The sequence below is a fragment of the Blastococcus sp. SYSU D00820 genome (assembly GCF_054050695.1).
This window is the reverse complement of sequence record NZ_JBJGZW010000024.1, coordinates 1-54,935: the sequence shown is the minus strand read 5'-3', so window position 1 is coordinate 54,935 and position 54,935 is coordinate 1. Positions and strand designations below refer to the sequence as shown.

Below are 54,935 nucleotides of genomic sequence, written 5' to 3'. Positions count from 1 at the left end.
GGTCGGCAGCCCCAGCCAGCCGGGCAGCACCTGCAGGTAGAACCAGCCGAGCGCGGCGAACGCGACGATCTGGAAGACCGAGTTCAGCGCCACCAGCACCGCCGCGGCCTCGCGGTCGCCGCAGGACAGGTCGTTCCAGACCAGCACCATCGCGATGCACCGGGCCAGCCCGACGACCACCAGCCCGGTGCGGTACTCCGGCAGGTCGGGGAGCAGCAGCCAGGCCAGGGCGAACATCAGCGCCGGGCCGAGCACCCAGTTGAGCACCAGGCTCGCGCCCAGCAGCCGCCGGTCGGCGGTCACCCGGCCCAGCTCGGTGTACCGCACCTTGGCCAGCACCGGGTACATCATCACCAGCAGGCCGAGGGCGATCGGCAGGCTGACCGAGCCCACCTCGACGGCGGCGAGCGCGTCGTCCAGGCCGGGCACCCAGCGGCCCAGGCCCAGACCGAGCGCCATGGCGAGCAGGATCCACACCGGGAGGAACCGGTCGAGGGTCGACAGCCGCTGCAGGACGGGGGCGTCGGCCGGGACGTCGGTCCGGGCGGTCTCCCGGACGGCGTCGCTCACGCGGGCACCGCGGTGTCGAAGAGGGTGCCGACGGCGGCCAGCGCGGCCGGCCGCACGGCGTAGTACACCCACACGCCCCGCTTCTCGCGGTCGAGCAGCCCGGCCGAGTGCAGCACCTTGAGGTGGTGGCTGATCGTGGCCTGGGTGAGGGGGAAGGCGGCGTTGAGGTCGCACACGCAGGCCTCGCCGCCGGCGCTCGCGGCGATCAGGCTGACCAGGCGCAGCCGCACCGGGTCGGCCAGGGCCTTGAGCAGCGGCACGAGCCGCTCCGCCTCGGCCTGGCTCATGGCGGTGCCGGTCAGCGGTGTGCAGCAGGGCGGCTCGTCGGCCACGGGTCCTCCTCGGTCCATCGACGTCGGTCATATTGACAGACGTCGATATGGAGGGCCACCCTCCCCGGACATCGACGTCCGTCGATGTCGTTCCGAGGAGGTTCCCGTGTCCCGTGTCCAGCTCGCCCTCCGCGTCGCCGATCTCGACGCCGCCGTCGACTTCTACCGCCGCCTCTTCGGCGCGGCGCCGGCCAAGCGCCGCCCCGGGTACGCCAACTTCGCCCTCGACGAGCCGCCGCTGAAGCTGGTCCTCCTCGAGGGGGAGCCCGGGCGGCCGACGGCGCTGGACCACCTCGGCGTCGAGGTGCCGGCGCCGGCCGACGTCGCCGCGGCGGCCGGGCGGCTGGCCGGGGAGGGGCTGGCCACGCGCGTCGAGGAGGGGACGACGTGCTGCTACGCCGTCCAGGACAAGGTCTGGGTGACCGCCCCCGGCGGTGAGCCCTGGGAGGTCTACGCCGTGACCGGCGACGCCCGGCCCGACCTCGAGGGGGTGCGGGAGGCGCCGCGCGGGCCCGCTCCCGACGACGGCAGCTGCTGCGACGCGTCGTGCTGCCTGCCCGCGGGTGCTACGAACGCGGGGTGACCGGCCGCCGGCCGGCGAGGGGAGGCGCCGCGTGGAGCTCGAGGAGGTCGCCGACGAGCTGTACGAGGTGCCGCCGGAGGAGTTCGTCGCCGTCCGCACCGAGCGGCAGCAGCAGGCGCGGGCCGAGGGTGACCGCGCGCTGGCCAAGGCGATCGGTGCCCTGCCCAAGCCGTCGACGGCGGCCTGGGTGTGCAACCTGCTGGTGCGGGCGCACCGCGAGGAGATCGAGTCGCTGATCGAGCTCGGCGACCTGCTGCGGGAGGCGCAGGACAGCCTGGCCGGCGACCAGCTGCGCGCGCTGAACCGCCAGCGCTCGCAGCTGCTGTCGGCGCTGACCCGGCAGGCCTCGGTGCGGGCCCGCGAGCGCGGCCACGCGGTGAGCACCGCCGTCGCCGGGCAGGTCGAGGAGACGCTGCGGGCCGCGCTGGCCGACCCCGAGGCCGGCGCGGCCCTCCTCGAGGGCCGGCTCACCTCGCCGATGAGCTACAGCGGGCTCGGCGGCGTCACCGGCATCTCCCGCCCGCACCTGGAGCTGGTGCCCGAGCCCCCGCCGCGCGAGCGGCGCGCCCCGGCCCGCGCCCCGCGCGCCGATCCCGACCGGCGGGCCCGCGAGGAGGCCGAGCGGCGGGCCCGCGAGGAGGAGGCCCGGCGCGCGGCCGAGGAGCAGCGGCGCCGGGAGCTGGCCGAGGCCCGGGCGGCGGTCGAGGAGGCCGAGGCCCTGGCCGCCGAGGCGGAGGAGGCCGCGGAGGAGGAGCGCCGGTCGGTCGCCGAGCTGGACCGGCGGCGGACCGCCGCCCGGGAGCGGGTCGAGGAGCTCGCCGCCGAGCTCGAGCGGGCCGAGCAGGCGGCGACCGACGCCGCGACCGAGCTCAAGCGGGCCGAGCGGCGCCGTGCCACGGCCGATCGGTCGGCCCGCGACGCCGCGGCCGCCCTCGAGCGGGCCCGCGAGCGGCTGGCCGGGCTCGAGGACGGCTGAGCGCCGCTCACCCCATCGTCTTCTGCCCGTCGATGGACTCCCGCAGGATGTCGGCGTGCCCGGCGTGCTGGGCGGTCTCCGCGACGATGTGCAGGAACACCCGCCGCGCGGTGCGGGTCGCGCCCGGCTCGAACCACGGGGCCTCCGGCAGCGGGTGCGCCGCGTCGAGGTCGGGAAGGGTGGCGACCAGCTCGTCGGTGCGGCGGGCGACCTCCTCGTAGTGCTCGAGGATGCCGGCCAGCGTCTCGCCCGGCAGCATCCGGAACTCGTCGGCCCACGCCTGGAACCCGGCGTCGTCGGTGGGGGTGGCCATCGCCTCGGTGCCCTCGACGACGAACCGCGCCCAGCCGGCCTCGGTGTGCGCGACGTGCTTGACCAGGCCGCCGAGGGTCAGCTCGCTGGCCGTCGGGCGCAGCCGGGCCTGCTCGTCGGTCAGGCCCTGGACGGTGTGCCGCAGGAAGTGCCGGTGCGCGCGCAGCGTCTCCAGCAGGTCGGCGCGCTCGGTGGCCAGGGTGGCGGTGGAGGTGCTCATGGGGAGTGCCTTCCGTCGTCGGGATCCGGTGCACCCATGCTCCCGGCCATCGGCGACAGATCCTGACCGCAATGGGCGAGAATCTCGATCCGTGTCCGACACCAGCAGCCGCACGCTGCACCTGCTCGACCTCCTCCAGGGCCGCCGGCACTGGCCCGGTGCCGAGCTGGCCGGCCGGCTCGGCGTCTCGCTGCGCACGCTCCGGCGGGACGTCGACCGGCTGCGCGACCTCGGCTACCCGGTCGAGGCCGCCCCCGGGGTGGCCGGCGGCTACCGGCTGGCGGCCGGCGCGGCGCTGCCCCCGCTGGTGCTCGACGACGACGAGGCCGTCGCGCTGACCGTCGGCCTGCACACGGCGGCGCAGGCCGCGGTCGCCGGCATGGGGGAGTCGGCGGTGCGGGCGCTGGCCAAGGTGGTGCCGGTGCTCCCGCCCCGGCTGCGCCGGCGGGCCGACGCCCTGCGCGCGGTCACCGTCGCCGCGCCGTGGCCCGGCGGCGGGCCGACCGTCGATCCCGGCGTCCTGACCACCGTGGCCTCGGCCTGCCGCGACACCGAGCGGCTGGCCTTCGGCTACACCGCCGGTGACGGCACGGCCTCCGAGCGCCTGGTCGAGCCGTTCCGGCTGGTGCCGCTCGGCCGCCGCTGGTACCTGGTCGCCTACGACCTGCACCGCGGCGACTGGCGCAGCTTCCGGCTCGACCGGCTCGCCGGCCCGCGGTCCACCGGCGCCCGGTTCGCCCCCCGCCCGCTGCCGGCCGAGGACGCCGCCGCCTTCGTCCGCGCCGGCATGACGTGGCGCTCGACCACGGTGGTGGAGGCCGACGTGCGCGCACCGGCGGAGGAGGTGCGGGCACGGATCGGCCGCTGGGCCGCGGTGGAGGACGACGGCACGGGGGGCTGCCGGGTGCGGATGGAGTCCGATGCCCTCGAGTGGGCGGTGTTCGCCCTCGGCGGGCTGGGCGCGGAGTTCGCCGTCGTCGCGCCGCCGGAGTTCGCCGCGGAGCTGCGGAGCTGGGCCGGGCGGCTGGCGCGCGCCGCTGCGGCTGCGGAGGAGTCCGGCGCTCCCTAGCGTGGGCCCATGGCAGCGGAGCCGGCGCGGGTCGCCGTCGTCACGGGGTCGGAGTCGGGCATCGGGCGGGCGGTCGCGGTCGCCCTGGCCGAGCAGGGCTGCGACGTGGGGGTGACCTGGTACCGCGACGAGGCCGCGGGCGCGGCCACCGCCGAGCAGGTGCGGGCCCTGGGCCGGCGGGCCGAGCTGCGCCACCTGGATCTCACCCGGCTGCCGGAGGCGGCCGACGTCGTCGACGAGCTCGCCGACGCCCTCGGCGGCCTGGACGTGCTGGTCAACGACGCCGGCACCGGGCACATGACGCCGTTGCTGGAGCTGGACCTGGCCACGTGGCGCGAGGTGCTGGCCACCGACCTCGACGGGGCGTTCCTCTGCCTGCAGCGCGCCGCGCGGCGCATGGTGGCCGCCGGCCGGGGCGGGCGGATCGTGAACATCACCAGCGTGCACGAGCACGCGCCGCGGGTCGGCGCGGCCGCCTACTGCGCGGCGAAGGGCGGGCTGGGGCTGCTGACGCGGGTCGCCGCGCTGGAGCTGGCCGAGCACGGCATCACGGTCAACGCGGTCGCGCCCGGGGAGATCGCCACGGCGATGACCGGCCAGGAGGACGAGGACCCGACGGCGCCCGGGCACGAGCGCCCCGGCGTGCCGCTGCGGCGGCCGGGCGACGCCCGGGAGGTCGCGGCCACCGTGGCCTTCCTGGCCTCGCCGGCGGCCGGCTACGTCACCGGCGCGTCGTGGGCCGTGGACGGCGGCATGCTGCAGATGGGCCCCATGGCCGGCTCGCACCTGGACAGCGACGACTGGCGGCGCGGCTGAGGCGGTCCGCGGTCAGCGGATGCGGCTGCGCTTGTGGCGGTAGAGGTCCTCGTCGGCGCGGACCAGGACGTCGTGCAGGCTGTCCTCGGGCCGGGCGGTGGCGGTACCCGCAGACCACGCCGCCGGGTGGCTGGCGTGCAGCCGGGTGAGCAGCTCGCCGGCCGACCGTGCGTCGGTGCCGGGCAGGCACAGCACGAACTCGTCGCCGCCGTAGCGGCCGAGCAGGTCGGCGCCGCGCAGCTCGCCGCTCCACTGCCGGGCCAGCGACTGCAGCAGCAGGTCGCCGGCGCTGTGCCCGTCCTCGTCGTTGATCTCCTTGAACCCGTCGAGGTCGAGGACGGCGACGGTCAGCGGCTCGCCGGTGCGCGCCGCGTGCGCCAGGCTGCGGGCGGCCTCGGCCTCCCAGGCGCGGCGGTTGGCGAGGCCGGTGAGCGGATCGGTGGCCGCGGCGGTGTGCAGCCGGCCGGCGATCCGCGCCTGCGCCTCGGCCATGGCCGCGGTGCTGACCACCACGGCGATCCACGCGTTGGCGAAGCCGCCGGGGGCCGCCGCGGCCGCCCCGGCGGTGGTCATGGCCAGCAGCAGCCCGACGTGCACGCGGGCCGCCGGTGCGCTGAGGAAGTGGGCGGCGAAGAAGCCGATCGCCACCATGGCCGGGCTCAGCCCGACGATGCCGACGGCGGTCGCCGAGCGCCAGGCCAGCAGCGCGATCAGCGCCGAGACGAGGAAGACCGCGGCGTGCACGCCGGTGGTGGAGAGCCGGTGGCGCAGCGCCGCCAGCAGGGCGGCCCCGCCGAAGCCGACGGCGGCCAGCGCCCAGAGCAGCGCCACGGGGGTGCGCGAGGACATCGGCGACATCGCGCCGCCGGCGCAGAGCGCGCCGCTCACCGCGTACAGCAGGGCGAGCAGGCCGACGCCCGCGGGCCGGTCCCCGTCCATGTCCTGCTCCTCCCGTCGGTCGCTGGCAACATCGGCAGCACCCAGGGACTGCCCAACCCGCGGCGGGTCCATCCCGCTCCAACGGGGGAGACCGGCGCCGCGACGCGTGTGGCCCGCGGGGTCGCGACCGGCGCCCCGGCCGCCGTAGCGTCGGCGGGCGAGCGAACCGCCGGCCACCCCCTTCCCCGGGAGCGAGCGTGGAGACTGCAACCCCCTCCGGTCGTCCCCGACCCGCTCCCGAGGCGGGCGCCACCCTGGGCGTCGAGGAGGAGTACCACCTGGTCCACCCGGAGACGTTCGCGCTGAGCAGCAGTTCCGGATTGGTCGCCGACGCGCTCGCCGGCCGGGCCGGCGGGCGGCTGCACGCCGAGATCAGCACCACCCAGCTGGAGACCGTCACCGGCGTGTGCCGGACGCTGGCCGAGGTGCGCGCCGAGCTGGCGGCCGCCCGCGCCGAGGCCGCCGCGGCGGCGGGCCGGGCCGGGCTGGTGCTGCTGCCGGCCTCCACGCACCCGTTCAGCACCTGGCGCGAGCAGCAGGTCACCGACGGCCCGCGCTACACGGCGATGGTGACCCGGTGGGCGGCGCTCGCCCGCGAGCAGGACATCTGCGGCTGCCACGTGCACGTCGGCGTCCCCGACCTGGCGACCGCGGTCGCCGTCCTCGACCACGCCCGGCCGCACCTGCCGGTGCTGCTGGCCATGACCGGCAGCTCGCCGCTGCACGAGGGCGTCGACACCGGCTACGACAGCTTCCGCACCCAGATCTGGTCGCGCTGGCCGGTCGCCGGACCGCCGGAGCGGCTCGGGACGGCGCAGCGCTACCGGGAGGTCGTGGACGGGCTGGTCGCCTCCGGCGTCATCGGCGACGCCTCCCACCTGTACTGGGACCTGCGCCCGTCGGCGCACCTGCCGACCCTGGAGTTCCGGCTGGCCGACGTCTGCACCAGCCTGGACGACGCCGTCCTGCACGCCGCCCTCGTGCGCTCGCTGGTGCGGGTGCTCGCCGGGCGGGTGCAGCGGGGCGAGCCGCCGCCCGACCCCCGGCCCGAGCTGCTGCGGGCGGCGCGCTGGCGGGCCGCCCGGCACGGCCTGACCGGCGAGCTGTTCGACCCGGTGCGCGGCGTGCTGGTGCCGGCCGTCGACGCGGTGCGGGCGCTGCTGGACGAGCTGGCCGCGGACCTCGCCCGCCACGGGGAGGACGGCGAGGTGGCCGCGCTGGCCGAGCAGCTGCTGGCCCGCGGCACCTCGGCGACCCGGCAGCGGGCGGTGCTGCGGCGCACCGGCGACCCGCGGGCGGTGGCCGCGGCGGTGGTGCGGGAGGGCGCGGCCGGGTGAGCCCGAGGCGTGCTCCCGCGGACCCGCGGGTACCGGAGCCGCCATGACCTCCCCGAACCCCCTCGCCCTCGTGACCGGCGCCTCCAGCGGCATCGGCCTGGAGCTCGCCCGGCAGTTCGCCCGCAACGGCTTCGACCTCGTGATCGCCGCCGAGGACCTCGAACTGGCCTCCGCCGCCGAGCAGCTGCGCAGCGAGGGCGTGTCCGTCGCGCCGGTGCAGGTCGACCTGCGCACGCACCAGGGCGTCGACACCCTGTACGCCGCGGTCACCGCCACCGGCCGGCCGCTGGCCGCGGCGGCGCTCAACGCCGGCGTGGGGGAGGGCGGCGCCTTCGTCGACAACGACATCGCCGACGAGCAGGCCATCATCGACCTGAACGTGACCTCGACCGTCCGGCTGGCCAAGCACGTCGTCCGGGAGATGGCCGGGCGGGGCGAGGGGCGGGTGCTGATCACCTCGTCGATCGCCTCGACGATGCCCGGCCCGTACCAGGCCGTCTACAACGCCTCGAAGTCCTTCCTGCAGTCCTTCGCCGAGGCGCTGGCAACCGAGCTGCGCGACACCGGGGTCACCGTCACCTCGCTCATGCCCGGCCCGACCGACACCGAGTTCTTCGACCGCGGCGACCTCGAGGACACCAAGCTCGGCCAGGGCCCGAAGGACGACCCGGCCCAGGTGGCCGAGCAGGGCTTCGCGGCGCTCATGGCCGGCAAGGACAAGGTGGTCGCGGGCTCGCTGCTCACCAAGGCGCAGGCCGCGGCGAACTCGGTGCTGCCCGACAAGCTGAAGTCCGCGGCGCACTCGAAGATGGCCGAGCCCGGCTCGGCCGGCTGAGCGGGATCCGGTGCGCAGGGCGGCGGAGGGCCGGCTGGACAGCCGCCCGTCGGCCACCCCGGCCGGCCCACCCCTCCCGCCGGGGACCTCGGCCCTCGACCTCGGGGCGGTCGCCGATGCGCTCGTCGTGGTGCCGGAGGGCCGGCCGGCGCCGCGGCCGCTGCTGGTCTTCTGCCACGGCGCCGGCGGCACGGCCCAGCAGAGCGTCGCCGCGGTCGCCGACGTCGCGGGCCGGCGCGGGGTGACCGTGCTCGCCACCAGCTCGCGCGCCTCGACCTGGGACCTGATCGCCGGCGGTCCGGGCCGCGACGTCGCCGTCCTCGACGCCGCACTGGGCGCGGTGTTCGACCGGGAGCCGGTCGCCCGGGTGGGGCTCGGCGGGTTCTCCGACGGCGCGTCGTACGCGCTGTCGATGGGGCTGGCCAACGGCGACCTGTTCGAGGCGGTGCTGGCGTTCTCGCCCGGGTTCGCGGCGCCCCCGCGGCAGCGGGGCCGGCCCCGGATCTGGATCTCGCACGGCGTGGCCGACCGGGTGCTCCCGGTCGACCGGTGCGGGCGCCGGGTGGTGCAGACCCTGACCGGCGCCGGTTACGAGGTGACCTACGACGAGTTCGACGGCGGGCACGTGGTGACCCCGGAACTGGTCGGCGCGGCCCTGGAGAGCTGGCTGGGCCCGGCCTGAGCGGTGTGCTCGGGCCGGGCCCAGGGCTCGGACGGCCGGGGAGCGGCTAGGCCGAGCGGCGCTCGGTGACGTCCTCGGTCGGCTGCGCCGCGGCGTGCGGACCGCCGGTCTTGGAGACCGAGAAGTCCGGCCCCAGCTGCTCCAGGGCCAGCCGGCCGTAGACCTGCTGCTGGGTGGCCACCCGCTGGGACCGGCCGCGGCCCAGGAAGCTGACCAGCCAGTGCAGCACCGTGGTGACCCGGCTCTTGAAGCCGACGATGTACATGAGGTGCACGACCAGCCAGAGCACCCAGGCGATGAAGCCCTCGAACTTGAACTTCCCGATGTCGGCGACCGCGGAGAACCGCGAGATCGTCGCCATCGAGCCCTTGTCGAAGTAGGAGAACGGCTTCTGGGCGGGCTTGCCGGCCAGCCGCCGCTTGATGGCCTCGGCGGCGTACTTGCCGCCCTGGATGGCCACCTGCGCGACGCCGGGCAGCCGGTCCAGGCTCATCATGTCGCCGACCACGTGCACCTCGGGGTGCCCGGGGAGGGTGAGGTCGGGCTGGACGGAGACCCGCCCGGCGCGGTCGACCTCGGCGCCGGACTGCTCGCCCAGCATCTTGCCCAGCGGAGAGGCCTGGACGCCGGCCGCCCAGATCTTGGTGGCGGCCTCGATGCGGCGGACCGTGCCGTCGCCGTCCTTGACCGACAGGCCGTTGGCGTCGACGCCGGTGACCATCGCCCCGAGCTGCACCTCGACGCCGATCTTGTTCAGCTGCCGGCGGCCGCGGTCGCCGAGCTTCTCGCCGAAGGAGGGCAGCACCTTGGGTGCGGCGTCCAGCAGGATGATCCGCGCCTGGGCCGGGTCGATCGAGCGGAAGTCGCGGCGCAGCGTGCGGTGCGCGAGCTCGGCGATCTGGCCGGCCATCTCGACCCCGGTGGGGCCGGCGCCGACGACGACGAACGTGAGCAGCCGGTCGATCTCGGCCTGGTCGGTGGCGAGCTCGGCCAGCTCGAAGGCGCCGAAGATGCGCCCGCGCAGCTCCAGGGCGTCGTCGATGCTCTTCATGCCGGGGGCGAACTCGGCGAAGTGGTCGTTGCCGAAGTAGGACTGGCCCGCGCCCGCGGCGACGATCAGCTCGTCGTAGGCGTGCACGGTGCGCCGGCCCAGCACGGTGGAGGTGACCGTCTGCGCGGCCAGGTCGATGTCGACGACCTCGCCCAGCACCACCCGGGCGTTGCGCTGGCTGCGCAGGATCTCGCGGGTCGCCGGGGCGATCTCGCCCTCGGAGAGGATCCCGGTGGCCACCTGGTAGAGCAGGGGCTGGAACAGGTGGTGGCTGGTCTTGCCGATGATCGTGACGTCGACGTCGGCACGCTTGAGGGCCTTGGCGGCGAACAGCCCGCCGAAGCCGGTGCCCACGATGACGACACGCGGCCGCCCGGTCGGGTTGGCGCTGGTGTACGTCTCTCGTGATGTCGTCATGATGACCTCATCTTCCCACTCGCTGCTGCTCGTGCACGGCCGACCCGCAGGCGATCCGGGACACAGGAACCTCCTACCCACCGGACAGCGGCTCACGCAGGCCTCGGGTTGAGTGGGGACGTGCCCGACCTCCCCCTCCGGGTGGTGCTCGTCCCCGGCCTCGGGCTGGACGGGCGCTCCTCCGCGCGGCTGCGCGCGCTGCTGCCCGCCGACGTGGTCCTGCTGCCGGGGATGGGACGGCGCGCGCCGGTGCCCCCGCTCGACCGGCTGGCCGCGCAGCTGCGGGAGCGGCTGGGCCCGGGGCCGCTGGTGCTGGCCGGGCACTCGCAGAGCTGTCAGGTGGTGGCGGCCGCCGCGGCCGACCCGCGGGTGCGGGCCGTCGTGCTGCTCGGGCCGACCACCGATCCGCGGCTGCGCCGGCCCGGCGGGCTGGTGCGCCGCTGGCTGGGGACGGCGCTGCGCGAGCCCTGGTGGCAGGTGCCGCTGGTGCTGGCGCAGTGGCTGACCACCGGCCCGCGGGCGATGGCGGCGCTGTGGCGCGCGGCGGCGCCGGACGAGATCCGGCAACGGCTGGCCGCCGTGGCGGTGCCGGTGGTGGTCGTGCGCGGCACCCGCGACCGGCTGTGCGACGCCGGGTGGGCCGCGGCGGTGGCGGCGGCCGCGCCGCGCGGCCGGCTGGTGCAGGTGCCCGGGGCGGTGCACATGACGGTGCAGACCCACCCCGGCGCGGTCGCGGGCGTGCTGCGCGAGGTGGCCGCCGGAGCCGGCTGAGCCGGGGCGCCCACGGCTCAGCCGGCCGTCAGCCGCCGCAGGTGGGCGAGCCCGTCGACCGCGATGGCGTCCTGGGTGACGGCCAGCGGGCGCCAGATCGAGGCGGCGGTCGCGATGCTGGCGTTCTCCGCGGTGAACGACTCGATGCACAGCGGCCCGGCGTAGCCGGCGTCGTCGAGGGCCGCGAGGATCGCCGGCCAGTCGAGGTGGTCGGCCCCGGGGGCGCCGCGGTCGTTGGCGCAGACCTGCACGTGCGCGATCCGCGGCCCGGCGCGGCGGATCGCCGCGGACACGTCCTGCTCCTCGATGTTCATGTGGTACAGGTCCAGCAGCAGGCCGCAGCCCTCGACCGGCAGCGGGTCCAGCGCGTGCAAGGCCTGGTCGACGGTGTTGAGCACCGAGGTCTCGTACCGGTTGAGCGGCTCGACGCCCAGGCGCACGCCGGCGGCCAGGGCGTGGTCGACGACGGGGGACAGCGCGGTGGCCAGCTCGCCGTACGTGGCCTCGCGCTCGGCGGGGGTCATCCGCCAGGTGCGGCCGGTGGCCGCGTAGGCCGGCCCGCCCACGGCGGTCGCGCCGACGGCGTGCGCGGTGTCGACGACGCCGCGCAGGTAGTCCTGGGTGCGCCGCACGTCCGCCGGGTCGGCCGCGACGAGGTCCCGTCCCGGCGCCATCACCAGGCAGACGGTGGCGGTCAGGCCCAGGTCGTCCAGCAGGGCCCGGGCGCGCACCGGATCCCAGTCGCCGACGTCCTCGACGGGCAGCTCGATGACGTCGAAACCCCAGCCGCGCACCCGGGGGGCGAGCTCGGCCAGGGCCTCGTCGGTCAGGGGGGACGTCCACACCCACGTGTTGACGCCGATGCTCCGCTGCATCGCCGGGCCTCTCCTCGGTCCGTTGTCGGTCGTCCGACGGACGACCGCGGGGACGGGGCGCGTGCCCCGTCCCCGCGGCCGGTGTCGCCGCGTCGCTCAGTCGCGGTTGATCCAGGCGTCGGGGAAGCCCGGGAGGTCCTCGCCGCCGAACTTGGCGTAGTGCAGGCTGGGCATGTCCGCGTTGGCCTCGAGGAACTCGGCGAGGTCGTCCTCGGTGATCGGCTCCTGCGGCAGCACCCACTCGGAGGGCACCTGCTGGCCGGCGAGGATCTGCACGGCGGCGTGGATGGGCGTGCGCCACTGGAAGTTCGAGTAGACCGGCGCGATCGCGGTCATGCCGGTCTCCTCCCACTTGCGCAGGAAGCTCAGCTCGTCCTCGCCGACCATGACCGGGTAGTCCTGGCCCGCGTCCTCGAAGGCCTCGATCGCCGCCACGGCGCCGTCCCCGGCGTCCATCCAGATGCCGTCGACCTCGCCGCGCTGCAGGTACTGCGTGACGATGTCCTTGATCTGCGCGGCGTCGCCGCCGGTGAACTCGTCGCCGAGCACCTCCAGCTCGCTGTCGGCGAAGATCTCCTGCGCCGCGGCCCACCGGTTCTCCAGGACGTCGACGCCGGGGAGGATCCGCAGGGCCAGCACCGTGCTGCCGGGCTCGAGGTTCTCGACCAGGAACTCCGCGCCGTCGGCCCCGTAGGCGTAGCCGCCGATCGGGTGGATGAAGGTCACCGGGCAGTCGGTGTTGACGCCGCGGTCGAAGACGATCACCGGCGCGCCGCTGTCGCAGGCCGCCTCGACCGCGGGGGTGAGGGTGGCCGTGGTCGACGGCGAGATGATGATCGCGTCGCAGTCGCCGGAGCGGACGAACGCCTCGATGTCGGAGATCTGCTTGTTGTCGTCGTCCCCGGCGTCGGAGACGCGGAACTCACCGATCTGCCCGGACTCCTGGAAGACCTGCACCTGCTGCTGCATGGTGATGAAGCCGGTGACCCGCCAGGGGTTGGAGACCGAGGCGTTGGAGAAGCACACGGTCGCCGGCCCCCCGTCCGACGCGTACTGCGTGGTGTCGACCATCTCCGGCTCGATCGCCTGCAGCCACGGCTGGCTGGGGTCGCCCGTGGGCTCGATGTCGCGCTGGGCCAGCTGGCGCTCGTAGTCCTCCCGGACGAAGAACTCGCCCTCCGAGGCGCCCTCCCCGCCGCCGGAGGCGCTGCCCCCGGACCCGGCCGCATCGGTGGGCGCGTCGGTCGAGCACGCCGTCAGGACCAGGCTCGCCGCAGCGAGACAGGCGAGTGTCGTCTTGGTGCCGCGCAAGGTTCCTCCTCGGTGAGTCCGGCTCGGTCGAGCCGGTCGTGCGGGCGGTACGGGGTCGGGGACGGTGGGTCAGGGGGACGCGTCGCGTCCCGGGGCCGGACCGGCGGCGGAGGTCGCCGCGCGCGACGACGGGTCCGCCCCGGGGGTGTCCTCGGTGGGCACGTCCAGCGGCGGCGTCGCCGGCCGGAGGACGCCGGCCCGAGCGGCGTAGGCGACGGCGGCGATGATGATCACGCCCTGCAGCGCCGGCCGGGCCGTCGTGGGCAGGGCCAGCTGGGTGAACAGCCGCTCGATGGCCTGGTAGGTCAGGGCCCCGGCCATGGCGGCCACGACCCAGCCGCGGCCGCCGCCCAGGACGATGCCGCCGAGCACGACCGCGGTGATGGCGGTGAACTCGAGGCCCTGCCCGACCTGCGCGGTCACCCCGGCGAAGCCCCCGATGAGGATCGCGGCGATCGTCGCCAGGGTGCTGGAGAGGACGAACGCCGTCGTCCGGACCCGCCAGACGCGGACGCCGGAGAACTGCGCGGCCGTGGCGTTGTCACCGGCGGCCATCAGGGTGCGCCCGAACGGCGCCCGCATCAGCAGGACGGCGGCGACGCCGATCACGATCATCACGAGCAGCGCGTAGGGCAGCTGGCGGACCACCGGCAGGTCGATGCCGGTGCGGCCCCACTGCCGGAAGCTCTCCGACAGCGCCCCGGTCGGCGCCCCGCCGGTCCAGAACCGGACCGCGCCGGCGAGGATCAGCATCATCCCGAGGGTCGTGATGAACGACGGCACCCGGAGGACGGTGGTGATCAGCCCGTTGACCACGCCGACGAGGACGCCGAAGACCAGCATCAGCCCGATGACGCCCCACGTCCGGCTCTCCTCGCCGTCGATGAGCCGGGCCGCGATCACGACCTGGGCGCCGACGAGGCTGCCGACGGAGAGGTCGAACTCCCCGGACACGATCACGAAGTACTGGCCGATGGCGAGGATCACCAGGGGCGCCGCGGCCCGGAGGAACGCCATCAGCGACGGAGGCTCGGCGAAGGTCGGGTTGAGCACGGTGATCGCCACCAGGACGACCACCAGCAGGGCGAAGACCGTCGGCGTGCCGCCGCCGAAGAGGCGCAGCAGGGCCGAGCCCGCGGCCGACGAGCGTCGCGGCGTCCCGGTCGGTGCGGCGGTGGTGCTCATGGTCGGACCTCCGCGGACCGGTCGGTGGGCGCGGCGCCGGGTGCGGGCTCCGGGGGGTGCCCGCCCGGGCCGAAGCGGGCGAGGTTGCCGCGCCGGTCGATCTGACGCCGGGCGTAGATGGCGACGGCGATGATGATCACGAGGCCGCGGAGCACGTCGCGTACGAACGGGTCGATCTCGAGGATGCGGAAGATCGTGTCCAGCAGGGCCAGGATGAGGACGCCGGCGAGCGTGCCGGCGATGCCGCCGCGGCCGCCCATGAGCAGCGTGCCGCCGAGGACCACCGCCGCGATCGACTCCAGGTCGTAGCCGGCGCCGTAGATCTGGGCACCGACGCCGGTGCTGAACCGGGAGGCCAGCAGCAGCCCGGCCACGCCGGCGAGCGCGGCGGAGAGCACGTGCGCGACGACGAGGGTGCGGTCGGTGCGGATCCCCGACAGCCGGGCGACCTCGTCGTTGCCCCCGACGGCGAACATCGCGTAGCCGGTGCGGGTGCGCCGCAGGAAGACGGCGGCCGCGACGGCGAGGAGCAGCAGCACCGCGGTGGAGAGCGGGACGACCCCGATGCGGGTGTAGCCGAAGGCCTGGAAGGAGTCCGGGACCGCACCCGCGGGCCCCTGGTACCGGGTGTCGAGGTAGCCCTGGATGATCAGCGCCATCCCGAGGGTGGCGATGAACGGGTTCACCTTCAGCTTGGTGATGACCAGGCCGTTGACCAGGCCCACGGCGCAGGCCACGAGCAGCGCGGCGCCGATCCCGAGCACCAGGCGCCCTTCCTGCCCGGCCATCGTGGTGGCCCCGACCAGGCTGCTCAGGGCGGCCACGTAGCCGACCGACAGGTCCAGGCTCCGGCAGAGGATGACGAAGGTCTGCCCGATCGCGATGAACCCCAGCACGCTGGTGCGGGTCAGCATGTCGATCACGTTCGTGCCGGCGAGCAGGTTCTCCCCGGCGAGCCCGACCAGCACCGCGCCGACGACGGCGATGCCGGCGAAGGCCAACCAGATGATGCCGGTCGTGGTCAGCCGCGGCCGCCGGCTGCGCGGCCGGGCGGGGGCCGGGCCCTGCGCCGTCCCGGCCTGCTGGAGGGCGGTCACGCCGTCGCCCCGGCGGTCGCCGCCCCGGTGGCCAGGGCCATGACGGTCTCCTCGTCGGCCCCGCCCGGCACGGTGCCGGCGATCCGGCCGTCGTGGAGGACGACGATGCGGTCGGCCATGCCGATCAGCTCCGGCAGCTCCGAGGAGATCATCAGGATCGCCACGCCCTGCGCCGACAGCCGCCGCATCGCCTCGTAGACGGCGCGCTTGGCGCCCACGTCGATGCCCCGCGTCGGCTCGTCGAGCACGATCACGGCCGGATCGGTGACCAGCCACTTGGCCAGCACGACCTTCTGCTGGTTGCCGCCGGAGAGGTAGCGCACCTCGCGGCTGCCGCTCCGGGCCGTGAGCTGCAGGGAGGAGAGGATCCCGGGGACCGAGCGCGCCCGCGCCCGGCCCTGCCGGGGGAGCACGGCGTCGAGCACCAGCCGGGCGTTGGCGAGGATCGACTGGTTGAGCACGAGCCCCTCGGTCTTGCGGTCCTCGGTGACGAGCGCGAGGCCGGCCCGCACCGCCTGGCGGGGGGAGCGGGGGGAGACCTGCGTGCCGTCGATGCGGACCTCGCCCCGGGTGAAGGGGGCGATGCCGAACAGGGCGTGCGCGATCTCGGTGCGGCCGCTGCCCTGCAGGCCGGCGAGGCCGACGATCTCGCCGGCGCGCACCTCCAGGTCGATGCCGTCGACGGAGGCGTTCCCGCCGCCGCGCACGGACAGGCGCACCGGGCCGGTGCGCGCGTCCGGCTCCTTGTCGGGGAAGTAGCCGCCGAGGTCCCGGCCGACCATCTTGCGGACGAGGTCGTCGGGGGTGATGTCCCGGGCGTGGACGGTGTCGACGAGGGAGCCGTCCTTGAGGACGGTGATCCGGTCGCAGAGGTCGAAGATCTCCTTCAGGCGGTGCGAGACGTACAGGACGGCGATGCCGCGGTCCTGCAGGGTCCGGACCAGGCGGTAGAGCAGCGCGACCTCGTGCTCGGCGAGGGCAGCGGTGGGCTCGTCCATGGAGATGACGCGGGCCTCGTGGGAGAGCGCCTTGACGATCTCGACCACCTGCTGCTCGGCCACCGAGAGCGACCGCACCGGGGTCCGCGGGGAGATGCCCGAGACGCCGAGGTCGGCCAGCAGCGCCTCGGCGTCCCGGTCCATGCGGCGGACGTCGACCAGGCCGCGCCGGCGGGGCTCCCGCCCCAGGAAGACGTTCTCCGCGACGGTCCGCTCGGGGAGGAGGTTGAACTCCTGGAAGACGGTGGAGATGCCCAGGTGCTGGGCCTCGAGCGGGTTGCTGAGCCGGATCGGCCGGCCGTCGAGGGTCACGGTGCCGGCGTCGGCGGGGTGCACCCCGGCCAGGATCTTCATGAGCGTGGACTTGCCCGCGCCGTTCTCGCCCACCAGCGCGTGCACCTCGCCGGCGTGCAGGTCGAGGTCGACGCCGTGGAGCACCTCGACGCCGAAGAAGGACTTGCTGATGCCCCGCATCTGCACCAGCGGAGCGGTCGGTGCGGTCATGCGGCCCCCTGCGCAGCCGGGCGCCAGGCACCGGGAGAGCCGCAGAACGTGACGGCGGTCACTGGCATGGGGGGACCGTGGCACCGCTTTTGACGAGGGTCAAGCAGAAGTCGGTCCGCTGTTACCTCGTTGTGACCGAGCGCATGGCAGAAGTGTCGTTATGCTCCGCGATGTGACGCAGGGAACAGCCGAGCCCGCGCGGGCGGGTGGGCCGGACGACGCCGCCGGCCCCGCGGCGGGGCTGCGCGGAGGGCCGCGCGCCCTGGCACCGGTCACCCCGCCCCCCGGCGCCGGCACCGGGCCCGCCGGCGTCGGCGACCTGCTGGCGCTGCTGCGCGACGGGGTCCCCCGGACGCGGTCGGAGCTCGTGGAGGTCACCGGCCTGGCCCGCTCGACGGTCGCCCAGCGGGTCGACGCGCTCCTGGCGACGGGTCTGGTGCGTTCGGTGGGGGAGGCCTCGTCCACCGGCGGCCGGCCGCCGACGCGGTTCGCCTTCAACCCGCGGGCGCGGCTGGTCCTCGCCGCCGACCTCGACGTCACCTCGGCGCGGCTGGCGCTGACCGATCTGGCCGGCACCGTGCTGGCCGAGCTCGAGGACGACTGCGACATCGCGTCCGGGCCGGAGGCGGTGCTGGACTGGGTGTGCGCGCAGAGCGAGCGCCTGCTGGCCGCCGACGGGCTGCCGGTGCGGTCCCTGATCGGGGTGGGGATCGGCCTGCCCGGGCCCGTGGAGCACCCGACGGGCCGCCCGGTGTCGCCGCCGATCATGCCCGGCTGGGACGGCTACGACGTCGCCGGTCACCTGAGCGCGCGGCTGGGCTGCCCCGCCGTCGTCGACAACGACGTCAACGTGGAGGCCCTCGGCGAGAAGCACTCGGTCTGGCCGGACACCGCCGACCTGGTGTTCGTCAAGGTCTCGACCGGGATCGGCAGCGGGCTCATCTGCGACGGCGCGCTGCGGCGCGGGGCCCGCGGCGCGGCGGGCGACCTCGGGCACGTGCAGGTCGCCGACGCCGAGGGGGTCCCGTGCCGGTGCGGGAACACCGGCTGCCTGGAGGCGGTGGCCAGCGGCGGCGCGATGGTGGCCCGGTTGCAGGCCGAGGGGGTCGAGGTCCGCACGAGCGCCGACGTCGCCCGGCTGGCCCGGGCCGGCTCGGTGCAGGCCGGCGCCGTGATGCGGGAGTCCGGCCGGCGGATCGGATCGGTCCTGGCCGACGTCGTCACGCTGCTGAACCCCTCGGTGGTCGTCATCGGGGGCGCCCTGGCCAACGACGGCCTGCTGGCCGGCGTGCGGGAGGCCATCTACCGGCGCACGCTCCCGCTGGCCGCCCTGGACCTGCGCGTCGAGCTCAGCCAGACCGGGGAGCGGGCCGGGGTCCTCGGTGCCGCGGCGATGGTCGTGGACCACGTGCTGTCCCCCGCGGAGATCGACCGGGCCCTGGCGTGAGCGACCCGGTACCCCCGTCCACCGACCGGCCCACCCGGGCGGCGGCCGCCGCCGTCGGGGGCCGACCCGCACTGGAGGCGACATGACCCCGTCCGGCGCTCCGCCCTCCCTCGGCGTGGGCCTCATCGGCTACGCCTTCATGGGTGCCGCGCACTCGCACGCGTGGCGCAGCGCGCCGCACTTCTTCGACCTCCCGCTGCACCCGCGGCTGACCGTCCTCGCCGGCCGGGACCGGAACCGGGTCACCGACGCCGCCGCGCGGCTGGGCTGGGCCTCGATCGAGACCGACTGGCGCCGGGTCGTGGAGCGCGACGACGTCGGCCTGGTCGACGTCTGCACCCCGGGCGACACGCACGCCGAGATCGCCATCGCGGCCCTGGAGGCCGGCAAGCACGTGCTCTGCGAGAAGCCGCTGGCCAACTCCGTGGCCGAGGCCGAGGCGATGGCCGAGGCGGCCGCCCGGGCGGCCGCCCGGGGCGTCCGGGCGATGGTCGGCTACACCTACCGCCGGGTGCCGGCGATCGGGCTGGCCCGCCGGCTGGTGGCCGAGGGGCGGCTCGGGACCATCCGGCACGTGCGGGCGGCCTACCTGCAGGACTGGATCGCCGATCCGGCCGCGCCGATGTCCTGGCGGCTGGAGAAGGACAAGGCCGGGTCCGGGGCGCTCGGCGACATCGGCGCGCACGTCGTGGACCTCACGCAGTACATCACCGGCGAGTCGATCACCGGCGTCAGCGCGCTCCTGGAGACGTTCGTCAAGCAGCGGCCGCTACCCGCTGCCACCGGAACGCTGTCGGGCCGGGCCGGCGCGGGCACCGGCGAGGTCACCGTCGACGACGCGGCGGTGTTCCTCGGCCGGTTCTCCGGCGGCGCCCTCGCCACGTTCGAGGCCACCCGGTTCGCCCTGGGCCGCAAGAACGGCATCCGGATCGAAATCAACGGCTCGGCGGGCAGCCTGGCCTTCGACTTCGAGGACATGAACGTCCTGCAGTTCTTCGACGGCACCGAGCCCGCCGAGCGAGCCGGGTTCCGCCGGATCCTCGTCACCGAGCCCGAGCACCCCTACGTGGCCGCCTGGTGGCCGCCCGGCCACGGGCTGGGCTACGAGCACGGCTTCACCCACCAGGTGGTGGACCTGCTGACGGCCATCGCCGCCGGCGAGGACCCCGCGCCGTCCTTCGCCGACGGCCTGCAGGTGCAGCGGGTGCTCGACGCCGTCGAGCGCAGTGCCGCCGCCGACAGCACCTGGACCCCCGTCCCCGCCTGACTCCCGAGGAGAACCCGATGCCGCGACCCGTCACGCTGTTCACCGGTCAGTGGGCCGATCTGCCGTTCGAGGAGGTGTGCCGGCTGGCGTCGGGCTGGGGCTTCGACGGGTTGGAGATCGCCTGCTGGGGCGATCACCTGGATCCTGACCGGGGTGCGGTGGACGACGCGTACCTGGCGGAGAAGCGGGCGGTGCTGGACCGGTACGGCCTGCGGGTGTTCGCGATCTCCAACCATCTGAAGGGTCAGGCGGTCTGCGACGACCCGATCGATGCCCGGCACCGGGAGATGCTGCCGGACTCGGTGTGGGGCGACGGGGATCCCGAGGGCGTGCGGCGGCGGGCGGCCGAGGAGATGAAGAACACCGCCCGGACGGCGGCGCGGCTGGGCGTGGACACCGTCGTCGGGTTCACCGGGTCGGCGATCTGGAAGTACGTGGCGATGTTCCCGCCGGTCTCCCAGCAGGTGATCGATGCCGGGTACCAGGACTTCGCCGATCGGTGGAATCCGATCCTGGACGTGTTCGACGAGGTGGGGGTGCGGTTCGCGCACGAGGTGCACCCCAGCGAGATCGCCTACGACCACTGGACGACGGTGCGCGCGCTGGAGGCGATCGGGCACCGGGCGGCGTTCGGGCTGAACTGGGATCCCTCGCACATGATGTGGCAGGACCTGGATCCGGTGGGGTTCCTGCTGGACTTCGCCGACCGGATCTACCACGTCGACTGCAAGGACGTGAAGCTGGCCGTGGGCAACGGCCGCAACGGCCGGCTGGGTTCGCACCTGGCCTGGGCCGACGCCCGCCGGGGCTGGGACTTCGTCTCCACCGGGCACGGCGACGTGCCCTGGGAGCGCTGCTTCCGCGCGCTGAACGCGATCGGCTACACCGGCCCGATCTCCATCGAGTGGGAGGACGCCGGCATGGACCGCCTCCTGGGCGCCCCCGACGCGCTGGCCTTCGTCCGCTCCAAGCTCTTCGACGCCCCCACCGCCGCCTTCGACGCCGCCTTCAGCACCCGATCCTGACGGGTGGAGTGGGAGGGCGCGGTTTCCGCGTCCCTCCCACTCCGCTCAGCGGCGGCGGTGCCGGGCGGCGGTCAGCGCCAGGGCGGTGAGCACGACGACGCCGGCGACCTCGGCCCAGAACGACTCCCACCAGTAGGTGGCCGACGTGCTCTCGACGAAGCCGAACAGCCCGACGGTCGTCGACAGCAGCAGGGCGGCCAGCGAGCCGGCGGCGAAGGCGGCGCCGAGGGCGGCCGCCCACGGCAGCCAGCGCACCGGGGTGACCAGCACCAGCAGCGCGCCGCCGAGGCCCAGCACGCTCTGCAGCAGGAACGCCGGGCCGATCACGTCGATGCCGTCGTAGCCCTGGGTCCACAGGTACAGGTGGATCGCGGCGATCGCGGCCAGCAGCGCGGCACCGGCGATCCGCAGCGCCCACAGCAGCGCGGCCGACGACCGCCGCCGGGTGGTGGCCGGCGCGCTCACGAGACCGTCACCGCGATCTCCATGCCCATGGCGCGGTGGTTGCCCACCGAGCAGTAGAAGACGTACTCCCCGGGCGCCAGGTCGACGGTGAAGCTGGTGCTCTCGCCGGGGCCGATGGTGTCGCTGGCGGCGACGTCCTCGCCGTCCCGCTCGACCACCAGGTCGTGGGTCGCGTCGCCCTCGTTGACGACCTCGATGGTGTAGCTGCCGGCGGAGAACGAGTCCTCGTCGAGCTCGATGGACATGCCGCGCTCGACGGCGGTGATCGTCTCGGTCTCCGCCTCGCCGCCGGTACTCGGGGAAGTCGCGGCGTCCGAGCCGGCGGCCGGCGCGGACGAGGAGGCGGAGCCGCCGTCGGCGGCGGATCCCGGCGCGGCCACCGTCGGGTCGTCGGCCTCGCCCGAGCAGGCGGAGAGCAGGCCGATGCCCAGGGCGAGCACCCCGGCGGCGGCGCGGCGGACGGCGGGGCGGGAGCCGGACGAGCGGGACACGAGGGCCTCCTCGGGCGGGGAGCCGGGCCCGCCGGACGGCGGGCCGGTGTGCCGAGATGCTCCAACTTTTGAGGACTTCGGGGCAAGGTCTCCCAGGCTTCTCTCAGGGAGTCGTGACCTCCCGGCACCAGCGCACGACGGTCGCCAGCACGTCGGCGTCGACCGGCCGGCGCAGCTCCTCGCGGTAGCGCCGCAACGACGCCGTCCCGGGCTGCCGGCGCAGGGTGTGGGTGAGGTCGGGGACGCGGTGCACCTCCACCCGGCCGGGGACGACGGCGGCGATGGTGTCGAGGTCCTCGGCGGGCACCTGGAGGTCCTTCTCCCCGGTGAGCGCCAGCACGGGGACGGCCAGGCGCGCGAGGTCGGTCCGCGGGTCGGCGGCGAGGAACTCGCGGGTCCAGCGCGCGTTGACCCGCGCGCCCCCGATCCGGGCGACGTCCGTGGTGGTGGCCCGGATGCGCTCGTGGTTGGCGGCCACCTTCGCCTCCAGGTCGGTGCGCAGCAGCCGGAGCAGGCCGCGGACCGGTGCCGGCAGGGTCGGCGCGAGCTGGCGCGCCTGCCAGCGCAGCAGCTCGTCGCCGGGCCGGGCGGAGGCCGCGAGGAGGACGACGCCCGCCACCGGCCCGCCGCGCGCGGCCACGGCGGCGGCCAGCAGGGCGCCCTCGCTGTGCCCGGCGAGCAGCAGCCGGCCGGCGTCCACCTCGGGCCGGGCGGCCAGGGCGTCGCGGACCCGCGCCAGGTCGTCGACGTTGTCGCCCAGCCCGGCGGCGCGCCAGTCACCCCCGCCGCTGGCGCCGACCCCGCGCTTGTCGTACCGCAGCGAGGCGAGGCCGCCGTCGGCCAGCGCGGACGCCAGCGCCCGGGTGACCCCGAAGCGGGCGCGCGGGTGGTCGGAGTCGCGGTCGACGGGACCGGAGCCGGCGGCGAGCAGCACCGCCGGCACCGGGCCGGATGCCCCGGCGGGGAGGGTGAGCGTGCCGGCGAGGGCGGGCTCGCCGGGCACGAGGACGTCGAGCTCCCGCATGGTCAGCGGGGGAGGTCGGCGGAGAGGGTGGCGGCGACGGCGGCGGCGTCGTCCGTGCCGACCAGCACGGTGTCGAACCGCTGGCCGGACAGCCGCAGCCGCACGGCGGGCTGGCCGCGGCGCACGCTGACCATCGACTTCTCGCCGCGCCGGCGCCAGGTGCCGATCTTCCGCCGGCCGGGGAGGCCGAGGCCGGGGGCGCGCAGGCCGCGGGCGGCGGTCAGCCCGTCGGGCACCACCTCCACCCCGCGGACGGCGCCCAGCGGCACCTCGAGGTCGCGCAGCAGGCCGGCGATCCGCTCGGCGCGGGACAGGGTGACGCGGAGGCTGGACGTTGTGGTCTCGATGCGGGCCATGGCATGATCATCCTCAACTTCGAGAATGATGTCAAACATGAGAACGGTGATGTCGTGGCGAGCGCGGACCTCCTGCTGCACCCCGTCCGCCTGCGCGTGGTGCAGGCGCTGCTGGGCGACCGCACGCTGACCACGACCGACCTGCGCGCCGAGCTGCCCGACGTCCCGGCCGCGACGCTGTACCGGCACGTGGCCGTGCTCGCCGAGGCCGGCGTGCTGGAGGTGGTGGGCGAGCGCCGGGTGCGCGGGGCCTCCGAGCGCACCTACCGGCTGGTGCCGGCGGCGGCCTCGGTCGACGCCGACGCCGCGGCCGGGATGACCGCCGAGGAGCACCGGCGGGCCTTCGCCACCTTCGTCGCCGCGCTGCTGGCCGACTTCGACGCCTACCTCGACGGCGCGGCGGGGGAGGACGGCACGGGAGCCGACCTCGCCCGCGACGGCGTGGGCTACCGGCAGCTCGGCCTCTGGCTCACCGACGCGGAGTTCACCGCGATGGTCACCGACCTGCGGGCGGTGCTGGCCGCCCGGGCGGAGCTCGGGCCGGGGGAGGGGCGCCGCCGTCGGCTGGTCAGCACCGTGTTCCTCCCCGGCGAGCGCGACGAGCCCCGCCCGGGGTGAGCCCTCAGGCCGCGGTGCGCCGCGAGGCGCGGGCGGCCTTCCGGTTGGCCTTGGCGAGGGTCTTGGCCGCCTTGCGCACCCGGCGCGGCTCGCGGTCGACGGTGCCGCGGGTGAGCAGCCCCACGCCGATGCCGAGCAGCCAGACGTCCTTGGCGACGGCCAGCCCCTCCTGCGTCGGAGCGAGGCTGCCCTCCTTCCGCATGCCCGGGGTGTTGAGGTACAGCCCGAGCAGGCCGCCGGAGAAGCCGGTGAGCAGCGCGCCGGCCACCGCCGTGGGCACGAAGGGGGCCAGCAGGGCGGCGCCGATGCCGATCTCCGCGGCCGACAGCGCGCTGGCGAACTGCTTCGGGTCGACGTTCTTCAGGAACGGGTAGGTGCCCGCGGCGAAGCCGTGCAGGCCCTGGGCGGTGCCCTCGTCGGCGCCGCGCTTGCTCAGCCCGCTGTTGAGGATGAACGCACCGGCCGACAGCCGGGGACCGATCTCGGTCAGGGTGATGGGCAGACGCATGGAGCACCTCGCAGGTCGTCGGGACGCGGTCGTGCGGGGACGTGCACCCCGCACGACCGCTCCCTGTGCCCAGGGTGCCTGCGGCCAACCGTGACCGGGGTCAGCGACCGCCGCGCCGGGTGCGGCCGCTGAACGACGCCGCGGAGTGCGTGCCCGCCCGCGCGGCCAGCTCGGCGCGGGTGCGCGCGGGGCCCGGGTTGCTGCGGGCGCCGCCGCGGCCCCCGGTCGCGCCCGACGCCGTGCCGCCGGCCGGGGTCGCGGCCTTGGTACCGCCGCCCCCGCCGCCGCTGCGGCGACGACGGCCCGAGCCGGAGGACGTCTGCTGGACCGGGGCCGGCGCGGGCGCCGGCTCGACGTACGGCGCGGCCGGGCCGGTCAGCTCGGTGATCTCCGCGGCGCCCGGGCGCACCGTGCTGACCGTGGGGCGGATGCCGGCCTGCCGGGCGAGGGCGCGCACCTCGCCGGCCTGGTCGGGCGTCGAGACGGTGACGACCGTGCCGCCGGCGCCGGCCCGCGCGGTGCGGCCCGAGCGGTGCAGGTAGGCCTTGTGCTCGGTCGGCGGGTCGACGTGCACGACGAGGGCGACGTCGTCGACGTGGATGCCGCGGGCGGCGATGTCGGTGGCGCAGAGCACCCGGCTCTCGCCGGAGCTGAACGCCGCGAGGTTGCGCTCGCGGGCGTTCTGGCTGAGGTTGCCGTGCAGGTCCACCGCCGGGATGCCGGAGGCGGTCAGCTGCTTGGCCAGCTTCTTGGCTTGGTGCTTGGTGCGGGTGAACAGCACGCTGCGGCCCAGGCCGGAGGCCAGCTGGCGCACGACCTCGGCCTTGTCGGTCGCCTGCACCTGGAACACGTGGTGGGTCATCGTCGACACCGGCGCCACGGCCGGGTCGACCGAGTGCGTCGTCGGGTCGGTCAGGTACCGCTTGACCAGCACGTCGACCCCGTTGTCGAGGGTCGCGGAGAACAGCAGCCGCTGGCCGGTCTGCGGCGTCCGGTCCATCAGCCGCTTGACGCCGGGCAGGAAGCCGAGGTCGGCCATGTGGTCGGCCTCGTCCAGCACGGTGATCTCGACGGCGGACAGGTCGGCGTGCCCCTGGCCGATGAGGTCCTCGAGCCGGCCGGGGCAGGCGATGACGACGTCGACCCCCCGGGCCAGCGCCTGCACCTGCGGGTTCTGGCCGACGCCGCCGAAGATCGTCGTGGCGGTCATGCCCAGGGCACGGGCCATGGGCTCGACGACGGCGAGCACCTGGTTGGCCAGCTCCCGGGTCGGCACGAGCACCAGGCCGCGCGGGCGCCGCGCCTGCCGGCGGCTGTCGGAGGCGGCCAGCCGGGCGACCAGCGGCAGGGAGAAGGCGAGGGTCTTGCCCGAGCCGGTGCGGCCGCGGCCGAGCACGTCCCGGCCGGCCAGGCTGTCGGGCAGCGTGGCGACCTGGATGGGGAACGGCGCGGTGATGCCGCTGGCGGTCAGCACCTCGACGAGCGGGGCGGGGACGCCGAGCTCGGCGAAGGTGGTGTCGGTCGGCAGCACCGTGGCGACGTCGCCGGCGGGGATGGCCGGCGCGGCCTCCGGGACCGCGACGGCGGTGTCGGCCGCCGGGCGGACCTCGGCGGCGGGGCGGCTGCCCGAGCCGCGCCCGCGGCCGCCGCGGCGCCGGCGGGGACGGTCGGTGCCGCCGGAGGTGGTGGTGGGAGTGGTGTCCTGGGGGTTCATCGGTTCCTCGACGCTCGAGTGGCCGCGCGGCGGCGCCGGGGCGAGCGCGGGCGCGCCTGCGCAGGGCAGGGGCGGCTCACCTCGTCGGCGGGACGTCGTGCGACCGGGCGCGCCTCGGTGGCGCAGCCTCGGTCCGACGTCGTTCCCAGCCGCTCCGGTTGAGCGAGGGCGGCGCCGGTACGTCGTACTCAACCAGACGGGGGCGCCATCCGGTCCCCACGGCGGGGAGTGACCGGTCACACCGGCCCGCGGAAGGTCCGCCGGTAGGCCAGCGGCGCGATGCCGATCGCGGCCTGCAGGTGCTGGCGCAGGGAGGCCGCCGTCCCGAAGCCGGCCCGCTCGGCCACCTGCTCGACGGGGACGTCGGTCGACTCCAGCAGCCGCCGGGCCAGGGCCACCCGCTGCTGGACCAGCCACCGGCCGGCCGACAGGCCGGTCTCCTCGCGGAAGCGCCGGGTGAACGTGCGGACGCTGGTCCGCGCGTGCGCGGCCAGGTCGGCGAGGGTGAGCGGATCGCCGAGGTGCTCCAGTGCCCACGCCCGGGTCGCCGCCGTGCCCGAGTCGCCGTGCGAGGGCACCGGCCGCTCGACGAACTGGGACTGGCCGCCGTCCCGCCACGGGGCGACGACGTTGCGCCGCGCCACCCGGTTGGCCACCTGGCTGCCGTGGTCCCGGCGCACCAGGTGCAGGAGCAGGTCGATGCCCGCGGCCACGCCCGCGGAGGTGAGCACGTCGCCGTCGTCGACGAACAGCACGTCGGGGTCCAGGCGCACGGAGGGGAAGTTGCGGCGGAACGCCTCGACGTCGCGCCAGTGCGTGGCGGCGGGGCGCCCGTCGAGCAGGCCGGCCGCGGCGAGCACCGAGGCGCCGGTGCAGATCGACACCATCCGGGCGTGGCCGGCGGCCGCGCGCAGCGCGTCGCGCAGCTCCGCCGGGATGGCGCCGTCGCGCACGACGGGACCGCCCATGATCCCGGGCACCACCACGGTGCCGGCGGACCGGAGGACCGACCCGTCGTGGTCGGGCTGGACCGAGAACCCGTCCGCCGTCCGCACCGGCCGCCCGTCGAGGGTGGCGATCCGCACGCGGTAGAGCGGCGACCCGTCGTCGGCCTCGGCGAGCCCGAGCAGCCGGTACGGCAGGCCCAGCTCGAAGCCGACGACGCGGTCCACCGCGAGGACGGCCACCTCGTGCGGGGGCGGCCCGGTCATGGCCGGATCCTTGCACATGCTGGCCGTCGGGCCACTCGTCCGGCGGGGGCCGGTCGGTCATGCTCTCCGCCGTGACCGCTCCCGCCGCGCCGCCCGTGCGCCGTGTCCACCCGGCGTGGTGGGTCGCGGCCGTGACCTTCCTGGCCCTCGTGGGGGCGGCCGCCTTCCGCGCCGTGCCGGGCGTGCTCATCGACCCGCTGCGCGCGGAGTTCGGCTGGTCGGTGTCGACGATCTCCGCGGCGGTCGCGGTCAACATGGCCCTGTACGGGCTCACCGCCCCGTTCGCCGCGGCGCTGATGGAGCGCTTCGGCATCCGCCGGGTGGTGCTCGGCGCGCTGCTCGTCGTCGCCGTCGGCAGCGGGCTGACGGTGTTCATGACCGCGAGCTGGCAGCTGGTGCTGCTGTGGGGCGTGCTGGTCGGGCTCGGCACGGGCTCGATGGCGCTGTCGCTGGTGGCCACGGTGACCGGCCGCTGGTTCGTCGCCCGTCGCGGCCTGGTCTCGGGCATCCTCACCGCCGGCGGCGCCGCCGGGCAGCTGGTCTTCCTGCCGGTGGTGGCGCAGATCGACTCGGTGTGGGGGTGGCGGGCGGCCTCGCTCGGCACGACGGCGGCCGCGCTGGCCGTCGTCCCGCTGGTCGCGTGGCTGCTGCGCGACCGGCCCCGCGACGCGGGGGTCGCCCCCTACGGCGGCACGCCGGCCGACGACGTCGACCCCGTGCGCACCGGTGCGGCCCGCAGCGCGCTGCGCGGCCTGGCCGAGGGCGCGCGCAGCCGGCCGTTCTGGCTGCTGGCCGGCGGCTTCCTCATCTGCGGCATGTCGACCAACGGGCTGGTGCAGCCGCACTTCATCCCCGCCGCGCACGACCACGGCATGCCGGTGACCACCGCCGCCGGGCTGCTGGCCGTGGTCGGCGTCTTCGACATCGCCGGGACGGTGCTGTCGGGCTGGCTGACCGACCGGATCGACCCGCGGGTGCTGCTGCTCGTCTACTACGGCCTGCGCGGGGCGTCGCTGTTCCTGCTGCCGGCGCTGTTCGGGCCGGAGCTGCAGCTGAGCATGGTGGCGTTCATCGTGTTCTACGGCCTGGACTGGGTGGCCACGGTGCCGCCGACCCTGGCGCTGTGCCGCGAGCACTTCGGCGCGCGGGCACCGGTGGTGTTCGGCTGGGTGTTCGCCGCACACCAGGTCGGCTCGGCGCTGGCGGCCTTCGGCGGCGGCGTCGTCCGCGACGTGACCGGCTCCTACGACCTCGCCTGGACGGCGGCGGCGGTGCTCTGCCTGGTCGCCGCGGCGCTGTCGATCGCCATCCGCCGGGCGGCCCCGCCGTCCCCGCCGGTGCCCGCGACGCCGACCGAGCCGACCACCGCCTCCGCCGCCACCACCCACGGCTGACCGGATCGCCATTCGCGCGCGAAAGGCGTCCGGGCTCCCGCCTTTCGCGCGCGAAAGGCTCCGTCTCCCCCTACCTGTGGACGACGGCGGAACAGCCCTGCCGGATCCGCGACGCTGCCCGGATGACGACGCCACGCCGCCTGCTGAACGGGGTGTTCATCGGCCGCGATGCCATCGCCGAGGGGCACCTGACCCGTAACCAGTTGCGGACGCGCAGCTACCGGCGCCTCGTGCGTGGTGTCTACGCCGATCCCGTGCTCGAGGTCGACCACCGGTTGCGGTGCCGGGGTGCAGCCCTGCTGCTGCCGGAGGGTGCGGCCATCGGTGGCTCCTCCGCGGCGGGCTGGTACGGAGCGCCGTTCGCCGGTGTCACCGACCCGGTCACGGTGGTCTGCCCGCACGAGGTCCGGTGGAGCGGTCCTGCCGGTGTCCGGGTCCACCGCACAGTGCTCGGCCCGGGTGACACCACCGTGGTGGACGACGACCTGCCGGTGACGTCGCCGCTGCGCACGGCCTGGGACGTCATGACCCTGGAACCGCTGACGACCGCTGTCGCCTACCTCGACGGCATGGTGCGAGCGGGCAGCATGACGATGACGGATCTGACGGCCATGGCCGGGCGAGGGACCGGCCGCTGGGGCGCGGCCCGCGTGCGGCGGGCGGTGCCGCTCGTGGACCCTCGCGCCGAGTCGGCGCCGGAGTCACGGCTCCGGGTGGCGCTGGTCCTCGCCGGGCTGTCCCCCGTGCCGCAGTACGAGGTGCGGGATGGCGGGCGCTTCGTGGGCCGGGTCGATCTCGCCTTCCCCGGGCACAGGCTGGCGGTCGAGTACGAGGGCGCCCACCACTTCGAGGGCAGTCAGATCGTCCGGGACGACGCCCGCCTCGAGCGGTTGCGTTCCGCCGGCTGGCGGGTGATCCGGGTGGCGGCGGCCGACCTGCGCGACCTCGACGGGCTGCTGGCGCGCATCCGGGCGGCCCTGGGGATCGACGCCTGATCGCCTTTCGCGCGCGAAAGGCCCCCAGGTCCTCGCCTTTCGCGCGCGAAAGGCGAGGAGAAGGCCGGTCAGGCAGCGGGCACGGGGGTGCGGCCGGCGACCAGGTCGGCGGCGCGCTCACCGATCATGATCGTCGGCGCGTTCGTGTTGCCCCGCACCAGCGTCGGCATGACCGAGGCGTCGGCCACCCGCAGCCCCTCCAGGCCGCGCACCCGCAGCCGGGGGTCGACGACGGCGAGGTCGTCGGTGCCCATCCGGCAGGAGGAGACCGGGTGGTACAGCGACTCGAGGGTGTCGCGGACGGCCTGCCGGAGGTCCTCCCGGCGGTGCACCGTGCCACCGGGCGACCACTCGTCGGCCAGCACCGCGGCCAGCGGGCCGGCCGCGGCGATCTCGCGGGCCTTCTCGATGCCGCAGACCAGCGCGTCGAGGTCGCGGTCGTCGCTGAGGTACCCCGGGTCGATCGCCGGCGCCCACGCCGGATCGGCCGAGCGCAGCCGCACCGAGCCGCGCGAGTGCACCCGCACGAGCACCGCCGCGGCGGTGAACGCGTCGACGTCCGGGTCGACCTCGGCCTGCCGCCAGAACTTCACCGGCAGGAAGTGGAACTGCAGGTCCGGCCCGTCCAGGTCGGGGCGGGAGCGGGTGAACAGCCCGGCCTCGGCGAGGTTCGACGTCAGCGGCCCCCGGCGGGCGAGGAACCACTTCGCCATCCCGCCCGGGGACTCGGCGAGGTGCAGCGAACCGCCGGTGCGGGTGTGCCAGATGGTCGGCACCAGCGGGTGGTCCTGCAGGCCGGCGCCGACGCCGGGCAGGTCGTGGACGACGTCCACCCCGACCTCGCGCAGGTGGTCGGCCGGGCCGATGCCCGAGAGCATCAGCAGTTGCGGCGAGTTCACCGCACCGCCGGCCAGCACCACCTCGGCCGCGGCGTGGGCGACGTGCAGCCGGCCGCCGCGGCGGTACTCCACGCCGGTGGCCCGGCCGCCGGAGACCAGCACCCGGGTGGTCAGCGCGCCGGTGCGCACCGTCAGGTTCGGCCGGCCGGCCACCGGGTGCAGGTAGGCGTCGGCGGCCGACCAGCGCCGGCCGCGCCGCTGGGTGAGCTGGTAGAGGCCCACACCCTCCTGGTCGGCGCCGTTGAAGTCGTCGTTGCGGGGGTACCCGGCGGCGACCGCCGACTGCACCGCCGCCCGGCTCCACGGGTGCGGGGAGCGCGGGTCCTCGACCCGCAGCGGCCCACCGGTGCCGTGCCAGCGGTCGGCGCCGCGGGCGTTGTCCTCCATGCGGCGGAACAGCGGCAGCACCGACTCGTAGGACCACGACGGATCGCCGGTCAGCTGCGCCCACTCGTCGTAGTCGGCCGCCGCGCCGCGGACGTAGATCATCGCGTTGATCGAGGAGGACCCGCCGAGCAGCTTGCCGCGCGGCCAGAACAGCCGGCGGCCGCCGAGGCCCGGCTGCGGCTCGGTCGTGTAGTTCCAGTCGCGGCGGGTGCGCCAGACCTTGTAGAGCGCGGCCGGCACCCGCACCTCGAGGACGTCGTCGGAGCCGCCGGCCTCCAGCAGCAGCACCCGCAGCGACGGGTCCTCGGTGAGCCGCCCGGCCAGCGCGCAGCCGGCCGACCCCGCCCCGACCACGACGACGTCGAACTCCTCGGCGGTGCCGCTCACCGGTGCCGCCCGTGCACGATCCCGACGACCCGGGCCAGCACGTCGGTGGCCCCCGCCGGGCGGGCGAAGCTCATCAGGTCCACCGGCAGCCGGAGCCGCCGCCGGGTGATCGCCTTGGCCCGGGTGAACTCCTTGAGCCCGTCGGCACCGTGGATGCGGCCGAAGCCGCTGTCGCCGACGCCGCCGAAGGGCAGCGCCGGCACCGCGGCGAAGGTGAGCACGGAGTTCACCGACGTCATGCCGGTGCGCATCCGGCGGGCGAGGTCCATCGCGCGGCGCCGGGAGCCGGAGAACACGGCGCCGGCCAGCCCGTAGGAGGTGGCGTTGGTGCGGGCCAGGGCCTCCTCGGCGTCGGCCACGCGGGTGACCGTGAGCGTGGGCCCGAAGGTCTCCTCGCGGACGGCGGGGGAGTCCTCGGGCACGTCCAGCAGCACGGTCGGCGGCAGGAAGCCCGGGGCCGCCTCGCCGGTGACCGTCCGCGCGCCGGCCGCGGTCGCCGCCTCGACGTGCCGCGACACGACCTCGGCCTGGGCGGCCATGGTCAACGGGCCGTAGGAGGCCTCGTCGTCGTCCCCGGGGCGCAGCGCGCGCACCCGCGACGTCACCTCGGCGACGAACCGGTCGTAGACCGGCGCGGTGGCGTACACCCGCTCGATGCCGATGCAGGTCTGCCCGGCGTTGCTCATCGCGCCCCAGACGGCGGCGTCGGCGGCGGCGGCCACGTCGGCGTCGTCGTCGACGATCATCGCGTCCTTGCCGCCGAGCTCCAGCAGCACCGGCGTCAGGGTCTCCGCGCAGGTGGCCATCACCTTCCGGCCGGTGGCGGCCGAGCCGGTGAAGGCGAGCTTGCCGACGCCGGCCCGGCACAGCGCGGTGCCGGTCGGGCCGGCGCCGGTGACCACCTGGAAGGCGTCGGCGGCGTCGGGGACGGCGGCCCGCCAGGAGGCGGCCAGCCAGGCGCCCACCGCGGGCGTGTGCTCCGACGGCTTGAAGACGACGGCGTTGCCCGCGGCCAGGGCGTAGACGATCGACCCCATCGGCGTGAACACCGGGTAGTTCCACGGCCCGATCACGCCCACCACGCCGAGGGGCTGGTACTCCAGCGAGGCGGCCGAGTCGGCGGCCAGCAGCCCCGAGGGCACCCGCCGCGGGCCGAGCACCCGGCGGGCGTGCCGGGCGGCCCACGCCAGGTGGTCGACGGCGAGGGTGATCTCGAGGATCGCGTCGGCGTGCGGCTTGCCGTTCTCCCGGTGCACCAGGTCGGCCAGCTCGTGCAGCCGCCGCGCCAGGTACCCGCGCCAGGCGTCCAGCCGGGCCCGCCGGCCGTCGAAGCCGAGCTCGTCCCAGGCCTGCGCGGCGGTGCGGGCCCGGTCGACGGTCGCCGCGACGGCGTCCGCGTCGTGCAGCGGGAAGACGCCGACCACCGCCCCGGTGGCGGGATCGGTGGAGGCGAACGTGTCGGGCGCGGCGTGCCGGTCGACGGTGCCGGCGGAGCCCTCGGAAACGGTGTCCAGCTGATCGGCCAGCGACATGTGGCGCAGGTTACCCGCCGGTAGCAACCGGTCAGCTGGCCACCGCGTCCTCCAGTGCCTCGCGGTCGGACTCCAGCACGTCGGTCGCGGCCACCACGATGTTCGGATCGGGCTGCCCGACGACGTCGCAGTCCTTGCCGTCGTAGTCCAGCCCGCACAGCAGGTACCGCATGGCCTCGAGCCGGGCGCGCTTCTTGTCGTTGCTCTTGATGACCGTCCACGGCGCCCAGTCGGTGTCGGTCGCGGCGAACATCGCCTCCTTGGCGGCGGTGTAGTCGTCCCAGCGGTCCAGCGAGGCCAGGTCGGTGGGGGAGAGCTTCCACTGCCGCACCGGGTCCAGCTGCCGGACGATGAACCGGGTGCGCTGCTCGCGCCGCGAGACCGAGAACCAGAACTTCACCAGGTGGGTGTCGCTGTCGACGAGCATCCGCTCGAACTCGGGCACCTGGCGCATGAACTGGTCGTACTGCTCCGGGGAGGCGTAGCCCATCACCCGCTCGACGCCGGCGCGGTTGTACCAGGAGCGGTCGAACAGCACGATCTCGCCGGCCGCGGGCAGGTGGGTCACGTAGCGCTGGAAGTACCACTGGGTCTGCTCGCGCTCCGAGGGCTTGTCCAGCGCCACCACCCGCGCGCCGCGCGGGTTCAGGTGCTCGGTGAACCGCTTGATCGTGCCGCCCTTGCCGGCCGCGTCGCGCCCCTCGAAGAGGACGACGACCTTCGCGCCGGTCTCCTTCACCCAGCCCTGCAGGCGCAGCAGCTGGATCTGCAGCCGCCGCTTCTCCCGCTCGTACTCCCGGCGGGGGAGCCGCTCGTCGTAGGGATAGCCCTCGCGCCAGGTCTCCACGCGCCGGCCGTCGGGCCCGTAGAGCTCGCCGTCGTCGTCCCAGTCCTCGTCGGAGTCGGTGTCCGGCAGCGCCTGCAGCCGGTAGGCCGACAGGTCGATGGTCGAGGCGAGCGGGCGGGGCGGGGAGTCCTCGTCGGCAGTCACGCGGAGGGACTACCCGCCGTCCCCCCACTGCCATGCTGGCGCGCGTGCCCGACCCCGTTGATCCGTTCGACACGGCGGCCCAGCGGGCCCGGGTGCTCGCCGCCTGGGCCGCCTCGCCGGCCCGGTTCCGCGAGGACGCCAACGCGGAGGAGGACCTCGTCCGCGGCGGCTACCGCGACCGGCTGCTGGTCGAGCTGGCGCAGAACGCCGCCGACGCCGCGGCCCGCGCGGGGGTGCTCGGCCGGCTGCGGCTGGAGCTGTCCGGCGATGCCGGAGCCGGGGTGCTCCGGGCGGCGAACACCGGCGCGCCGCTGGACGCCGAGGGCGTCCTCGGGCTGGCCACCCTGCGCGCCTCGGCCAAGCGCGACCAGGCCGGCAGCGTCGGCCGGTTCGGGGTCGGCTTCGCCGCCGTCCTCGCCGTCTCCGACGAGCCGGCGCTGCGGTCGACGACCGGCGGGGTCGCCTTCAGCGCGGAGCGCACCCGCGCCGAGGTGGCCGCGGTGCCGGCGCTCGCCGGCGAGCTGGCCCGGCGCGCCGGCGCCGTGCCCGTGCTGCGGCTGCCGTGGCCGGCCGCGGAAGCCCCGCCGGAGGGGTACGCCACCGAGGTCGTCCTCCCGCTGCGCCCCGGCGCCGGCCCGTCCGTCCGGACGGCGCTGGCGGCGCTGACCGCCGAGCTGCTGCTCGCCCTGCCCGGCCTGGCCGAGGTCGAGGTGGTCGTCGACGGTGCGGCCCGCCGGCTCGCCTGCCGGGTCGACGGCGACACCGCCGCCCTGACCGACGGCGACCGGACGACGTCCTGGCGCCTGGCCCGCCGCTCCGGGACGCTGCCGGCCGCCCTGCTCGCCGACCGCCCGGTCGAGGAGCGGAACCGCCGCGGCTGGACCCTCACCTGGGCGGTGCCCGTGGACGACGCGGGCGCGCCCCGCCCGCTGCCCGGCCCGCAGGTGGTCTCCGCGCCGACGCCGGGCGACGAGCCGCTGTCGCTGCCGGTGCGGCTGATCGCGCCGTTCCCGCTCGGCCCCGACCGCCGGCACGTGCTGCCCGGTGCCGTGACCGACGCGCTGGTCGCCGAGGCCGCCGCCGGCTACGCGGAGCTGCTGGCCGCGCTGCCGGCCGATCCCGCGGTGCTCGCGCTGGTCCCGCGGGTGGGGCTGGCCGGCGCCGCGCTCGACGCCGCGATCGGCCGGGCCGTCCTCGACCGGCTGCGCGCCACCGCCTGGCTGCCGGTGGCCGGGCACCCGGACCAGCGGCAGGCTCCCGACCGCGCCGCGGCGCTGGCCGAGCCCACGCCGGAGCGGATCGCCGCGCTGGTCGACGTCGTCCCGGGGCTGCTGCCGGAGGAGTGGTCCCGCCGCTCGGCCGGCCCGGCCCTGGCCGCGCTCGGTGTGCGCCGGGTCGGCACCGCCGAGGTCGTGGAGGCCGTGCGCGGTGTCGGCCGGCCGCCGGAGTGGTGGGCGCGGCTGTACGCGGCGCTCGACGACGCCGACCGCGACGAGCTCGGCGCGCTGCCCGTGCCGCTCGCCGACGGGCGGACCGCGCACGGGCCGGCCGGCGTGCTGCTGCCCGATCCGGAGCTGCCGGTGCACCGGCTGGCGCCGCTGGGCCTGCGGCTGGCCGACCCGGTCGCCGCGGGCACCCCGGCCGCGCGACGGCTGCTGGAGCGGCTGGGTGCCCGGCCGGCGAGCGCCGCGGCGGTGCTCGCCGACCCGGCGGTGCGGGCCGCCGTCGAGCGCTCGCTCGACACCGTCGAGGACGGCGACGGCGATCCCGGGGCGGTCGCCGACGCGGTGCTGTCGCTGGTGGCCGCGGCCGGCCCGGCCCCCGGGGAGCTGCCCTGGCTGGCCGAGCTCGCGCTGCCCGACGCCGACGGCGGCTGGGCGCCGGCCGGCGAGCTCGTGCTGCCGGGGTCACCGCTCGCCGCGGTGCTGGCGCCCGGCGCGCTGGGCACCCTCGACCCGGCCACCGCCGCCGGCACCGACGCCGCGGTGCTCCGGGCGGCCGGCGTGCTCGACACCTTCGCCGTCGTGCGCGCCGACGACCCCGACGACCTGGACGTCGACGGGGTCGAGGACTGGGTGGACGACGCGCTCGACCGGCTGCCGGCCGGGGCGCCGCCGCCGTCGTGGCCGGCGGTGGTCGCCGTCCGCGACCTGGAACTGGTCGACGACTGGCCGCGCGCGCTGCCGCTGCTGGCCGCGCTGCCGGCCGAGGCGCGGGCGGACGTCGACCTCGACGGCGTGCCGGTGCCGGGCTACCTGCGGTGGTGGCTGCGCACCCATCCGGTGCTCGACGGACGCCGTCCCGACCGGCTGCGGGCACCGGAGGCGCCGGAGCTGCAGGGACTGTACGAACCGGCGTCCGCGCCGGCCGCGGTGCTGGAGCTGCTCGCCCCGCCGGCCCGGATCGACGACGTCCTCGCCGATCCGGCCGGCGCCCGCGACCTGCTGGACCGGCTCGGCGACCCGGCCCGCACCGTGCCGGCGGCGACCCTCCGGACGGTCTACGCGCGGCTGGCCGCCGCCCTCGACGGCCTCGCTGCCGAGCCGCCGGCCCGGGTGCGGGTGGCACCCGACCGGGTGGCCGACCCCGACCGCGAGGACGTCGCGGTGCTGGACCTGCCGTGGCTGCAGCCACTGGTCGACGCCGCGCTGGTGCCGGCCGGCGGCGCGCCGGCCGCGGTGGCCGACCTGCTCGACCTGCCGCTGGCCTCCGAGCTGGTCACCGCCCGGGTGACCAGCCGGCCGGCGCGCACGCTGCGCTGGGCCGACGTGCCCGGCGCCGCGCTCGCCGCCGCCCGGCTGGGCCTGCCGGAGCTGACCGGCGAGGTGGCCGTCCACGACCGGCTCACCGCCGGGAACCGTGCGGTGCCGTGGTGGCCGGGGGACCGGGTGGACGCCGTCGACGGCACACCCGCCGCGCTCGGCCGGGCCCTCGCCTGGCGGGCGGGGGCCTGGCCGGCGCGGCAGGCACTGGCCGAGGCGTTCGCCGCCCCGGACCGGGCGGCGGCGCTGGCCGCGGAGGACGCGGTCGGCGGCTGACCCGCCCTACCGCGTCACCCGCACCGTGTCACCCGCACCGTGTCACCCCCACCGTGGCCGGGCGCCCGGGCCGTGCCCGTGCGCGCCCGACGGCCGGGCGGAGCGCTGCCGCGCGGGTCCGGCGCCGGCCGGCACCCGGGCGGTCGCCGACCAGCACTCGTACAGCGACAGCCACAGCTCCGGGGTGAGCGCGGCGGCCCGCGCCGTGGGCGGCAGGCCGGCGGTGCGCAGCCAGCGGACGCCGGCCGGACCGGGCAGCACCGCACGCAGGGTGCCGCCCAGCGGCGCACCCGGCGTGGCGAGCACGGCCGCGGTCAGCCGGTCGAAGCCGGCGGTCTCGGACTCGGGGAGGGCGGTGCGGGCGGCGACCGCCGCGGGGACGGAGGAGGGAGCGGGGCGTGACAAGGCAGCCTCCGGACGGGGAGGGGCCGGCCGGGCAGCCGGCCGAGGGAGAGCAGGGGAGGGGCGCCCGGGACGGGCGGATGGGCGGGGAGCGGAGCTCGACCCGCGGCGCGGTGCAGCGGTGCTGTCAGGAACGCATGCCCGGAACGGTAGGGACCCCGGCCCCCCGCGTCGAGCGATTTACCGGGAGCCCTCGCGCTGGGCCTTGCGGGCCTGGTGGGCCTCCCACCTGGCCCGGTCGCGCTCGCGGGCGTCCTTGTTCCGCTCCCACTTCTCGGCGCGCCGCCGGGCGCGGTCGAGTTCCCGCTGCTCGAAGGAGGAGTGCTGGTCCCAGTCGCCGGCGAGCGCCACCACGCCCCAGAGGCTCGCCGCGACGATGCCCACGAACACCGCCCAGACCGGGTCGAGGGTCAGGGCCGCCGCAACGGTGACCGCCACCCAGACGAGGCCCCCGAGCACCAGTCGCGTCCGCACGCACACCAGTATCCGCGCCGCCGGCGGACGGGTGGCCGCCGGTCGCCGGCTGGAGAGGAACAGCAGGTGACGAGCCGGTGACGACCGGGATGGATCGTGCACGACCCTTGCCACGGGCACCCCGTGGATCTAGGTTGAGGGCAGGCGGTTCAACCACAAGCCGTATCGCCGTGCCGGACTCTCCTGCCCCACCCGGATTCCCGGGGGTCTTCTGTACGGACCCACTCTCGATCGAGAGGCGTCCCCATGAGCACGTCATGGATCGGTACGACCGTTCCCGAACTCGTCACCATCTCCGTCGCCCGCGCCGGCCAGTCGGCCTGCATCACCGTCTCCGGTGAGGTCGACTGCTCCTCCGCTCCCGACCTCCGCGCCTGCATCGACTCCGAGCTGACCGGGGACGTCGCCGAGCTCGTCGTCGACCTCGCCGGCGTGACCTTCCTCGACTCCGCCGGCCTGTCCGTGCTGGCCGGCGCCCACCGCCGCGCCGGCGACGCCGGCACCCGGCTGCGCGTCCTCGCCGGTTCCCGGGCAGTCGTCCGCCCGCTGGAGATCACCGGGCTCTGGCACCTGCTCGGTGCCGAGCGGGTGCAGCCGGCCGACGACGCCGCGACCGCCTGATCCCGGGGGTCGGCGCCGCGCGCCGGCGGCGGCAGGGGGAGACTCTGGGGGAACCCAGAGTCGTCCGAGGAGGACCCCGTGCGTGATGCCGTCATCTGCGAGCCCCTACGGACCCCGGTCGGGGGCTTCGGCGGCTCCCTGCGGGACGTCCCGGTGCAGGAGCTGGCATCCACGGTCATCCGGGCGCTTATGGAGCGCACCGGGCTGCCGCCGGAGTCCGTCGACGACGTCCTGCTCGGGCACTGCTACCCGACGATGGACGCCCCCGCCCTCGGCCGCGTGGCCGCCCTCGACGCCGGCCTGCCGGTGACCGCCTCCGGCCTGCAGATCGACCGGCGCTGCGGCTCGGGTCTCCAGGCCGTCGTGTACGCCGCCATGCAGGTGCAGTCCGGCACCTCGGACGTCGTCCTGGCCGGTGGCGCGGAGTCGATGAGCAACGCGCCGTTCTACTCGACCGCGATGCGCTGGGGCGTCAAGGCCGGGCCCGGCGTCCTCCTCGCCGACGGGCTGGCCCGCGGGCGGGTCACCGCCGGCGGCCAGAACCACCCGGTGCCCGGCGGCATGCTGGAGACCGCCGAGAACCTCCGCCGCGAGTACGGCATCGGCCGCCAGGAGCAGGACGAGTACGCCGTCCGCAGCCACCAGCGCGCCGCCGCCGCCACCGAGGCCGGCCGCTTCGCCGACGAGATCGTGCCGGTGACGGTGAAGACCCGGAAGGGCGAGACCGTCGTCGACCGCGACGAGCACATCCGCCCCGACTCCAGCGTGGAGACGCTGGCCAAGCTGCGGCCGATCCTGGGCAAGGACGACCCCGACGCCACGGTCACCGCCGGCAACGCCAGCGGCCAGAACGACGGCGCCGCGGTCTGCGTGGTCACCTCGTCGGAGAAGGCCGAGGAGCTCGGGCTGCGCCCGCTGGCCCGGCTGGTCTCCTGGGGCGTGGGCGGCGTGCCGCCCAAGACCATGGGCATCGGCCCGGTGCCGGCCACGGCCAAGGCCCTGGACCTGGCCGGCGTCGCGCTCAAGGACGTCGACCTCATCGAGCTCAACGAGGCCTTCGCCAGCCAGGTGCTCGCGGTGACCCGCGAGTGGGGCTTCACCGAGAGCGACTTCGACCGGGTGAACGTGAACGGCTCGGGCATCTCGCTCGGCCACCCGGTCGGCGCCACCGGCGGGCGGATCCTCGCGACCCTGACCCGCGAGATGGCCCGCCGCGACGCCCGCTACGGCCTGGAGACGATGTGCATCGGCGGCGGGCAGGGCCTGGCCGCGCTGTTCGAGCGGGTCGGCCAGTGAGCGCCCGCGTCGCGATCGTGACCGGTGCCGCCCGCGGCATCGGCGCCGCCACCGCCCAGCGGCTGGCCGCCGACGGGTTCGCCGTCGCCGTCCTCGACCTCGAGGAGGCGGCGGCCCGCGGCACGCAGGAGGCCATCGAGGCGGCCGGCGGCCGGGCGCTGGCCATCGGTGCCGACGTGAGCGACGCCGAGCAGGTGCAGGCGGCGATCGACCGGATCGCCGCCGAGCTCGGCCCGCCCGTCGTGCTGGTCAACAACGCCGGCGTCACCCGCGACAACATGCTGTTCAAGATGAGCGACGCCGACTGGGACATCGTGATGAACGTGCATCTGCGGGGCTCGTTCCTCATGACCCGCGCCGCGCAGAAGCACATGATCGACGCCACGTGGGGCCGCATCGTCAACCTGTCGAGCACCTCGGCGCTGGGCAACCGCGGCCAGGCCAACTACGCCACCGCCAAGGCCGGGCTGCAGGGCTTCACCAAGACCCTCGCCATCGAGCTGGGCAAGTTCGGCGTCACCGCCAACGCGATCGCCCCGGGCTTCATCCAGACCGAGATGACCAAGGCGACCGCCGCGCGGATCGGGGAGGACTGGGAGGCCTACGTCGCCAAGCGCGCCGCCGGCATCCCGGTCAACCGGGCCGGCACGCCCGAGGACATCGCGCACACCGTCTCGTTCCTCGTCAGCGAGGGCGCCGGGTTCGTCTCCGGGCAGGTCATCTACGTGGCCGGTGGCCCCAGGACCTGACGGCCCCGGGGCTCAGGACGACGGGTCGCGGTCGGGATAGCGCGCGCGGGCCAGCGCGTAGATCCCGAACGCGGCGAACCCGGCGGCCACCGCGCCCAGCAGCCACGGACCGGCCGGGCCGGCGCCGATCGCGGTCATGGCGCCGTCCAGGCCGGTCGCGGTGGTCACGTCGGCCGCCGCGGCCGCCCGCCACAGCAGCACGCCGACCAGGCCGAAGGCGATGCCCTTGGCGACGTAGCCGATCCGGCCCGCCACCTCGATGACCGGCTCCCACCGGTCGGGCGCGGCGGGCAGGTCGACGTCTCTCATGAAGCCGCCGGTGAGCCCGCGGACGAACGTGTAGACGCCGACGGCGACCACCCCGGCGGCCACCACCTCGACGGCGAACGTCCCGCCGGGGAGCTCGATGGTCTCCTCGGTCAGCTCCTGCATGCGCTCGTCGGCCTCGTAGCCGGCACCCACGGCGAACAGCAGCCCGGTGACCCCGAGGACGGCGTAGACCACCGCCTTGGCCAGGCACTTGGCGCAGACCACCGCGGTGCGCAGCCGGGTCCGGCGGTCGAGCAGCCCGTGCCACCAGAGCAGGACCTCGCCGGCCTGCCACAGGGCCAGGCCCAGCAGGCCGATGCCGATTCCCCAGAGCAGCACCTGGCCGCCGGGGGAGCCGGCGACGGTCTGGAGCGCGCCGGTCTGGTCGGCGTCGGTGCTGCCGACCCCGCGGGCGACCTGGACGGCGAGCCAGGCGATGAGCAGGTGCATGGCGCCGTAGGCGACCAGGCCCGCCCGGGCCAGCGCCGCCAGCACCGGGTGGTCGGTGACCTCCCGGGCCGACCGCACCGCCCGGTGCACCCGGTCGAGGAGGTTGCGGGCGGCGGGCACGTCCCCGATCGTGCGGCAGCGGCCTCAGGTGCGCTCGGGATAGCGGGCGCGGACCAGGCAGAAGGCCCCGAACGCGGCGATGCCGAGCGCGACCAGCGTCAGCAGCACCGCGCCGAACGGCGCGTCGAGGACGGTGCGCATCGCGCCGTCCAGGCCGGTGGCCTTGGCCGGGTCGAAGGTGACCGCCGCGTACACGAGCAGGCCGCCGACCAGCGCCAGCGCGATGCCCTTGCCGGGGAAGCCCACCTTGCCGAGCCGGCTCACCAGCTTCCGGGTGCCCGGGGACGCCGAGCCGAGGTCGATCTGCTTGAGGAAGCGCTCCGACAGCCCCTTGTAGACGTGGTAGGCGCCCACGCCGATCAGCACCAGCCCCGCGATGCCGACCAGCCAGCGCCCGCCGGGCCAGCCGAAGACGCCGGCCGTCGTCTGCTGCTGCTGCTGACCGCTGGACTGCCCCCCGCCCGTGGCGAAGCGGATCGCCAGCACCGCCAGGGCGACGTAGACGACCGCCTTGGCCACGGACTTGGCGACCTTCTTCAGCGCCTTCGTGCGCTGGTCACCGGAGGAGGACAGGCCCGAGCGCCAGCGGAGCACCTCCGCGGCCTGCCAGACGGCCAGCGCGATCATGCCGATCGCGACGATCCACAGCAGCGGCTTGCCCACCGGCGACTCCGCGAGGGTGGCCATCGCGCCCGACTGGTCGGCGGAGGCGCCGCCGCCACCCCAGGCCAGTTGCAGCGCCAGCCAGGCGATCAGCAGGTGGACGACGCCGTAGGCGACCAGGCCCACGCGCGCCAGGTTCTCCAGGGCGTCGCTGTTGCCCGCCCGGTCCGCGGCCGACATCGGCGATCCGACTGATCCCATGGCGAGTTCCTCCCGCTGTCAGCCCCCCGTGCGGGAACCAGCGTGGCACGGGACGGGCATCCGCGCCGGTCAGCACTCAGCCGACCGGATGACGCGCGCGGGCCAGGCAGTAGACGGCGAACGCGGCGAGGCCGGTGGCGACGCCGGTGAGCACCCACGGACCGTAGGGCTGCGCGGCGACCGCCCGGAGCGCGCCGTCCAGCCCGGTCGCCCGCGCGGGGTCGAAGGTGATCGCGGCCTCGCCGACGATCCAGCCGACCAGCACCAGCGCGACGCCCTTGAGGACGAAACCGACCTGGCTGGCGCGGTGCGTGAGCCGGCGCAGCGGCTCGGCGACGGCGTCCAGGTCGATCTCGCCGAGGAAGTCCGAGCGCAGCCCCTTGCGCACCGTGTAGACGCCGATGCCGACGACCACCAGGGCCACCGCGACGACCAGCGCCTGCCCGCCCGGCCAGGACAGGACGCCGCGCACGGCCTGCCGCTCGTCGTCCCGCTCCTGCCGGAAGCCCAGCGCGTACCGGACGGCGGAGACGGCCAGGTAGCCGTAGAGCACCGCGGTGCCCACGGTCTTGACCACCTGCACCAGCGCCGCCCGCCGCTCCCGGCCCGGCGGCGGCAGCCGGTGGTGGTGGCGCAGCACCTCGACGGCCTGCCACAGGCACAGCCCGGCCAGGCCGACGGCGAGCACCCAGAGCAGGGCGTGGCCGAGCGGGGTGGCCGCGACGAGGCCCAGGGCGCCGGCCTGGTCGGCGGAGTCGGTCGTGCGGCGGGCGTTCCACGCCAGCTGGCCGGCCAGCCACGCGACGAGCAGGTGCAGCAGCGCGTAGCCCAGGAGGCCGAGCCGGGCGAGCTGGCGGAGCAGGCTGCTGGAGGCGGCGCGCTGCGTCACCGGCGTGCGCTCCTCCGTCGTCACGCCGCTCCCGTCCCCGCTCGCCGTCGCTGCGCCGACGAGGGTGACACGTCCCACGCCCGGTCGCGCCCCGGCACGCCTCCACCCGTGCGGCCGGCCCGCGGCGGTGGGGGACACTGGCGACGTGGCGATCGGCGGTGCGGGTGCGGCGACTCTGGTGCAGGCGGATCCGGGGGTGGCCCGCCGGGCCTGGCCCCGCTGGGCGGCCCTCGGCGTCGCGATGATCGCCGTCGCGCTGGTCGCCGTCCTCTGGGACGCCGCCGGCGCCCGGCTCCTGCTCGGCGCGCTCGGTGTCTTCGGCGCCGTGCGCGGCGCCCTGCTCGCCCGCGGTGCGGCCGGCGGCGACCTCGAGCCGCGGGCCCGGACCCTCGGCACGGGCGTGGCGGTCGCCGGCCTGGCCGCGCTGGCCGTGGCCGCAGCCTCGGCCGCCGCCTCCGGCTGGGTGCTGCTCGTCGCCGCGCCGGTGGCCCTGGTGGTCACCTCGCTGGTGCTGCTCGGCCGGGGCGGCGCGGCCCGGCGGGGTGGCGTCGTGGCCCTCGTCTGGTCCGTGCTGGTGGCCGCGCTGCTGGTGGTCACGGGTCTGGCCGCCGGCTGGGAGCGCGCCGTCGACGGCGCGACCGTGGTGGGCGCGCTGGCCGTCGGCTGGTTCGGCGTCGTGATGCTCGTCGGCGCGGCCGGCCTGCGCACCGCGGCGGCCCGGCCGGCCCCGCCCCAGCCGGCCGGCTGCGCGGGCTGCGCGTGCGCCGGCGGCGGCTGCTCGGTCCTGCCCCGCTGACTCAGGCGGGCAGCAGCCACAGCGCGGGCCCGTCGCAGTCACCCAGCACGACCAGCGCGCCGTCCGCCCCGGTGGCCAGCGCGGTGGCATGGCCGTCGGCGCAGACCGCCGTGGTCGACACCACCGAGCCGTCGGCCGGGTCCAGCACCCGCACCGTCTCGCCGTCGGCGACCACCGGGCCGCCGGCGGTGGCCAGCAGCTGCGCCGGCCCGGCCAGCGGCACGCCGTCGACCGGGCGCGCGGGCCCGCCGTCCTCGACGGCGACCAGCGTGCCCTCCCGGCCGGTGACCAGCGCCGCCCAGGCCGTGCCGTCGTCGGCGACCGCGAGCCCGCGCACCTCCGTATCCGGGGCGGCGACCGGCAGTGGGACCGGCGCGGCGACGGGGGTCAGGTCCGGCCCGACCACGACCAGCTCCGCGGCGGCCTCGCCGCTGTCCGCGTCGTAGGAGGTCACCGCCACGGCGACCAGCCCGCCGTCGGGGGAGACGGCCAGCGCGTCGGCACCGATCCGCCCCTCGCCGGCCGGGACCTCGACGGGCGGTTCCGCGGTCGCCGTCGCCGGGTCGACGACGACCAGCTGCAGCGGGCCGTCGTGCCGTTCCACGGCGACCAGAACCCGCCCGTCGGGCAGCACGGCCGCGGTGCTGCCTCCCGACGCGGCGGGGAAGCCGGCCACCGGCCGGACCGCGCGGATCCCGCCGGTCGCCGGGTCGATCTCGGTGATCGCGTAGCCGGAGGCGTCGCCGCCGGGCTCGCCGACCACGAGCACGGCGTCCCCGCTGCCGACCACGGCGTCGGGGCGGGCGTCGGTCGGCAGCTCCCAGGCGTCGCCGGCGGTACCGGCGGCGGGGTCGACCGGGCGCACCCAGCCCTGGCCGTAGGGGCCGGCCACCAGCACCAGGGCGGTGCCGTCGGAGCCGGCGCCGAGCCCGGTCGCCAGCGGGCCGTGCTCCACGTCGCCGCCGAGTCGCACGGCGGGCTCGACCGGCGGGCCGGAGGGCGACGGCGGCGCCGCCACCCCCGCGACCGAGGCGGTGCAGGCGGACAGCAGCAGGGCCGCCGCGGCGGCTGCGGCGGCGGCGAGGGGGCGCGCGGGCATGGTCCGACCCTCCCGGCCGGTCCTTGCGTGGCACCTGCGTGGCACTTGCGCCGTTCCCGGCCGCCCCGACCCGGGTAGGGGAGGGCCACCATGAGCGGACACGTCTTCGTGGTCGGTGCCGACCTCACCCGGCTGTCCTGCGACGACGTCCTGGTGCCCACCGGCCGCACGCTGCGGGTGGCACGGAGCTGGCGCTCCCTGGTGCCCGGCGAGCTGGTCTCGGACGAGTCGCCCGAGGGCGCCTGCGTGCGGATGGCCTGGTCGGGCGACGAGCGGGCGCTCGAGCTGCCCGGCGAGGGCCGGCGGCGGGCCTGGCTGGTCGACACCGTGGACGACGAGGAGCGCGGCCTGCCGTGGCTGCTCGACGGCGCCCGCCAGGCCCTGGCCGCGGTGGCCCGGCGCGAGGTGCGCGAGCCGGTGCACGGCCGGGCCCGGCGGCTGGTCGGCCTGCCGGCGCTGGGCACCGGCTGGGGCGGCGCGGCCGGCCGCCGCGGCGAGCTGCTGCAGCGGCTGCTCCCGGTGCTCCGCGAGGCCGCGGTCGAGCACGGCTTCGACGTCGCCCTGGTGCTGCGGGGGCCCAGCGACCTGGCCGCCGCGCAGCGGGTCCGCCGCGGCGAGGACGGCGGCTGGGACCTCCCCGCCGAGCTGGTCGCCCTGGCCGAGGAGCTGGGCGACCGGGCCCGCCGAGGCCAGCTGGCGCTGTTCGTCGGCGCCGGCGTGAGCGCGGCCGCCGGCCTGCCCACCTGGGAGCAGCTCCTGGACGAGCTGGCCGCCCGCACCGGGCTGGACGACGAGCTGCGCGCCGGGCTGGCCCGGCTGCCGGCGCAGGACTCCGCCGCGCTGCTGGCCCGCGAGCTGGGCCGCGCCGAGCTGGAGGGCTTCGTCAAGGAGCGGTTCGGGCCCGGGCCCTACGCCCTGGCGCACGCGCTGCTGGCCGACCTGCCGGTGCAGGAGTACGTCACCACCAACTACGACCCCCTGGTCGAGCTGGCCGCGGCCGACATCGGCCGCGAGCTGCGGGTGCTGCCGTTCGAGGAGCCGCAGCCCGGCGCGCCGTGGCTGCTCAAGCTGCACGGCGACGCCGCGCACCCGGAGAGCGTGGTGCTCACCCGCGAGGAGTACCTGCAGTTCGGGGACAGCCGGGCGGCGCTGGCCGGCGTCCTGCACTCGCTGCTGCTCACCCGGCACGTGCTCTTCGTCGGCACGTCGATGCTCGACGACGACCTGATCCGGATCGCCCACCAGGTGCGCTCGGCGGTGCAGGTGCCCGGCGCCACCCAGCGCCGGCGCAGCGGCACCGTGCTGGCGCTGCGGGAGGACCGCGCCCGCAGCCGGCTGTGGGAGCAGGACGTCGAGACGGTGGCGATGAGCCCGGCCGACGCGTCCCCGGCCGAGGCCGCCCGCCGCCTGGAGGTGCTCTTGGACCTCATCGGCTGCCTGTCCACCCCGCCCACCGGCTACCTGCTCGACCCGGCCTACCGGGGGCTGCTCGACGAGGAGGAGTGCGCCCTGGCCGAGGCGCTGCGCCCGGTCGCCGAGCGGGTGCCCGACGACGCCCACGGCGCCTCGGCGGCCGCCGAGGTCGCCGTCCTGCTGCGCCGGCTGGGCGCCGGTGCCTCCGCGGGCGACGTGCCGCCCCCGGACGGTGCCACCGAGCCGCGCGACGAGCGGGTGCAGGAGCAGCGGCCCGGCTGACCGGCAGGGTTGCTCCCGCCGGGACCGGGGAAGGGCAGCCCCCATGCGCCTCGAGAACGCCCCGCAGCTGCTGGCCAAGGGCTACGCCTGGCTGCCCGACAAGCGCCGGGCCACCGGCCGGCGCACCGTCGCCGCCCGGCTCGGCGGGCTGCCGGCCTACGGCATCGAGGGCCCCGAGGCCGCGCGCTTCCTCTACGACGAGGACCACGTCCACCGCTCGCACGCCATCCCCGAGCCGGTGCAGGCCACGCTGTTCGGCAAGGGCGCGGTGCACACCCTCGACGGCCACGAGCACCGGGTGCGCAAGGCGATGTTCGTCGCCCTGCTCATGCGCGAGGAGGGCATCGCCACGCTCGTGGAGGAGGCCACCGCCGCCTGGGACGCCGCCGTGCCGGGCTGGGCGCAGCGGCCGCAGGTCGTGCTGTTCGAGGAGTCCGCGCAGGTGATCGCCGGCGCGGTCTCCCGCTGGGCCGGCGTGCCGGTGACCGACGACGAGGTGCCGGCCCTGGCCCGCGACCTGCTGGCCATGGTCGACGGCTTCGCCACCGGCGGGCCCCGGCACTGGCGGGCCCGCCGCGCCCGCGGCCGGCGGGAGGCCTGGCTGTCCGCGCTCGTCGACGACCTGCGCAGCGGCGCGCGGTCGGTGCCCCAGGGGTCGGCGGTCGACGTGGTCGCGCACCACCGGGACGCCGACGGCGAGCAGCTGGACCCCCGGGTGGCCGCCGTCGAGCTGCTCAACGTCATCCGGCCGACCACCGCGGTGGCCTGGTTCCTCGCCTTCTCCGGCCACGCGCTGATCCGCTGGCCGCGGTACCGCGAGCAGCTGGCCACCGGCGACCCCGCGTTCGCCGAGGCGTGGGCGCACGAGGTGCGGCGGTTCTACCCGTTCGCGCCGTTCATCGGCGGCCGCACCCCGCGGGCGGTCGAGTGGGACGGCCAGCGGATCCCGCGCAACGCCATGGTGCTGCTCGACCTCTACGGCCAGAACCACGACCCCGACCTGTGGGGCGATCCCTACGCCTTCCGGCCCGAGCGCTTCCTGGGCCGGCAGATCGGGGCCTACGAGCTGGTGCCGCAGGGCGGCGGCGACCCGCGGACCAACCACCGCTGCCCGGGGGAACAGATCACCGTGGCGCTGCTGTCGGCGCTCGCCGTCCGGCTGGCGCGGCTGCCGGTCGAGGTGCCGGAGCAGGACCTCACCATCTCGCTGCGCCGCATCCCGGCCCGGCCGGCCGACGGCATCCTGCTGCGGGTGGGTCAGGCCGGGTCGAGCACCAGCAGCGCCGGGCCCTCGCAGGACGCCGCCAGGTAGAGCCCGCCGGCCGGCCCCGCGGCCAGCGCCGCCTCCTCCCCGTCGCAGAGGGCGACGGGGTCCGACGCGGTGCCCCCGGCCAGGTCGACGGTCAGCAGCGAGGTGTCGCCGTCGGGGCCCTGGTGCACCAGCCAGGCGGTGCCGCCGCGCACCAGCAGGTCGGTCAGCCCGCCGCCGGCCAGCTCGGTGCCGGCCGGCGTGAGCGCCACCGCCTCGCCGGCGCCGGGCTCCACCGTGACCAGGCCGTCGTAGCTGCGCTCGCCGGCCTCGGGGCCGCCGGAGACCGCGACGACCACCGTGCCGTCGTCGGTGACGGCGACCGCGTCGGCCCGCGCGGAGGCGAGCTCCGGCGCGAGGTCGACCTCGGTGCCCGGGCCGGTCAGGTCGGTGCCGACGGTGACCAGCAGCGCCCGCAGCTCCGCCGGCGCGTCCGGGTCGAGCACCTCGGCGGTCACCGCGAGCGTGTCGCCGTGGACCACCAGGCCGGTCACCGTGACCCGTCCGTCGTCGGCGCCGACGTCGGCGAGCACCCCCTCCGTGCTCGCGACGACCGTTCCGGTGGCCGGGTCGACGGCGGCGAGCACCGGGGCGCCCGAGGCGCGGGTCAGCCCCACGTACAGCAGCCCGTCGGGGCCGAGCGCCGCCCGGGCGCCGCCGAAGACGATGTCGGTGGGCAGGCCGGCGACCACGCGGGTCGCGACGACCGCCCCGGTGCCCGGGTCGACGACCTCGAGCGCGAACCGGTGGTAGCCGTCGGGCTGGGCGACGTACCCGGCGACGAGCACCTCGCCGCCGGCGGCGACCACGGTGGCCGGGTACCCGTCCGGGGCCAGCTCGACCCGGCCGGTCACCTCGCGGGTTCCCCCGTCGACGGCGACGACCGCACCGCGCTCGGCGCCGGAGGTGGTGACGTCGCGGAGCAGGACGTACACGGCGTCGTCCGGACCGGTGGTGACGTCGACGACGCCGGCGTAGTCGCCGTACGGCTCACCGGCCGGGACCGACACGTCGACGCGGGCGACCTCGCCGACGCCGGGGCCGGTGGAGCAGGCGGCGAGGGCGAGGGTGGCGGCGGTGAGCAGGGCGAGCGCGGGAGCGCGGCGGCGGGACATGGGGGGCTTCCTCGGACGGGTCAGGAGACGGGCTCGGGGTCGATCGGGAGGGTCCACAGCAGCTGGCTCTGCCCGCAGTCGCCGAGGACGGCGACGCCGTCCGCGGTGACCCGGACGCCGCCCTGCGCACCCCAGCCCTCGTCGGAGCAGAGCGGTGCCGAGGACAGCTGCTCGCCGGTGGCGAGGTCCAGCCGGAGCACGACGAACGGTGCGCTGCCGCCGGCCAGCCAGGCGACGCCGTCGCGCACGACGACGGTGCCCTGCGCCTCGGGCAGCTCGGCGGCCTCGGTCGCCGCGGTCGCGTCCGCCGCGACGGCGAGCAGTCGCCGTCCGTCGAGGGTGTAAGAGGTGCCGTCGGCGTCCACGGCCAGCCCGGTGAGCAGCGCGTACTCCTCGCCGGCGAGCAGCGGCACCGGCTCGCCGAGCGGCTGCAGGCCCGCGCCGAGCCGGAGGAGGAACAGGACCTGCCGGTCGCCGGCGTCGTCGGTGACCGACACGAGGGCCACCAGGTGCCCGCCGTCGGCGGAGGCGGCGACCGCCTCGACGGTGGAGGTCGTCGCGCCCGGGAGGCGGTCGAACAGGTCGGGCTCGGCCGTGGCGAGCACCGCGCCGGTGGCGGGGTCGACCTCCAGCAGCACCGGCCCGTGCTGCTGGCGGGCGGCGGTCACGAACAGCCGGCCGTCGTCGGTCACCGTGCCCGTCGTGGCCCAGGCGGCGCCCTCGGGCCACGGGGTGACCGGCCGCTGCGCGGTCACCTCACCGGTGCCGGGGTCGACGACGTGCAGCGTGTACCCGGGCTCCGTCCCCTGCGCGCCGACCAGCAGGTCGTCGCCGTCGAGCAGCGCGGTGTCGGCCCAGTACGGCACCGGGGTGGTCACCGCGACGGTCACCTCGCCGTCCTCGACGACGCTGACGCGGGCCTGGTCCCGGTCGGAGGACAGCGTGACCACCCGCCCGTCGGGGGCGACGGTGACGTCGGCCGGGTTGCTTCCGGTGGGCGGGGTGATGTCGGCGGCGGAGGAGGGGGCGAAGCCGGCCGGTGCGGAGGTGCAGGCGGCCAGGGCGAGCAGGGTGGCGGCGACCAGGGGCAGCGCCGCGCGGAACCGGGGGGACATGCCGATCACTCTCCGGCGCGGACTTGCAGGGGGCTGGGAGCGCACTTGGTGGGGCCTCACCGCGGGTCGAGCGCGACGAGGACGGCGTCGTCGCAGGTCGCGGCGGCCGACAGCGCGCCGTCCGCTCCGACGGCCAGGGCCATGGGGGTGCCGCAGAGGGTCAGCGGGGCGCTGCGGCTGCCGGTGGCCGGGTCGATGGTGGACAGGGATGCCTCGGCACCGGGCAGCCGCTCGGCGGCCACCCAGAGCTGCCCACCGGCCAGCGCCAGGTCGGTCACCGTCGCGGCGGCCGCGTCGTCGCCGGGGTCGGTGAGCACCCGGCCCCGGTCGTCGCCGGGCGCGGCGGTGACCACGACGCCGGTGTGCCGGAGGGTGGCCGGATCGGTGCCACCGAGGGCGGCCCACAGCGTGCCGTCGTCGGCCAGGGCGACCGCCTCGGGCAGCGAGGTGGCGGCGCCGGCGAGCTCCGTCGGCGCGGCCAGCGGCTGCAGGTCGGCGCCGTACCAGACCGCCATCGCCCGGTGCCGGTCGGCGGCTCCGGCGTCGGGGGAGAAGACCTCGGTGACGACGGCGACGGTGCCGCCGTCGGGTGAGACGGCCAGGGCCGGGTACTGGTAGCGGGTGCCGTCCGACGGCAGCCGCCCCAGGTCGACCACGGTCGAGCCCAGCACCGCCCCGGTGGCGGGGTCGACGGCCAGCAGCACCGGCAGCGGCCCGTCCAGCCGGGGGACCAGCACGTACAGCGGGCCGCCCGGCACGGCCGCCGCGCGCGTCGCGGTGGTGTGCGCGTCGTCGGGCACGGCGACCGGCCGGCTCCCGGTGACCGCTCCGCCGACCGGGTCCACCACCTGCAGCTGGTAGGTGGTGGCGCCCTCCGGCCCCACGAAGCCCGCGACGACGACGGCGTCGCCGGCGACGACGGCGGTGTCGGCCTGCGTCTCGGGGGCGAGCTCGGCGCGGGTGGTGACGTGGTCGCCGTCGACGACGGTCACCGACGCGGGGCTGCCGAAGCCGGCCTCGTCGGCGACGACGAGCACCCGGCCGTCGCCGGCGGCGACCAGGTCGACGACCGGCGCGGCGTCGGGGGAGCCGAGGGCGACCCGGGCGACCTCGTCCGCGCGCGGCACCTCCGCGCCGCCCCAGCCGAGCACGAGCGCGGCGACGGCGAGGACGGGCAGCGGGAGCAGGGGGACGGCCGAACCGATCCGGGACCACATGCCGCACAGCGTCGGCGGCGCCGCTTGCGGTCTCCTGGCGGCGGACTTGCGACGCTCAGCTCCCCGGCGCCGGCCCCAGGCCGGCGTCGCGGGCCAGCGCCACCGCCTCGGCCCGGCTGGCCGCGTGCAGCTTGGTGAGCACGTCGGACACCCGGTTGCGCACCGTCTTCTCCGACAGGAACAGCCGGGCGGCGATCGCGGCGTTGGACAGCCCGTGCGCGACCAGGTCGAGCACCTCGCGCTCGCGGTCGGTCAGCTCGGGGAAGGGCACGGCGGTCGAGCGGGCCCGCGAGGAGGCGAAGAAGGCCAGCACGCGGTCGGCGATCCGCGGGCCGAACACCGCCTCGGACCGGGCCGCGGCGCGCACCGCCCGGGCGATGTCGCCGGCCTCGGACTCCTTGAGCAGGTAGCCGCGGGCGCCGGCGCGCAGCGCGGCGAACACCGAGTCGTCGTCGTCGCTCATGGTCAGGACGATCACCGAGGTCCCCGGGTGGTCGGCCGAGATCCGGGCGGTGGCCGGCACGCCGCCGGTGCCCGGCATCCGCAGGTCCATGAGGACGACGTCCGGGCGGTGCTGCCCGACCGCGGCGACGGCGGCCTCGCCGTCGGCGGCGGTGGCGACCACCTCGATGTCCTCGGCGTCACCGAGGGCGTCGGCGACGCCGTCCCGGTAGACCGGGTGGTCGTCGACGACGACGACGCGGATCGCGGTGGGCGCGGTCACCGGGCCGCCAGGGGCAGTCGGGTGCGCACGATGGTGCCTCCTCCGGGGGTGGTCTCGACGTCGAGCGTGCCGCCGACCTCGGCGGCGCGTTCGCGCATGCTGGTGGAGCCGACGCCCGGGACGGCGTCGGGGGCGATGCCGGCGCCGTCGTCGCCGACCTCGACGAGCAGCTCGCCGCCGGCGGCGGTGAGCGTGACGGTGCAGCGGGTGGCCCGCGCGTGGCGGACGGCGTTGGCCACCGCCTCGGTGGCGATCCGGTAGGCGGCCACCTCGACCGCGGCGCGCAGCGGCGGCAGCTCGCCGGCCACGACGGTGACCCCGGCCGGCTCGTCGCCCGCGGCGGGCGTTCCGGCGGGCACCGGCATCCGGTAGGCGGCGACGTGCTCGCGCAGCGCGCCCACCAGGCCGAGCTCGTCGAGGGCCGGGGGGCGCAGGTCGTCGACGGCGCGGCGGACGGCGGCGACGGTGCGCCGCATCTGGTCGCGCAGCCGGCCGGCGAGGGCGGCGAGGTCCGGCTCGCCGCCGAGCTTCCCGGCCAGCCGCTCCAGCTGCAGCGCCATGCCGGCCAGCTCGGGGCCGACGCCGTCGTGCAGGTCGTGCCGCAGCCGGCGGCGCTCCTCCTCGCGGCCGGCGACGATCCGCTCGCGGCTGGTCTGCAGGTCGGCGACGAGCCCGGCGGCCCAGACGAGCACGGCCGCGCGCCGGGCGACGTCGTCGAGGGCCGCCTTCTCGGTGCGCCGCCAGTGCTCGCCGGGGGAGCGGTGGGTGATCCGCAGCTCGCCGACGGGGGTGCCGAGCGCGGTCAGGGGCAGCACGTCGACGTCGTCCTCGTCCCGGACGGAGCCGGCCGAGACCGCCGGCGCCAGCCGGGCATCGGCGGGGACGACGGCGACGCGGGGCAACCGCAGCGCGCGGGCCACCGCGTCGACCAGCGCCTGCAGCGCGTCGGTCGGCCCGCCGGCCAGGTCGAGGGAGCTGCCCACCCGCGTGGCGACCGCCAGCGGGTCCCGGCGCTCGCCGAACAGCAGCCGGTCGACCCCGCGCTGCGCCCGCTCCCAGCCGGCGGCCGCGGCCAGCGCGGCGACCGCGGCGGCCAGCACCGCCACCCGGCGCTCGCCGGCGCTGAACTCGCCGACGACCGCGACGAGGGCGAGGTACCCGACGAGGAGCAGCACCGACAGCAGCGTGAACACGACGGCGCGGCTGACCACCTGCCCGACGTCGAACAGCCCGTGCCGCAGGACCGCGACCGCGACCGACACCGGCACCGCGGCGAATCCGATGGCGAAGACCGCGTCGAAGACGTCGGTGGCCTCCACCACCAGGGAGAACAGCGTGCAGAAGACCAGCGCCGACGTGCCCAGCACCAGCCACTGCAGCTGGGTGCGCTCGACCCCGCGGGAGCGGCGCATGCGCACGACCAGGGCGGTGACCCCGATCGGGGCGCCGAGGAAGAAGGTCGCCATCGACCCGAAGCGCAGGACGTACTCGGGCACCATCGAGGAGGTCACCGACAGCGGGTTGGCCAGCTCCTCGGTGAAGTCGGAGCTGCCGCGGACCATCGTGGCGAGGATCGTCCCGACGACCACGGTGATCAGCACCCGCGCCGGCCACCGCCAGCGGGGCGAGGGCAGGGTGCCGGTCGGGAAGTACAGCGGCACCAGCGCCAGGACGACGTAGTAGGGCGTGAAGCCCCAGGCGGTCAGCCACACCGCGGCGGCGGCGAGCGGGCCGTGCACCCCGTGCTCGACGGCGTACCCGAGCGCGTACTGGCCGGCCAGCAGGTACGGGCCGGTGACGGCCGTGTACAGCAGCAGCCAGCCGACCCGGTTGCCCGGCTGGCGCCAGAGCACCAGGGCGGCGACCGGCGGGTAGAGCAGGCCGAGCACCGCGTCGGCGCCGTACACCGGCTCCCCGCCGAACCAGGCGCCGATGACCACCGCGACCAGCGTGCACGCGGCGCCGAGCAGCGCGAGGACCCCCGGCAGCCACCGGCTGACGCCGCGGGCGGGGGTGCGGACGGAGGTCGGGCCCGGCACGGCGGACATCCTGCCGGGCGCGCGGCCGGATCCGGGAGGGACACGGCACCCCTTCGGGCGGGGAACCCGGCGCCCGGGACGTCGGGACCCGCGGCCCTGGGGGCCGGGACGCGGGGCGCCGGAGAGTCCTCGCCGAACCTCCCGACCCCACCGCACCGCCCGACAGGAGCACCCCGATGACCCCGCCCGTTCCGCAGCCGGCCGCTGCCCAGGCCCCCGTTCCCCCGGCACCCGCCGCGTCCCCGGTGCCGCCCGCCGGCCCCCGCGCCGAGCTGCGGCCCGGCGCCCGCTTCCGCCGGATCGGCGGCGGGCTGTCGCTGGTGGCCGGCGGCACGCTGGTCTTCGCCAGCCTGCTGATGATCCCGTACGAGAACCAGACCCACGCCGAGTACCTGCAGACCGGCGTGGACCACCAGAGCAACATCCTCTGGGCCGCCGTCGTCCTGCACTACGGCTACCTGCTGCTCCTGCCGGCCGCGCTGACGCTGGTGCACGTGGCCCGCCGCGGCGCCCGCAAGCTGTCCACGGTGGCGATGGTGCTGGCCGGCCTCGGCGCCGGTCTCTCCGGCATCGTCGTGGTCGACTACTACGACGTCGCCCTGGCCAACGGGCTGCCCGCCGACGAGGCGCTGCGCATCTTCGACCTGGCCGGCAGCTACGGGCAGGGCGCGCTGATCGCCGCCCCGGCGATCCTCGGCCTCGGTGTCGGCACCAACCTGGCGATGTTCGCCGCCTGGTGGGCGCGGGCCATCCCCGTGGTGCCGGTGGTGCTCAGCGTCGTCGGCTGGGTGGTGTTCTTCTTCTTCTCCGGCGACGCGTGGCTGCCCTCGATCGGCACCGGCCTGGCCGCGATCGGCATGGCCTGGGCCGGCGTGGTGGTGCTGCGGATGCGCGACGAGGTCTGGGACCGCATCTGAAGAAGGACCTCCCTGCCCCCCACCGCACCCGGGATCCCCCCCGTTGGGCGCGTCTGGGGGGGTTCCCGGGGGGCGGGGCGGCCGGCCCGCGGCGCCGGGGCGCGTG

General features: G+C 76.5%; 53 protein-coding genes (1 of these 53 running past the window's edge). 22 read left to right on the top strand and 31 right to left on the bottom strand.

Going from position 1 to position 54,935, the window contains the following annotated elements:
* Both arsB and ACI79R_RS19975 read right to left on the bottom strand, forming a co-directional pair.
* On the bottom strand, positions 1–570 hold the 5' portion of the coding sequence (gene arsB, locus ACI79R_RS19980; protein WP_456575415.1) for an ACR3 family arsenite efflux transporter. 528 nt of this gene lie to the left of the window's left edge; the window shows 570 of its 1,098 coding nt (coding positions 1–570); it begins with the start codon at positions 568–570; the stop codon falls past the left edge of the window.
* The gene (locus tag ACI79R_RS19975) at positions 567–902 is read right to left on the bottom strand and encodes a metalloregulator ArsR/SmtB family transcription factor (protein WP_456575414.1); all 336 of its coding nucleotides are present in this window, start codon (positions 900–902) and stop codon (positions 567–569) included. Before ACI79R_RS19975 ends, arsB begins: the two co-directional genes overlap by 4 nt.
* A 106-nt stretch (positions 903–1,008) precedes the next feature.
* On the opposite strand from ACI79R_RS19975, the gene ACI79R_RS19970 reads away from it, so the two are divergent.
* Positions 1,009–1,485 carry an ArsI/CadI family heavy metal resistance metalloenzyme gene (locus ACI79R_RS19970; RefSeq protein WP_456575413.1) on the top strand — a complete coding sequence of 159 codons (477 nt, stop codon included), beginning with the start codon at positions 1,009–1,011 and terminating at the stop codon, positions 1,483–1,485.
* Positions 1,486–1,516: 31 nt separating this feature from the next.
* On the top strand, positions 1,517–2,461 hold the full coding sequence (locus ACI79R_RS19965) for a hypothetical protein (protein ID WP_456575412.1): 945 nt from the start codon (positions 1,517–1,519) through the stop codon (positions 2,459–2,461).
* 7 nt (positions 2,462–2,468) lie between these two features.
* Here ACI79R_RS19965 and ACI79R_RS19960 read toward each other — a convergent pair whose 3' ends face one another.
* On the bottom strand, positions 2,469–2,993 hold the full coding sequence (locus ACI79R_RS19960; RefSeq protein ID WP_456575411.1) for a DinB family protein: 525 nt from the start codon (positions 2,991–2,993) through the stop codon (positions 2,469–2,471).
* Between the two features lie 91 nt (positions 2,994–3,084).
* Between ACI79R_RS19960 and ACI79R_RS19955 the strand changes: the two genes are divergently transcribed.
* On the top strand, positions 3,085–4,062 hold the full coding sequence (locus tag ACI79R_RS19955) for a helix-turn-helix transcriptional regulator (protein ID WP_456575410.1): 978 nt from the start codon (positions 3,085–3,087) through the stop codon (positions 4,060–4,062).
* A gap of 9 nt (positions 4,063–4,071) precedes the next feature.
* Positions 4,072–4,878, top strand: a complete 807-nt coding sequence (locus ACI79R_RS19950) for an SDR family oxidoreductase (RefSeq protein ID WP_456575409.1) — start codon at positions 4,072–4,074, stop codon at positions 4,876–4,878.
* A 12-nt stretch (positions 4,879–4,890) separates the two neighbouring features.
* On the opposite strand, the gene ACI79R_RS19945 is transcribed toward ACI79R_RS19950, so the two are convergent.
* Positions 4,891–5,817 carry a GGDEF domain-containing protein gene (locus ACI79R_RS19945; RefSeq protein ID WP_456575408.1) on the bottom strand — a complete coding sequence of 309 codons (927 nt, stop codon included), beginning with the start codon at positions 5,815–5,817 and terminating at the stop codon, positions 4,891–4,893.
* A gap of 197 nt (positions 5,818–6,014) precedes the next feature.
* Here ACI79R_RS19945 and ACI79R_RS19940 point away from each other — a divergent pair, with 197 nt between their 5' ends.
* Genes ACI79R_RS19940 through ACI79R_RS19930 form a run of 3 tightly spaced genes read left to right on the top strand, consistent with a single transcriptional unit; the run spans position 6,015 to position 8,671 of the window.
* Entirely contained in the window at positions 6,015–7,154 is a 1,140-nt protein-coding gene (locus tag ACI79R_RS19940) for a carboxylate-amine ligase (protein ID WP_456575407.1), read from the top strand.
* 43 nt (positions 7,155–7,197) lie between these two features.
* The gene (locus ACI79R_RS19935; RefSeq protein WP_456575406.1) at positions 7,198–7,989 is read left to right on the top strand and encodes an SDR family NAD(P)-dependent oxidoreductase; all 792 of its coding nucleotides are present in this window, start codon (positions 7,198–7,200) and stop codon (positions 7,987–7,989) included.
* Positions 7,990–7,999: 10 nt separating this feature from the next.
* Entirely contained in the window at positions 8,000–8,671 is a 672-nt protein-coding gene (locus ACI79R_RS19930) for an alpha/beta hydrolase (protein ID WP_456575405.1), read from the top strand.
* A 46-nt stretch (positions 8,672–8,717) separates the two neighbouring features.
* On the opposite strand, the gene ACI79R_RS19925 is transcribed toward ACI79R_RS19930, so the two are convergent.
* A complete protein-coding gene (locus tag ACI79R_RS19925) occupies positions 8,718–10,139 on the bottom strand; it encodes an NAD(P)/FAD-dependent oxidoreductase (protein WP_456575404.1) in 1,422 nt (473 codons plus the stop codon).
* Positions 10,140–10,259: 120 nt separating this feature from the next.
* Between ACI79R_RS19925 and ACI79R_RS19920 the strand changes: the two genes are divergently transcribed.
* Positions 10,260–10,910, top strand: coding sequence for an alpha/beta fold hydrolase (locus tag ACI79R_RS19920; protein ID WP_456575403.1), 651 nt, complete (start codon positions 10,260–10,262; stop codon positions 10,908–10,910).
* 17 nt (positions 10,911–10,927) lie between these two features.
* On the opposite strand, the gene ACI79R_RS19915 is transcribed toward ACI79R_RS19920, so the two are convergent.
* The 5 genes from ACI79R_RS19915 to ACI79R_RS19895 form a co-directional block, all read right to left on the bottom strand.
* Entirely contained in the window at positions 10,928–11,785 is an 858-nt protein-coding gene (locus ACI79R_RS19915; protein ID WP_456575402.1) for a sugar phosphate isomerase/epimerase family protein, read from the bottom strand.
* A gap of 96 nt (positions 11,786–11,881) precedes the next feature.
* Positions 11,882–13,096 carry a substrate-binding domain-containing protein gene (locus ACI79R_RS19910; RefSeq protein WP_456575401.1) on the bottom strand — a complete coding sequence of 405 codons (1,215 nt, stop codon included), beginning with the start codon at positions 13,094–13,096 and terminating at the stop codon, positions 11,882–11,884.
* Positions 13,097–13,165: 69 nt separating this feature from the next.
* Positions 13,166–14,281, bottom strand: a complete 1,116-nt coding sequence (locus ACI79R_RS19905; protein ID WP_456575400.1) for an ABC transporter permease — start codon at positions 14,279–14,281, stop codon at positions 13,166–13,168.
* Entirely contained in the window at positions 14,278–15,378 is a 1,101-nt protein-coding gene (locus ACI79R_RS19900; RefSeq protein ID WP_456575399.1) for an ABC transporter permease, read from the bottom strand. The genes ACI79R_RS19905 and ACI79R_RS19900 overlap by 4 nt, the downstream gene beginning before the upstream one ends.
* On the bottom strand, positions 15,375–16,880 hold the full coding sequence (locus tag ACI79R_RS19895; RefSeq protein ID WP_456575398.1) for a sugar ABC transporter ATP-binding protein: 1,506 nt from the start codon (positions 16,878–16,880) through the stop codon (positions 15,375–15,377). Before ACI79R_RS19895 ends, ACI79R_RS19900 begins: the two co-directional genes overlap by 4 nt.
* Before the next feature lie 172 nt (positions 16,881–17,052).
* Between ACI79R_RS19895 and ACI79R_RS19890 the strand changes: the two genes are divergently transcribed.
* The 3 genes from ACI79R_RS19890 (at position 17,053) to ACI79R_RS19880 (ending at position 20,619) form a co-directional block, all read left to right on the top strand.
* Complete coding sequence (locus ACI79R_RS19890) at positions 17,053–18,327, top strand: ROK family protein (RefSeq protein WP_456575397.1); 1,275 nt, start codon at positions 17,053–17,055, stop codon at positions 18,325–18,327.
* An 82-nt stretch (positions 18,328–18,409) separates the two neighbouring features.
* Positions 18,410–19,594, top strand: a complete 1,185-nt coding sequence (locus ACI79R_RS19885) for a Gfo/Idh/MocA family protein (protein ID WP_456575396.1) — start codon at positions 18,410–18,412, stop codon at positions 19,592–19,594.
* Between the two features lie 17 nt (positions 19,595–19,611).
* Positions 19,612–20,619, top strand: a complete 1,008-nt coding sequence (locus tag ACI79R_RS19880; RefSeq protein ID WP_456575395.1) for a sugar phosphate isomerase/epimerase family protein — start codon at positions 19,612–19,614, stop codon at positions 20,617–20,619.
* A 45-nt stretch (positions 20,620–20,664) separates the two neighbouring features.
* Here ACI79R_RS19880 and ACI79R_RS19875 read toward each other — a convergent pair whose 3' ends face one another.
* From ACI79R_RS19875 to ACI79R_RS19860, 4 genes are all read right to left on the bottom strand, one after another.
* The gene (locus ACI79R_RS19875; RefSeq protein ID WP_456575394.1) at positions 20,665–21,084 is read right to left on the bottom strand and encodes a hypothetical protein; all 420 of its coding nucleotides are present in this window, start codon (positions 21,082–21,084) and stop codon (positions 20,665–20,667) included.
* Positions 21,081–21,575: a cupredoxin domain-containing protein gene (locus ACI79R_RS19870; protein ID WP_456575393.1), complete on the bottom strand. Its 495-nt coding sequence runs from the start codon at positions 21,573–21,575 to the stop codon at positions 21,081–21,083. The genes ACI79R_RS19875 and ACI79R_RS19870 overlap by 4 nt, the downstream gene beginning before the upstream one ends.
* Before the next feature lie 103 nt (positions 21,576–21,678).
* The gene (locus ACI79R_RS19865; RefSeq protein ID WP_456575392.1) at positions 21,679–22,599 is read right to left on the bottom strand and encodes an alpha/beta hydrolase family protein; all 921 of its coding nucleotides are present in this window, start codon (positions 22,597–22,599) and stop codon (positions 21,679–21,681) included.
* A 2-nt stretch (positions 22,600–22,601) separates the two neighbouring features.
* Entirely contained in the window at positions 22,602–22,955 is a 354-nt protein-coding gene (locus ACI79R_RS19860; RefSeq protein WP_456575391.1) for a hypothetical protein, read from the bottom strand.
* Between the two features lie 54 nt (positions 22,956–23,009).
* On the opposite strand from ACI79R_RS19860, the gene ACI79R_RS19855 reads away from it, so the two are divergent.
* On the top strand, positions 23,010–23,573 hold the full coding sequence (locus ACI79R_RS19855; RefSeq protein ID WP_456575390.1) for a helix-turn-helix domain-containing protein: 564 nt from the start codon (positions 23,010–23,012) through the stop codon (positions 23,571–23,573).
* Between the two features lie 4 nt (positions 23,574–23,577).
* Here ACI79R_RS19855 and ACI79R_RS19850 read toward each other — a convergent pair whose 3' ends face one another.
* The 3 genes from ACI79R_RS19850 to ACI79R_RS19840 all read right to left on the bottom strand — a co-directional run bounded on the left by ACI79R_RS19850 (position 23,578) and on the right by ACI79R_RS19840 (position 27,006).
* Entirely contained in the window at positions 23,578–24,081 is a 504-nt protein-coding gene (locus ACI79R_RS19850) for a hypothetical protein (protein WP_456575389.1), read from the bottom strand.
* Between the two features lie 100 nt (positions 24,082–24,181).
* Positions 24,182–25,795, bottom strand: coding sequence for a DEAD/DEAH box helicase (locus tag ACI79R_RS19845; RefSeq protein ID WP_456575388.1), 1,614 nt, complete (start codon positions 25,793–25,795; stop codon positions 24,182–24,184).
* Positions 25,796–26,031: 236 nt separating this feature from the next.
* Positions 26,032–27,006: a GlxA family transcriptional regulator gene (locus ACI79R_RS19840; RefSeq protein ID WP_456575387.1), complete on the bottom strand. Its 975-nt coding sequence runs from the start codon at positions 27,004–27,006 to the stop codon at positions 26,032–26,034.
* 71 nt (positions 27,007–27,077) lie between these two features.
* Here ACI79R_RS19840 and ACI79R_RS19835 point away from each other — a divergent pair, with 71 nt between their 5' ends.
* Both ACI79R_RS19835 and ACI79R_RS19830 read left to right on the top strand, forming a co-directional pair.
* A complete protein-coding gene (locus ACI79R_RS19835) occupies positions 27,078–28,400 on the top strand; it encodes an MFS transporter (protein WP_456575386.1) in 1,323 nt (440 codons plus the stop codon).
* 122 nt (positions 28,401–28,522) lie between these two features.
* Positions 28,523–29,395, top strand: coding sequence for an endonuclease domain-containing protein (locus ACI79R_RS19830; protein WP_456575385.1), 873 nt, complete (start codon positions 28,523–28,525; stop codon positions 29,393–29,395).
* A 68-nt stretch (positions 29,396–29,463) separates the two neighbouring features.
* Here the strand turns inward: ACI79R_RS19830 and ACI79R_RS19825 are convergent, their stop codons facing one another.
* Genes ACI79R_RS19825 through ppk2 form a run of 3 tightly spaced genes read right to left on the bottom strand, consistent with a single transcriptional unit; the run spans position 29,464 to position 33,591 of the window.
* Complete coding sequence (locus ACI79R_RS19825) at positions 29,464–31,068, bottom strand: GMC family oxidoreductase (protein WP_456575384.1); 1,605 nt, start codon at positions 31,066–31,068, stop codon at positions 29,464–29,466.
* Positions 31,065–32,600 (bottom strand): aldehyde dehydrogenase family protein, encoded by a 1,536-nt coding sequence (locus ACI79R_RS19820; protein WP_456575383.1) that lies wholly within the window; start codon positions 32,598–32,600, stop codon positions 31,065–31,067. The genes ACI79R_RS19825 and ACI79R_RS19820 overlap by 4 nt, the downstream gene beginning before the upstream one ends.
* A 31-nt stretch (positions 32,601–32,631) precedes the next feature.
* Positions 32,632–33,591 (bottom strand): polyphosphate kinase 2, encoded by a 960-nt coding sequence (ppk2, locus tag ACI79R_RS19815; RefSeq protein WP_456575382.1) that lies wholly within the window; start codon positions 33,589–33,591, stop codon positions 32,632–32,634.
* Positions 33,592–33,635: 44 nt separating this feature from the next.
* On the opposite strand from ppk2, the gene ACI79R_RS19810 reads away from it, so the two are divergent.
* Positions 33,636–36,629 (top strand): sacsin N-terminal ATP-binding-like domain-containing protein, encoded by a 2,994-nt coding sequence (locus ACI79R_RS19810; RefSeq protein WP_456575381.1) that lies wholly within the window; start codon positions 33,636–33,638, stop codon positions 36,627–36,629.
* A 42-nt stretch (positions 36,630–36,671) separates the two neighbouring features.
* Here ACI79R_RS19810 and ACI79R_RS19805 read toward each other — a convergent pair whose 3' ends face one another.
* Entirely contained in the window at positions 36,672–37,034 is a 363-nt protein-coding gene (locus ACI79R_RS19805) for a hypothetical protein (protein WP_456575380.1), read from the bottom strand.
* 177 nt (positions 37,035–37,211) lie between these two features.
* Positions 37,212–37,505 carry a hypothetical protein gene (locus tag ACI79R_RS19800; protein WP_456575379.1) on the bottom strand — a complete coding sequence of 98 codons (294 nt, stop codon included), beginning with the start codon at positions 37,503–37,505 and terminating at the stop codon, positions 37,212–37,214.
* 246 nt (positions 37,506–37,751) lie between these two features.
* Here ACI79R_RS19800 and ACI79R_RS19795 point away from each other — a divergent pair, with 246 nt between their 5' ends.
* The 3 genes from ACI79R_RS19795 (at position 37,752) to fabG (ending at position 40,171) form a co-directional block, all read left to right on the top strand.
* Positions 37,752–38,126: an STAS domain-containing protein gene (locus tag ACI79R_RS19795; RefSeq protein WP_456575378.1), complete on the top strand. Its 375-nt coding sequence runs from the start codon at positions 37,752–37,754 to the stop codon at positions 38,124–38,126.
* Positions 38,127–38,204: 78 nt separating this feature from the next.
* On the top strand, positions 38,205–39,422 hold the full coding sequence (locus ACI79R_RS19790) for an acetyl-CoA C-acetyltransferase (protein ID WP_456575377.1): 1,218 nt from the start codon (positions 38,205–38,207) through the stop codon (positions 39,420–39,422).
* Positions 39,419–40,171 (top strand): 3-oxoacyl-ACP reductase FabG, encoded by a 753-nt coding sequence (fabG, locus tag ACI79R_RS19785; protein WP_456575376.1) that lies wholly within the window; start codon positions 39,419–39,421, stop codon positions 40,169–40,171. The genes ACI79R_RS19790 and fabG overlap by 4 nt, the downstream gene beginning before the upstream one ends.
* Positions 40,172–40,183: 12 nt before the next feature.
* Here fabG and ACI79R_RS19780 read toward each other — a convergent pair whose 3' ends face one another.
* The 3 genes from ACI79R_RS19780 to ACI79R_RS19770 form a co-directional block, all read right to left on the bottom strand.
* On the bottom strand, positions 40,184–41,050 hold the full coding sequence (locus tag ACI79R_RS19780; protein WP_456575375.1) for a DUF1206 domain-containing protein: 867 nt from the start codon (positions 41,048–41,050) through the stop codon (positions 40,184–40,186).
* 24 nt (positions 41,051–41,074) lie between these two features.
* The gene (locus ACI79R_RS19775; protein WP_456575374.1) at positions 41,075–41,914 is read right to left on the bottom strand and encodes a DUF1206 domain-containing protein; all 840 of its coding nucleotides are present in this window, start codon (positions 41,912–41,914) and stop codon (positions 41,075–41,077) included.
* A 76-nt stretch (positions 41,915–41,990) separates the two neighbouring features.
* Positions 41,991–42,827: a DUF1206 domain-containing protein gene (locus ACI79R_RS19770; protein WP_456575373.1), complete on the bottom strand. Its 837-nt coding sequence runs from the start codon at positions 42,825–42,827 to the stop codon at positions 41,991–41,993.
* A gap of 121 nt (positions 42,828–42,948) precedes the next feature.
* Between ACI79R_RS19770 and ACI79R_RS19765 the strand changes: the two genes are divergently transcribed.
* Positions 42,949–43,599, top strand: a complete 651-nt coding sequence (locus tag ACI79R_RS19765) for a hypothetical protein (RefSeq protein ID WP_456575372.1) — start codon at positions 42,949–42,951, stop codon at positions 43,597–43,599.
* 1 nt (position 43,600) lies between these two features.
* Here the strand turns inward: ACI79R_RS19765 and ACI79R_RS19760 are convergent, their stop codons facing one another.
* Positions 43,601–44,698, bottom strand: a complete 1,098-nt coding sequence (locus ACI79R_RS19760) for a hypothetical protein (protein WP_456575371.1) — start codon at positions 44,696–44,698, stop codon at positions 43,601–43,603.
* A gap of 90 nt (positions 44,699–44,788) precedes the next feature.
* Between ACI79R_RS19760 and ACI79R_RS19755 the strand changes: the two genes are divergently transcribed.
* Complete coding sequence (locus tag ACI79R_RS19755; RefSeq protein ID WP_456575370.1) at positions 44,789–46,393, top strand: SIR2 family protein; 1,605 nt, start codon at positions 44,789–44,791, stop codon at positions 46,391–46,393.
* Positions 46,394–46,436: 43 nt separating this feature from the next.
* Positions 46,437–47,705: a cytochrome P450 gene (locus ACI79R_RS19750; protein WP_456575369.1), complete on the top strand. Its 1,269-nt coding sequence runs from the start codon at positions 46,437–46,439 to the stop codon at positions 47,703–47,705.
* Here ACI79R_RS19750 and ACI79R_RS19745 read toward each other — a convergent pair.
* Genes ACI79R_RS19745 through ACI79R_RS19725 form a run of 5 tightly spaced genes read right to left on the bottom strand, consistent with a single transcriptional unit; the run spans position 47,651 to position 53,912 of the window.
* Positions 47,651–48,817: a hypothetical protein gene (locus tag ACI79R_RS19745; protein ID WP_456575368.1), complete on the bottom strand. Its 1,167-nt coding sequence runs from the start codon at positions 48,815–48,817 to the stop codon at positions 47,651–47,653. The two genes, ACI79R_RS19750 and ACI79R_RS19745, sit on opposite strands and share 55 nt — an antisense overlap.
* Positions 48,818–48,837: 20 nt before the next feature.
* Positions 48,838–49,932, bottom strand: a complete 1,095-nt coding sequence (locus ACI79R_RS19740; protein ID WP_456575367.1) for a hypothetical protein — start codon at positions 49,930–49,932, stop codon at positions 48,838–48,840.
* Between the two features lie 56 nt (positions 49,933–49,988).
* The gene (locus ACI79R_RS19735; RefSeq protein ID WP_456575366.1) at positions 49,989–51,149 is read right to left on the bottom strand and encodes a hypothetical protein; all 1,161 of its coding nucleotides are present in this window, start codon (positions 51,147–51,149) and stop codon (positions 49,989–49,991) included.
* 55 nt (positions 51,150–51,204) lie between these two features.
* On the bottom strand, positions 51,205–51,873 hold the full coding sequence (locus ACI79R_RS19730) for a response regulator (protein ID WP_456575365.1): 669 nt from the start codon (positions 51,871–51,873) through the stop codon (positions 51,205–51,207).
* A complete protein-coding gene (locus ACI79R_RS19725; RefSeq protein WP_456575364.1) occupies positions 51,870–53,912 on the bottom strand; it encodes an ATP-binding protein in 2,043 nt (680 codons plus the stop codon). Before ACI79R_RS19725 ends, ACI79R_RS19730 begins: the two co-directional genes overlap by 4 nt.
* Positions 53,913–54,088: 176 nt before the next feature.
* On the opposite strand from ACI79R_RS19725, the gene ACI79R_RS19720 reads away from it, so the two are divergent.
* Positions 54,089–54,829, top strand: a complete 741-nt coding sequence (locus tag ACI79R_RS19720) for a hypothetical protein (RefSeq protein WP_456575363.1) — start codon at positions 54,089–54,091, stop codon at positions 54,827–54,829.
* Positions 54,830–54,935 lie beyond the last annotated feature (106 nt).

What these genes read in the sequence shown, in the direction of transcription:
- ACI79R_RS19795 (WP_456575378.1), top strand. Translation starts at nt 37,752, where the DNA reads ATGAGCACGTCATGGATCGGTACGACCGTTCCCGAACTCGTCACCATC.
- ACI79R_RS19750 (WP_456575369.1), top strand. Translation starts at nt 46,437, where the DNA reads ATGCGCCTCGAGAACGCCCCGCAGCTGCTGGCCAAGGGCTACGCCTGG.
- ACI79R_RS19880 (WP_456575395.1), top strand. Translation starts at nt 19,612, where the DNA reads ATGCCGCGACCCGTCACGCTGTTCACCGGTCAGTGGGCCGATCTGCCG.
- ACI79R_RS19895 (WP_456575398.1), bottom strand. Translation starts at nt 16,880, where the DNA reads ATGACCGCACCGACCGCTCCGCTGGTGCAGATGCGGGGCATCAGCAAG.
- ACI79R_RS19885 (WP_456575396.1), top strand. Translation starts at nt 18,410, where the DNA reads ATGACCCCGTCCGGCGCTCCGCCCTCCCTCGGCGTGGGCCTCATCGGC.
- ACI79R_RS19960 (WP_456575411.1), bottom strand. Translation starts at nt 2,993, where the DNA reads ATGAGCACCTCCACCGCCACCCTGGCCACCGAGCGCGCCGACCTGCTG.
- ACI79R_RS19830 (WP_456575385.1), top strand. Translation starts at nt 28,523, where the DNA reads ATGACGACGCCACGCCGCCTGCTGAACGGGGTGTTCATCGGCCGCGAT.
- ACI79R_RS19735 (WP_456575366.1), bottom strand. Translation starts at nt 51,149, where the DNA reads ATGTGGTCCCGGATCGGTTCGGCCGTCCCCCTGCTCCCGCTGCCCGTC.
- ACI79R_RS19945 (WP_456575408.1), bottom strand. Translation starts at nt 5,817, where the DNA reads ATGGACGGGGACCGGCCCGCGGGCGTCGGCCTGCTCGCCCTGCTGTAC.
- ACI79R_RS19860 (WP_456575391.1), bottom strand. Translation starts at nt 22,955, where the DNA reads ATGGCCCGCATCGAGACCACAACGTCCAGCCTCCGCGTCACCCTGTCC.
- ACI79R_RS19925 (WP_456575404.1), bottom strand. Translation starts at nt 10,139, where the DNA reads ATGACGACATCACGAGAGACGTACACCAGCGCCAACCCGACCGGGCGG.
- ACI79R_RS19845 (WP_456575388.1), bottom strand. Translation starts at nt 25,795, where the DNA reads ATGAACCCCCAGGACACCACTCCCACCACCACCTCCGGCGGCACCGAC.
- ACI79R_RS19775 (WP_456575374.1), bottom strand. Translation starts at nt 41,914, where the DNA reads ATGGGATCAGTCGGATCGCCGATGTCGGCCGCGGACCGGGCGGGCAAC.
- ACI79R_RS19935 (WP_456575406.1), top strand. Translation starts at nt 7,198, where the DNA reads ATGACCTCCCCGAACCCCCTCGCCCTCGTGACCGGCGCCTCCAGCGGC.
- ACI79R_RS19915 (WP_456575402.1), bottom strand. Translation starts at nt 11,785, where the DNA reads ATGCAGCGGAGCATCGGCGTCAACACGTGGGTGTGGACGTCCCCCCTG.
- ACI79R_RS19950 (WP_456575409.1), top strand. Translation starts at nt 4,072, where the DNA reads ATGGCAGCGGAGCCGGCGCGGGTCGCCGTCGTCACGGGGTCGGAGTCG.
- ACI79R_RS19840 (WP_456575387.1), bottom strand. Translation starts at nt 27,006, where the DNA reads ATGACCGGGCCGCCCCCGCACGAGGTGGCCGTCCTCGCGGTGGACCGC.
- ACI79R_RS19865 (WP_456575392.1), bottom strand. Translation starts at nt 22,599, where the DNA reads ATGCGGGAGCTCGACGTCCTCGTGCCCGGCGAGCCCGCCCTCGCCGGC.
- ACI79R_RS19905 (WP_456575400.1), bottom strand. Translation starts at nt 14,281, where the DNA reads ATGAGCACCACCGCCGCACCGACCGGGACGCCGCGACGCTCGTCGGCC.
- ACI79R_RS19720 (WP_456575363.1), top strand. Translation starts at nt 54,089, where the DNA reads ATGACCCCGCCCGTTCCGCAGCCGGCCGCTGCCCAGGCCCCCGTTCCC.
- ACI79R_RS19755 (WP_456575370.1), top strand. Translation starts at nt 44,789, where the DNA reads ATGAGCGGACACGTCTTCGTGGTCGGTGCCGACCTCACCCGGCTGTCC.
- ACI79R_RS19740 (WP_456575367.1), bottom strand. Translation starts at nt 49,932, where the DNA reads ATGTCCCCCCGGTTCCGCGCGGCGCTGCCCCTGGTCGCCGCCACCCTG.
- ACI79R_RS19820 (WP_456575383.1), bottom strand. Translation starts at nt 32,600, where the DNA reads ATGTCGCTGGCCGATCAGCTGGACACCGTTTCCGAGGGCTCCGCCGGC.
- ACI79R_RS19745 (WP_456575368.1), bottom strand. Translation starts at nt 48,817, where the DNA reads ATGTCCCGCCGCCGCGCTCCCGCGCTCGCCCTGCTCACCGCCGCCACC.
- ACI79R_RS19760 (WP_456575371.1), bottom strand. Translation starts at nt 44,698, where the DNA reads ATGCCCGCGCGCCCCCTCGCCGCCGCCGCAGCCGCCGCGGCGGCCCTG.
- ACI79R_RS19850 (WP_456575389.1), bottom strand. Translation starts at nt 24,081, where the DNA reads ATGCGTCTGCCCATCACCCTGACCGAGATCGGTCCCCGGCTGTCGGCC.